This window comes from Pseudomonas sp. GW821-FHT09E04 (assembly GCF_059416185.1).
In genome coordinates this window covers 1,136,853-1,190,558 of sequence record NZ_JBWKOR010000001.1, presented here as the reverse complement: position 1 = coordinate 1,190,558, position 53,706 = coordinate 1,136,853, and the positions used below count along the sequence as shown (strand labels likewise).

Sequence of the window (53,706 nt, the reverse complement as noted above, 5' to 3'; positions counted from 1 at the left end):
CAAGGTGGTTTTGTTTAATGATGACTACACACCGATGGATTTCGTCGTCGAAGTGCTCGAGGTGTTTTTTAACCTGAATCGCGAGCTGGCGACCAAGGTCATGCTGGCCGTCCATACAGAAGGACGGGCAGTATGTGGAGTGTTTACCCGCGACATCGCCGAGACAAAGGCCATGCAGGTCAACCAGTACGCCAGGGAAAGCCAGCATCCGCTACTCTGTGAAATCGAGAAGGACGGTTAATCGCCGACCACTTGGGTATGAGGTGAAGCTATGTTAAACCGCGAGCTCGAAGTCACCCTCAATCTTGCCTTCAAGGAGGCACGTTCGAAGCGTCATGAGTTCATGACCGTCGAACACCTGCTGCTGGCCCTATTGGACAATGAGGCTGCCGCCACCGTATTGCGTGCCTGCGGCGCAAACCTCGACAAACTCAAGCACGACCTGCAGGAGTTCATCGACTCCACCACGCCGCTGATCCCCGTCCATGACGAAGATCGCGAAACCCAGCCAACCCTGGGCTTCCAGCGTGTGCTGCAACGTGCTGTCTTTCATGTGCAGAGCTCGGGCAAACGCGAAGTGACTGGCGCCAACGTGCTGGTTGCAATCTTCAGTGAGCAAGAGAGTCAGGCGGTGTTCCTGCTGAAACAGCAGAGCGTTGCACGCATTGATGTCGTCAACTATATCGCCCATGGCATTTCCAAGGTGCCGGGGCATGGCGATCACTCTGAAGGTGAACAAGATATGCAGGACGACGAGGGCGGTGAGTCTTCTTCTTCAGGCAATCCGCTGGATGCTTATGCCAGCAACCTCAACGAACTCGCACGCCAGGGCCGGATCGATCCGCTGGTCGGGCGTGAAACGGAAGTCGAGCGTGTCGCGCAGATTCTCGCGCGTCGTCGCAAGAACAATCCGCTGCTGGTAGGCGAGGCGGGCGTGGGTAAAACCGCGATTGCCGAAGGCCTTGCCAAGCGCATTGTCGACAACCAGGTGCCGGACCTGCTGGCCAACAGCGTCGTTTATTCCCTTGATCTGGGCGCCTTGCTCGCAGGCACCAAGTATCGCGGTGATTTCGAGAAGCGCTTCAAGGCGTTGCTCAACGAACTGAAAAAACGTCCGCAGGCGATCCTGTTCATCGACGAGATCCACACCATCATCGGTGCGGGTGCGGCGTCGGGTGGCGTCATGGATGCCTCGAACCTGCTCAAACCGCTGCTGTCGTCTGGCGACATTCGCTGCATCGGTTCGACTACGTTCCAGGAATTCCGCGGCATCTTCGAGAAAGACCGTGCTCTGGCACGTCGCTTCCAGAAGGTCGATGTGGTCGAGCCATCGGTGGAAGACACCATCGGTATCCTGCGCGGCCTGAAAGGGCGTTTCGAGCAGCACCACAACATCGAATACAGCGATGAGTCGTTGCGCGCCGCTGCAGAACTGGCTTCGCGCTACATCAATGACCGGCATATGCCGGACAAGGCCATCGATGTGATCGACGAGGCGGGCGCCTATCAGCGTCTGCAACCGGTCGAGAAGCGTGTGAAGCGCATCGAAGTGCCGCAGGTCGAGGACATCGTGGCGAAGATCGCGCGGATTCCGCCGAAGCACGTCACCAGTTCCGACAAGGAACTGCTGCGTAACCTCGAGCGCGACCTGAAGCTGACGGTGTTTGGTCAGGACGCGGCGATCGATTCGCTGTCGACTGCGATCAAACTGTCTCGTGCCGGCCTCAAGTCGCCGGACAAGCCGGTCGGTTCGTTCCTGTTCGCCGGGCCTACCGGTGTCGGTAAAACCGAGGCTGCGCGCCAATTGGCCAAGGCTCTTGGGATTGAACTGGTTCGCTTCGACATGTCCGAGTACATGGAGCGCCACACCGTATCGCGTCTGATCGGTGCGCCTCCGGGTTATGTCGGTTTCGACCAGGGCGGTCTGCTGACCGAAGCGATCACCAAGCAGCCGCACTGCGTGTTGCTGCTCGACGAAATCGAGAAGGCGCATCCGGAAGTCTTCAACCTGCTGCTGCAGGTGATGGACCACGGCACGCTGACCGATAACAACGGGCGCAAGGCGGACTTCCGCAATGTGATCGTGATCATGACCACCAACGCCGGTGCTGAAACAGCGGCGCGTGCTTCGATCGGTTTCACTCATCAGGATCATTCGTCCGATGCGATGGAAGTGATCAAGAAGAGCTTCACGCCGGAATTCCGCAACCGTCTGGATACCATCATTCAGTTTGGTCGCCTCAGTCATGAGGTCATCAAAAGCGTGGTGGACAAGTTCCTCACCGAACTTCAGGCGCAGCTGGAAGACAAGCGTGTGCTTCTGGAAGTTACCGATGCGGCGCGCAGTTGGCTGGCGGCCGGTGGTTACGATTCGGCCATGGGCGCTCGTCCGATGGCGCGTCTGATCCAGGACAAGATCAAGCGTCCGCTGGCGGAGGAGATTCTGTTTGGCGAGCTGGCCGAGCATGGCGGTGTGGTTCACATCGACATCAAGGATGGTGAGCTGACGTTTGACTTCGAGACCACTGCGGAAATGGCCTGACGGCTGTGAAGTGAAAAGGCGCCTTCGGGCGCCTTTTTGTTGTCTGTTTGTTTGGTGTGAATATCCGTTGCTGCGGTTATGGCCGCTTAGGGTTCCGCCCTTACGGCGGGTCACTTTTGGCAAACGCCCCAAAAGTAACCAAAAGGTCTATGCCCTGACGTTCGGCCCTCGCTGTGGCTCGGGTTCCTTCGCTCCGGGATTGATCCGGGGGCATCGCCTACGGTTTGCTTCGCTGCACCTCCTCTCGATGCATGCGGCTGCGCCGCACGGTCGCTGCGCTCCCACCCCCGGATCAATCCCTCCACTCAGCCTGCCGACGGGCCCTGCGATCAAAAGCTTTACTCGAGCTAACGCTCATCGTGGTGAGTGGTGAGGAGCACGGCGTGTTCGGCTTAGGTTTTGTGGTGGGATTACCCCTCACCCCAGCCCTCTCCCCGAGGAGAGGGAGCCGATTTTTGTGCTTTTCAAAGCCTGAGTTCGACTCGGTATTTCACGTCGGCGCAATTCTCCCAAACAACTCGGTCGGTTCCCTCTCCCTCCGGGAGAGGGCTAGGGTGAGGGGATCTTGATCTGGCTTCTGCTCTGGCTCTGGCTCTGGCTCTGGCTTTTGATCTTTAGCCCCTTCGGCAGGCCGAGCGGAGGTGTCCATCAGGGGGTGGGCGCGCAGCGCCGTGCGGCGAAGCCGCATACATCGAGAGGAGGTGCAGCGAAGCAAACCGTAGGCGATGCCCCCTGGTGGACACCGTAGCGAGGGAACGCTGAGCCTAAGCGAAGTGCCGTACGCCGGGGCCAAGACTTTTTGGTTACTTTTGAGGCGTTTGTCAAAAGTGACTCGCTGTAAGAGCGAAACCGCCAGCGGCAGCACCCGAGACAACGGATATACACCCAAAACTCAAGCACAAACCCAAAGCGCCAAATCCCAGACAAACAAAAACGCCCGGCATTAAGCCGGGCGTCTTGTATTGACTTGATTAGCGAGCGCGGTAAGTAATGCGCCCTTTGCTCAAGTCATAGGGCGTCAGCTCGACGCGCACTTTGTCACCGGTAAGAATACGAATGTAGTTCTTGCGCATCTTGCCGGAGATATGCGCGGTTACGACGTGCCCATTTTCCAACTCCACACGAAACATGGTGTTGGGCAGGGTGTCGACGACAGTGCCTTCCATTTCGAAGCTGTCTTCTTTCGACATGCAGTAAAGCCCTCGGTGTCCAATGAATGGCCCGGTGCAACTGCGCCAGGCAAAAGCGGCGTGCATTGTGCCCGAAAAATGGGGTTTACGCCAAGGGGTTTAGGGCTTGCATTCAGTTCAGGATGACCCAGCGCTGATTAATCAGCAGTTCGATCGGTCGATATTGGGTCTTGTAGTTCATCTTTTTGCAGTTTTTGATCCAGTAACCCAGGTACACCGCCTCGAGCCCCAGCCGCTGGGCCTCGCCGATCTGCCAGAGGATGGCGTAGCGCCCTAGGCTGCGGCGCTCTTCCTCTGGTTCGTAAAAGGTGTAGACCGCTGACAGACCGTTAGGCAGCAGATCGGTGACGGCGACCGCCAGCAACCGCCCGTCGAGCCGGAACTCGTAGAAGCGTGAGAAGGGCAGGTCGCGAACCAGAAAAGTCGAGAATTGATCACGGCTCGGCGGGTACATATCGCCGTCGGCATGGCGCTGTTCGATGTAACGCTGATAAAGATCGAAATATTCTTCGCTGAAACCAGGCTTGACCGGGCGCACCTGCAAGTCGGCGTTGCGTTTGAAAATGCGTTTTTGCTGCCGATTGGGGTTGAACTGCGCCACCGGAATGCGTGCAGGCACGCAGGCATTGCAGTTCTGGCAATGCGGGCGGTACAGGTGATCGCCGCTGCGACGAAAGCCCATTTCCGACAGGTCTGCGTAGACATGCACATCCATGGGCTGGCTCGGGTCGAGAAACAGGGTCGTGGCCTGCTCCTCGGGCAGATAACTGCAAGAGTGAGGCTGAGTGGCATAAAACTTCAACCGCGCCAACTCGGTCATGATCAACCCTCGGGGGTAAGCTGGTGAATTAAGTGTAAGCCACGCGCGCAAAAGTCGCTCAGCAAACCCAGGTGGCAAGGTTGGGTTGATCGAGGTGCCGGGCCAGATATTCGGCAAATGCGGGGCGGGAGATCGCCCGGGCACCGAGGCTGTGCAGATGATCGGTAGGCATCTGGCAGTCGATCAGCACGAAACCCGAGTCTTTCAAGTGTCGCACCAGGGTGGCAAAACCGTACTTGGAGGCGTTGTCGGCGCGACTGAACATCGATTCGCCAAAAAACAGTTGCCCCATCGCCAGGCCGTAGAGTCCGCCGACCAGTTCGCCCTGGTCCCACACTTCTACCGAATGGGCGAAGCCGCGCTGGTGCAGTTCGACATAGGCGTCCTGCATGGCCTGGGTGATCCAGGTGCCATCGGCGTAATCCCGTGGTGCGGCGCAGGCGCGAATGACCGCCTCGAAATCCTGATCGAAAGTCACTTGATAGCGTTGCTGGCGCAGCAGTTTGCCGAGGCTGCGCGAGACATGCAGTTCGTCGGGAAACAACACGGTGCGCGGATCCGGCGACCACCAGAGGATGGGCTGGCCTTCGGAGAACCACGGAAAGCAGCCATGGCGATAGGCCTGGATCAAGCGATCGGCGGACAGGTCGCCGCCGGCCGCCAGCAATCCGTTGGGATCGCGCATGGCCTTTTCCAGTGGCGGGAAAGTCAGTGAATTGCGTTGTAACCAAGTCAGCATGGCGTCCAGGCTTGCAGAAGGGGAGGGCAGTAGGCGGTGAGGCCCGTTACAAAGTGTGCCGGTAAAAAGCGCGAATGTCCCCCCGAACCTGTTCGAAGATTGCACGGCTGCAACTTGGTCGGGTGGACGCGGTCGTAGACGGGCGTCGGGGGCGAATGTGCACGGTGTCCGGGAAGGCGTCGAGTGGGGGCATTTGGCCGTCATGAGCAATCAGAGGTAGATGCTTCGCTACGTTCATCAAATACACCTCATAAGCCTTTGTCACAAAAGACAATGCATGCTCAAATTGCGTCGCAGGTTTTGTCTGCTTGGCTATGCTTGAAGCTGGGGCTCGAAGCATGGCATCGCACGCGCAAACCCGTACAATGCCGGGCTGTTACAGAATATTCGCAGCGTGCCGTGTTTATAAAACACGGGGCGCAGTGTTAAAAGTAGTCTCAGTTGTGCCCGTCAATTTTTTTACCTGCCTGGATTGGGCAGTTTTTTATTGTCATTCAATAGATGGACGCGCCTCTGGCGCAGGAAAAGAAGCGTTTTGAAGAAATCCACCGCAGCACCAAAAACAGTCGTCCCGCTCTGGCGCCAGCAATTGCACTACCGACTCAAGGAAGGTGCATTGATCGCCATCGGTGCCTTGTGCCTGTTCCTGATGATGGCCTTGCTGACTTACGGCAAGGACGATCCGGGCTGGAGCCACAACAGCAAGATCGACGACGTGCAGAATTTCGGCGGCCCGGCGGGCTCCTACAGCGCCGACATCCTGTTCATGGTGCTGGGTTACTTCGCGTACATCTTCCCGTTGCTGCTGGCGATCAAGGCGTATCAGATCTTCCGTCAGCGCCACGAACCCTGGCAGTGGAGCGGCTGGCTGTTCTCCTGGCGCCTGATCGGCCTGGTGTTTCTGGTGCTGTCCGGCGCTGCGCTGGCGCACATTCATTTCCATGCGGCCACCGCGTTGCCGGCCGGTGCGGGTGGCGCGCTGGGTGAAAGCCTCGGTGATCTGGCCCGCAACGCCCTGAACATTCAGGGCAGCACATTGCTGTTCATCGCGCTGTTCCTGTTCGGCCTGACCGTATTCACCGACCTGTCGTGGTTCAAGGTGATGGACGTTACCGGCAAGATCACCCTCGATCTGTTCGAACTGTTCCAGGGCGCGGTCAACCGCTGGTGGTCGGCGCGGACCGAGCGCAAGCAACTGGTCGCGCAATTGCGTGAAGTCGATGACCGGGTGCACGACGTGGTCGCCCCGACAGTCACCGACAAGCGCGAGCAGGCCAAGGTCAAGGAACGTCTGATCGAGCGTGAACAGGCCCTGAGCAAGCACATGTCCGAGCGCGAGAAACAGGTTCCGCCGGTCATCGCTCCGGCCCCGGTCAAGGCGCCAGAGCCAAGCAAGCGCGTGCAGAAAGAGAAGCAGGCGCCGCTGTTCGTCGACAGTGCCGTGGAAGGCACCTTGCCACCGATCTCGATTCTCGATCCTGCGGAAAAGAAACAGCTCAACTACTCGCCCGAGTCCCTGGCGGCGGTCGGCCACTTGCTGGAGATCAAGCTCAAGGAGTTCGGCGTCGAAGTCACTGTGGATTCGATCCATCCCGGCCCGGTCATTACCCGTTACGAAATCCAGCCAGCCGCTGGCGTCAAGGTCAGCCGTATCGCCAACCTGGCCAAAGACCTTGCACGTTCGCTGGCCGTGACCAGCGTGCGGGTGGTCGAGGTGATTCCGGGCAAGACCACGGTCGGTATCGAGATTCCCAACGAAGACCGCCAGATCGTGCGTTTCTCTGAAGTGCTGTCGACCCCTGAGTACGACAACTTCAAGTCGCCGGTCACCCTGGCCCTGGGCCACGACATCGGCGGCAAGCCGGTCATTACTGACCTGGCGAAGATGCCTCACTTGCTGGTGGCCGGTACGACCGGTTCCGGTAAGTCGGTGGGCGTGAACGCGATGATCCTGTCGATCCTGTTCAAGTCCGGCCCGGAAGACGCCAAGCTGATCATGATCGACCCGAAGATGTTGGAACTGTCGATCTACGAAGGCATTCCGCATCTGCTGTGCCCGGTCGTGACCGACATGAAGGACGCCGCCAACGCCCTGCGCTGGAGCGTTGCCGAGATGGAACGTCGCTACAAGCTGATGGCGAAGATGGGCGTGCGAAACCTGTCCGGCTTCAACGCCAAGGTCAAGGAAGCCCAGGACGCCGGCGAGCCGCTGAGCGATCCGCTGTACAAGCGCGAAAGCATCCACGACGAAGCGCCGCTGTTGCAAAAGCTGCCGACCATCGTTGTGGTCGTGGACGAATTCGCCGACATGATGATGATCGTCGGCAAGAAGGTTGAAGAGCTGATCGCCCGTATCGCCCAGAAAGCGCGAGCTGCCGGTATTCACCTGATCCTCGCGACCCAGCGGCCGTCGGTGGACGTGATCACCGGTCTGATCAAGGCCAACATCCCGACGCGGATGGCGTTCCAGGTATCGAGCAAGATCGACTCCCGGACCATCATCGACCAGGGTGGCGCCGAACAACTGCTTGGCCACGGTGACATGCTCTACATGCCGCCGGGCACCAGCCTGCCTATCCGGGTTCACGGCGCCTTCGTGTCCGACGATGAAGTTCACCGGGTGGTGGAAGCCTGGAAGCTGCGCGGTGCGCCGGAATACAACGACGACATCCTCAACGGTGTCGAAGAGGCGGGCAGTGGTTTCGAAGGCAGTAGCGGCGGCGGTGACGGCGATGATCCGGAAGCCGACGCGCTGTACGACGAAGCCGTGCAGTTTGTACTGGAAAGCCGCCGCGCCTCCATCTCCGCTGTACAGCGCAAGCTGAAGATCGGTTACAACCGTGCCGCGCGCATGATCGAAGCCATGGAAATGGCCGGGGTCGTGACGTCCATGAACACCAACGGTTCCCGCGAAGTCCTGGCCCCTGGCCCGGTGCGCGACTGATTCGATACCCTGATTCACATGCAAAGGACGGTGCATGAAGCGCCGTCCACTTTCCCACGAGTATTCAAGAGGACTCCCATGCGTCTTATCCGCATGCTGCTGCCAGTACTGGCTCTGACCACCCTCACGGCTCACGCCGATGACAAGGATGTGGCACGCCTGACCCAATTGCTGGAAACATCCAAGACCCTGACCGCGAACTTCTCCCAACTCACTCTCGACGGCAGCGGCACCCAGTTGCAGGAAACCACCGGCGACATGACCCTGCAGCGTCCGGGCCTGTTCTACTGGCACACCAATGCTCCCGCCGAGCAGACCATGGTGTCCGACGGCAAGAAAGTCACCCTGTGGGACCCGGACCTGGAACAGGCCACCATCAAGAAACTCGATGAGCGCCTGACCCAGACCCCGGCCCTGTTGCTGTCCGGTGACGTATCGAAGATCAGCCAGAGCTTCGATATCAGCGCCAAGGAAGCCGGTGGCGTGATCGACTTCACCCTGAAGCCGAAAACCAAGGACACCCTGTTCGACAGCCTGCGTCTGTCGTTCCGCAACGGTCTGGTCAATGACATGCAACTGATCGACAGCGTCGGCCAGCGCACCAACATCCTGTTCACCGGGGTGAAAGCCAACGAAGCGGTCCCGGCCTCGAAGTTCAAGTTCGACATCCCGAAGGGTGCCGATGTGATCCAGGAATAAACACAGAGGTTTCAACGGTACGTGATGGATCTGTTTCGCAGTGCACCAATTGCCCAGCCACTGGCCGCCCGCTTGCGGGCGACCAATCTGGATGAGTACGTCGGTCAGGAACACGTGCTCGCTCGCGGCAAACCACTGCGCGAAGCGCTGGAGCAGGGTGCCCTGCATTCGATGATCTTCTGGGGCCCGCCGGGCGTGGGCAAGACCACCCTGGCGCGGCTGCTGGCGGAAGTCTCGGATGCGCACTTCGAAACGGTTTCGGCCGTATTGGCCGGGGTAAAAGAGATCCGTCAGGCGGTGGAAATCGCCAAACAGCAGGCTGGTCAGTACGGCAAGCGCACGATCCTGTTTGTCGACGAAGTTCACCGCTTCAACAAGTCCCAGCAGGACGCTTTTCTGCCTTACGTTGAAGACGGCACGCTGATCTTCATCGGGGCGACCACCGAAAACCCCTCCTTCGAATTGAACAACGCGCTGCTGTCGCGGGCCCGGGTCTACGTACTCAAGAGCCTCGACGAGGCGGCGTTGCGTAAACTGGTGCACCGCGCACTCACCGAAGAACGCGGTCTGGGCAAGCGCAATCTGACCCTCAGCGATGAAGGCTTCCAGATGCTGCTGTCCGCCGCCGACGGCGATGGCCGGCGCTTGCTCAATCTGCTGGAGAACGCTTCGGACCTGGCCGAAGACAACAGCGAGATGGGCACCGAGCTGCTGCAAAGCCTGCTCGGCGACACGCGTCGGCGTTTCGACAAGGGCGGCGAAGCGTTCTACGACCAGATTTCCGCGCTGCACAAGTCGGTGCGCGGCTCCAATCCGGACGGCGCGTTGTACTGGTTTGCGCGGATGATCGACGGTGGCTGCGATCCGCTGTATCTGGCCCGCCGCGTGGTGCGCATGGCCAGCGAAGACATCGGCAATGCCGATCCGCGCGCCCTGAGTCTGTGCCTGGCGGCGTGGGAAGTGCAGGAGCGACTTGGCAGCCCGGAAGGTGAGTTGGCAGTGGCTCAAGCTATTACGTATCTGGCTTGCGCGCCGAAAAGCAACGCGGTGTACATGGGCTTCAAGACCGCATTGCGGGCCGCTGCCGAACATGGCTCGCTGGAAGTGCCGCTGCACCTGCGCAACGCACCGACCAAGTTGATGAAACAATTGGGTTATGGCGACGAATACCGCTATGCCCACGATGAACCGGACGCCTACGCGGCCGGCGAAGACTACTTTCCGGAAGAGCTCGACCCCATCCCGTTCTACCAACCGGTGCCCCGTGGCCTGGAACTGAAGATTGGCGAGAAGCTCAACCACCTCGCCAAACTCGATCGTTTAAGCCCCCGGCAGCGGAGAAAATAGTGATTCGAACGATTCTTGCGGTGTCCGTGGCGGGCATCGCTGGTACATTACTGCGTTTCGCGGCTGGCAATTGGGTCAGCGCCAATTGGCCCCGGCATTTCTATGCGGCAACGCTGGCGGTCAATCTGGTCGGCTGTCTGATCATCGGCCTGCTGTACGGACTGTTTTTGACCCGGCCGGAAGTGCCGATCGAAATCCGCGCCGGTCTGATCGTCGGTTTTGTCGGCGGTCTGACGACGTTTTCATCCTTTTCACTGGATACGCTGCGTTTGCTGGAAAGCGGACAGGCCCTGATAGCCTTCGGTTATCTGGGCATCAGCGTGTTCGGCGGCCTGCTCGCGACCTGGGCTGGCCTGACTTTGACCAAACTTTGATAACGAGAAACCGACATGCTCGATTCCAAACTGTTACGTAGCAACCTCCAGGACGTAGCGGACCGCCTGGCTTCCCGTGGCTTTGCCCTGGATGTCGCGCGCATCGAAGCGCTGGAAGAACAGCGCAAGACCGTCCAGACCCGCACCGAAGCACTGCAGGCTGAGCGTAACGCGCGTTCCAAATCCATCGGTCAGGCCAAGCAGCGCGGCGAAGACATCGCGCCGCTGATGGCGGACGTCGAGCGCATGGCGGGCGAACTGAGCGCCGGTAAAGTCGAGCTGGACGCGATCCAGACCGAACTGGATTCGATCCTGCTGGGCATTCCGAACCTGCCGCACGAATCGGTACCGGTTGGCGAAGACGAAGACGGCAACGTCGAAGTCCGCCGCTGGGGCACTCCGATGGCCTTCGATTTCCCGGTTCAGGATCACGTGGCCCTGGGCGAGAAGTTCGGCTGGCTCGACTTCGAAACCGCCGCCAAGCTGTCCGGTGCGCGTTTTGCGCTGCTGCGTGGCCCGATTGCCCGTCTGCACCGCGCACTGGCGCAGTTCATGATCAACCTGCACGTCACCGAGCACGGCTACGAAGAGGCTTACACGCCTTATCTGGTTCAGGCCCCGGCGCTGCAAGGTACCGGTCAACTGCCGAAGTTCGAAGAAGACCTGTTCAAGATCGCTCGCGAAGGCGAAGCCGATCTGTACCTGATCCCGACCGCCGAAGTGTCGCTGACCAACATCGTGGCCGGCGAGATCGTCGATTCGAAGCAGCTGCCGATCAAGTTCGTCGCGCACACCCCGTGCTTCCGCAGCGAAGCCGGCGCGTCGGGTCGTGACACTCGCGGCATGATCCGCCAGCACCAGTTCGACAAAGTCGAGATGGTGCAGATCGTCGAGCCGTCGACGTCGATGGAAGCGCTGGAAAGCCTGACCGCCAACGCCGAGAAAGTCCTGCAACTGCTGGGTCTGCCTTACCGTACCCTGGCGCTGTGCACCGGCGACATGGGCTTCAGCGCGGTCAAGACTTACGACCTGGAAGTGTGGATCCCGAGCCAGGACAAATACCGTGAAATCTCGTCGTGCTCCAACTGCGGCGACTTCCAGGCCCGCCGCATGCAGGCGCGTTTCCGTAACCCGGAAACCGGCAAGCCTGAGCTGGTACACACCCTGAACGGTTCTGGTCTGGCGGTCGGTCGTACCCTGGTAGCCGTGCTGGAAAACTACCAGCAGGCCGACGGTTCGATCCGTGTGCCGGACGTGCTGAAGCCGTACATGGGTGGCCTTGAGGTCATCGGCTAAATGAAATATCTGCCGCTGTTTCACAACCTGCGCGGCAGTCGTGTGTTGGTCGTCGGTGGGGGGGAAATTGCCTTGCGCAAATCCCGCCTGCTGGCCGATGCCGGTGCGCTGCTGCGGGTGGTCGCACCTGAAATCGAAGCGCAACTGCACGAACTGGTTGCCGCCAGCGGTGGCGAGTGTCTGTCGCGCGGTTACGCCGAAACGGATCTGGACGGTTGCGGGCTGATCATTGCCGCCACCGACGATGAAGCCTTGAACGCGCAAGTTTCCGCCGATGCTCATCGGCGCTGCGTGCCGGTCAATGTGGTGGATGCGCCGGCGTTGTGCAGCGTGATCTTCCCGGCGATCGTCGACCGTTCGCCGCTGATCATAGCGGTCTCCAGCGGCGGCGATGCGCCGGTGCTGGCTCGACTGATCCGCGCCAAGATCGAAACCTGGATTCCTTCGACCTACGGCCATCTGGCCGGTCTGGCCGCACGTTTTCGCAATCAGGTCAAAAACCTGTTTCCGGACGTGCAGCAGCGTCGTGCCTTCTGGGAAGACGTGTTCCAGGGGCCGATCGCCGACCGGCAGCTGGCCGGGCAGGGCGCTGAAGCCGAACGTCTGTTGCAGGCGAAAATCGATGGCGAAGCGGCCGTGGCCACGGGCGAGGTGTATCTGGTGGGCGCGGGGCCGGGTGATCCGGATCTGCTGACTTTCCGCGCCTTGCGCCTGATGCAGCAAGCCGATGTGGTGCTGTATGACCGTTTGGTCGCTCCGGCGATTCTTGAGCTGTGCCGTCGCGATGCAGAGCGGGTTTACGTCGGCAAGCGTCGCGCCGATCACGCCGTGCCGCAGGATCAGATCAACCAACAACTGGTGGATCTGGCCAAGGCTGGCAAGCGCGTGGTGCGGTTGAAGGGCGGGGATCCGTTCATCTTCGGCCGTGGCGGCGAAGAGATCGAGGAACTGGCGGCCCATGGCATCCCGTTCCAGGTGGTGCCGGGTATCACGGCGGCCAGCGGTTGCGCGGCGTATGCCGGGATTCCGCTGACCCATCGTGATTACGCGCAGTCGGTGCGTTTCGTCACCGGGCACTTGAAGGACGGTTCCACCGATCTGCCGTGGGCCGACCTTGTCGCGCCGGCGCAAACGCTGGTGTTCTACATGGGCCTGGTGGGGTTGCCGATCATCTGCGAGCAGTTGATCAAGCATGGTCGTGCGGCCGATACCCCGGCAGCGTTGATCCAGCAGGGCACCACGGTCAATCAGCGGGTCTTCACCGGCACGCTGGCCGACCTGCCGCGTCTGGTGGCGGAGCATGAAGTGCATGCGCCGACGCTGGTGATCGTCGGCGAAGTGGTGCAACTGCGCGAGAAGCTGGCGTGGTTCGAAGGCGCTCAGGGTCAAATCTGACGACTCTGAAGTGATCGTTCCCACGCTGTGGGAACGATCCTGCTCTCAACCTTTGCGCCAAACCCCTTTCCCGCCCAACCGGTCCCGGTCATGGGCCACATTGAAATCCTGCTCCGGCCCCTTCGGCACAACCCCGGTCGGGTTGATGGTCTTGTGGCTGCCGTAGTAGTGGTTCTTGATGTGCTGGAAATCCACAGTCTCGGCAACGCCCGGCCACTGGTACATCTCACGCAGCCAGTTCGACAGGTTCGGATAATCGCTGATCCGCCGCAGATTGCATTTGAAGTGCCCGTGATACACCGCGTCGAAACGAATCAGCGTGGTGAACAACCGCACGTCCGCCTCGGTCAGGTATTCACCCGTCAGATAACGGTTGGCGCCCAGCAGCTGCTCCAGATGATCGAGTTCGGCAAAAACATCATCGAAAGCCTCTTCATAGGCGTTCTGCGAAGTAGCAAACCCGGCGCGATACACGCCGTTGTTCACGGCGGGATAGATCCGCTCGTTCAACGCATCAATCTCACCGCGCAACGGCGCCGGATAGAAGTCCAGATCGTTGCCGGTCAAGTCGTCGAAGGCGCTGTTGAACATGCGGATGATCTCCGCCGATTCGTTGCTGACGATGCGCTTGAGCTTTTTGTCCCACAGCACCGGTACGGTGACGCGGCCGGTGTAGTCGGCGGTGTCAGCGGTGTAGCGCTGGTGCATGAAGTCGAAGTGATCGAGTTTGTCGCCGGTCGAGCCGAGGTTCTGGTCGAAGGTCCAGCCGTTTTCCAGCATCAGCCAACTGACGACCGAAACATCGATCAGACTTTCCAGGCCCTTGAGCTTGCGCAGGATCAGCGTGCGATGCGCCCAAGGGCAGGCGAGGGAGACGTAGAGGTGATAGCGCCCGGCCTCGGCGGCAAAACCGCCTTCACCGCTCGGGCCAGGCTCACCGTTGCGAGTGACCCAGTTGCGACGCTGCGCCTGTTCGCGCTGGAACGCGCCGTCCTTGCTGCTTTCGTACCACTTGTCCTGCCAGCGGCCGTCGACGAGTAAACCCATGATCAAGACTCCGGAAACCAATAATCGTTGGAGCCGAGTCTATTCCGATGAGTTCGAACAAAAAGCGCAAAGATCGGGCGTGAATGATCGGTTAAATCGATTTGTTCCGTGCGGCCCAGTATTGCTCGGCAGTTTCGAAGGCTTGTTCGCGACTTTGGCCAAGGCCTCGCAGGGCCAGGGCCATGGTCGAAATCAGGGCCATTTGCGGATAGCTGTCGACCACGTCGCCACGCCAGACGGCCTTCAGATGCTCGACATCCAGCGACGCCGGTTTGACGTGGCGTTGCGCCGACAGCTGCGACCATTCCTCGTCCCAACTCTCGCCGCCGGTGGTGCCGTACAGGTGGCTGTCGGCATCCGGATTGATCTCGATTTCGCCGCCGTCACCCTTGATCACGATCGCCGTATCGCCGAGCAGACCGCTGGCATCGCGGTGCACCGCCTGATAGCCGGGGTGGAAAATACTCTGCAAGCCGCAACGCGCGCCCAACGGATTGAGGATCCGCGCCAGCGAATGAATAGGCGAACGCAGGCCGAGGGTATTGCGCAGATCGATCATTCGCTGCAGCTGCGGTGCCCAGTCCAACAGTGGCATGAACGCCAGGCCACCGTTGTCCAGCGCCGCGCCGACCTGTTGCCAGTTGCGGCACAGCGGAATGTTCAGTTCACCGAGCAGTTGTTCGGAATACAAACGCCCGGCGGTGTGCGCGCCACCGCCGTGCATGAAGATGCGCAAACCGTTCTGTGCCAGGCACTTGGCTGCCAGCAGATACCACGGCAGGTGACGTTTCTTGCCGGCATAGGTCGGCCAGTCCAGATCGACCTTCAGTGCTGGCGCCTGCAAGCGTTCACGCAGGGCTTCGGTGAAGCCGGCCATTTCCTCGGCGCTTTCTTCCTTGTGCCGCAGCAACATCAGGAAGGCACCGAGCTGGGTTTCTTCGACGGCTTCGTCGAGCACCATGCCCATGGCCTCCCGGGCTTCCTCACGGGTCAGGTCGCGAGCGCCGCGCTTGCCCTTGCCGAGGATGCGCACGAACTGGGCGAACGGGTGCTCGGCGGGCGTTTCGAGGGTCAGCGCTGGATAGTCGGTCATAGGCAATTCGTCGGTTTGGGCAGGCCCGCCAGTTTCGCGGCGAGTTTGGCAGGGGTGCCTTTGAACAGTCGGTTCAGGTGCAGGCTGTTGCCTTTCTCTGCGCCGAGCTTGAGCGCGGTGTATTTGATCAGCGGCCGGGTGGCCGGGGACAGCTGGAATTCGGCATAGAAGCTGCGCAGCAGTTCGAGGACTTCCCAGTGTTCGGCGCTCAGTTCGATGTCTTCGGCAGCGGCGAGGGCGCTGGCGACTTCGGCCGACCAGTCGTTCAGGTCGACCAGGAAGCCGTCCTTGTCCAGTTCGATGGCGCGGGCGCCGATGGTCAGCGCATTCATAGCCAGGAATTGACCTTGTCGTGGTGGATCGACAGTTCGACGAAGGCCGGGTAATCGATGGCTTCGGCCCAATCCGGAACCTGCACGGCGCGGGCTTGCGCGTCTTCGGCCAGAACGAAGAGTTTCACCCGACGGGTTTCCAGCGCAATGAATGGCGCGGTGCCAGGCTGCAACGCATAAGCGGCGTCGCCACACAGCAGCAGCGCATCGGCAGAACCGAGCAGGCGCAGGCAACTGGTCAGGCGTTCGTCGCCGAACGGGGAATGGGACAACACATGCAAAGTCGACATCAGAGGGTGATCACCTGGTCGTAACGGTCAATGAGGGCGGTGATTTCATCGGCGGCCAAAGGCTGAGCCTCCTCCAGCGAACGATCGCCGAGGCCGCGAGCACTGGCGCTGTCGGCGCAGTAGAACAGCGCTTCGACGCCGAACATCGGCAACGCTTGCAGGTTGGCGCTCAGGTCTTTCTGTTGCAGGGCCTTGGCGTTCTGCCCGGCGGCCAGTTGCAACACGCCGTCGTCGAGAAACAGCAGGCCGATCGGCAGATCGAAGGCGCCGCCGGCCAGCACGATGTCCAATGCTTCGCGGGCACCGGGGCCGGACCACGGTGATTGACGGCTGATAATCAGAAGGGACTTGGCCATGTCATGCGCCTCCGAAACAGATCAGACGGTCGGCATCCTGAACCGCGTCATGCAACTGGCCGAGGCCGGACAATTCCCACGGCGCGCTGACCGCCACGGCTTCACGCTGATAACGTCCGGCTTCCTCGGCATTCAACACGCCACGGCGCAAAGCGGCGGCGATGCACACCACACCGTCGAGGTTTTGTTCGGTGATAAACGTTCGCCACTGTTTGGGCAGGTCCAGTTCGTCCTGCGGCGTGACCACGGCGTCGGACGCGTTGTAGACACCGTCCTGATAGAAAAACAGCCGGACGATTTCATGCCCGCCGGCCAGCGCGGCCTGAGCAAACAGCAGGGCGCGGCGCGAGGAGGGCGCATGGGCGGCGGAAAACAACGCAATGGCGAACTTCATGACGGACTCGATCAGCAAAACTGCGGCCATGATAAAGCTTTCTCGGCGGGGCGGCGAAGTGGATGTTGCCGCAGACTTCAGCGCGGCATGTAACCCAACTGCCAGCGCCGGGGGATTTTCAGCGAGACCAGGCCGATCAACGCAGCCAGCAAACCGCTGGCGTACAGCGCTTTGAGCCCTAGGTGATGCTCCAGCACGGCACCGAGGATGGCGCCGATGAACATGCCGCTCCACGGCACCAGTTGCACGCGCCAGCCATTGCGCCGCTCGCCCATTATCCAGCGTCCCAGACCGCGACCGAACCGCGAGAGTGCACCGGTGACATAGGTCAGTCCGACCGCCAGACCGTTCACTTCTTCCACCGCGGCATTGAGCATGCCCATGGCGGTGATTGCCGCCAGCAGCGCCGGCAGTTGCACGTCTGACGGCCAGGCGGCGGCCCCGCAGAGCAGCGTCGCGATGCACAGCAGCAACGGCAGTGCGCGGCGCCTGCCGAGGCGACCGATCACCACGCCGAGGGCGTTGCCGAGGATGAACGTGGCGACCAGGATCACCAGCCGCAGCGTCAGACTCACATCGCCATCACTGATCGCCACCGCCAGCCGTGTGGTGTTCCCGCTCATGAATGAAACAAAGTCACCACTGGCCATGAAGCCGATGGCATCGGTCATCCCCGCCAGGACCGAGAGCGCGGCCACCATGGCCAGCCCTACGCGACCGCGCCATTTCTGCATATGCAAGTGGCCGGGGCTGGCGCGGTGAGTCGAGAGGGTTGGCAGCATTGGTGCGGATGTCCTTTCGTAGAGGTCAGGGTTCTATGCCATAAAGGTCGCAATATTCCAACCAGTCCATCCCGGCCATCTCCGCCACTTCCCGGTGCACTTCCAGGCGTTGCGCCTGATAGTCCTCGGGCGTTGCAGCGGTCAGTTGCAGCGTCAGTTCCCAGGCAAACAAGCCCTGGCTTTCGGCCTCGGCTTCGAAGGCTTCGTGCAGGCGTTCTTCGCGGTACTGTGCCGGGGTTTCGCCTTTGGCCTGGGCCAGCAACGGGTTGAGATGATCGAGGGCTTCGCGCACTTCAGGGTGTGCATCGAGAAACAGTTTCAGGGCATGTTCATGTCGCTGGTCGGTAGGCGCCATGGGGTTTCCTTGTGGGGCTGATGACCTTTAATGTGCCGCAGCGGCCGGCGGGTGTCGCGCTCTAAATGCAGTAAAGCAGAACGATTTTGCGCGTTGCGGTGATACAGTCCGTTTTTTTTCCGAATGAGCGAATGCAATGCGAATGCTGATGGTGGCACTGGCGGCAACCCTGCTGGCCGGTTGCGCGGGTTCGGCGATGGAAGACGCCCGCACGCAAACCCCTTACAAGGTCCTGAGCTCGGACAAACCCGAGAAAGTCGTGGCCCAGTGCGTGCAATTCGCCTGGCAGGACGAAGCGGTGTTCGGCGTCGATGCGGCGGCGTATCTGCAACCGGGCAAGAAGGGCGGTTCGACGGTCTACACCCGTTCGGCGGAGTCGTTTGTCGACGTGACCACGAATGCGTCCGGCACGGTGCTGAGCTACTACGCGCAGAAGGATGACTTTGTCGCCAAGCGCCGGCTGGCGGCGTTGGCGACCTGTCTGTAACACCTGGCGATCCGCGGGGGTCAGACGTCCAGACGCTTCTGGAAAAACATGCGTTTGTGCCCCGGCGGGTAATCCGACAACTCGCCAAACTGGCGATATCCCAGCTTCTTGTAGAACTCCGGCGCCTGAAAATCGAAGGTGTCGAGCCAGGCCCCGATGCAACCCTTCTCACGCGCCAGGTCTTCGGCCATGCGCATCAGTTTCGACCCGATCCCCTGGTGGCGACCCTGCTCCGGCACCGACAGCAAATCGACGAACAGCCACTGGCAGACCAACCGGCCATAGAGTCCACCCAGAATGGTGTCGTGTTCATCGCGTACCAGCAGCGTGAGCGGCTCCGATACGGCAATCCCGGCCTGAGCGACGTTGTAGGCGTGCAGCGGCGCCAGAATGGCCAGGCGTTCTTCTTCTGTAGAGTCTTGCGACAGCTCGATCCGTAAACTCATGTGCAACATCCTTATGGCAGTGAACCGGCAGCCTATCGCGCCTCGGTCAATTGATCCATCCCGGCATCGAACAGTTGGAACCGTCGCTCCAGCGTTGGGGTCTAGCCCTTGAAGGCGTTCATTCCGAATGCGTTTGCCTGGGAGAGTCCATGAATATTTTCGAAGCCCTTCGCGAAAGCCACGACCGGCAGCGCAGCTACGCCAAGACCTTGATCAAGACCAGCGGCGATACCCCGGAACGCGTCGAAGCCTACAAGCAACTCAAAGCCGAACTGCAGGCCCACGAAACGGCCGAAGAGCGCCACTTCTACATCCCGCTGATGGAGTTCGACAACGGCGTCGATCTCAGTCGCCACGCCATCGCCGAACACCATGAAATGGACGAAATGATGGAGGAGCTCGACGAGACCGAAATGTCCAGCCCGGCCTGGCTGGCCACGGCGAAAAAGCTCTCGGACAAGGTCCATCACCACTTGAAGGAGGAGGAGCAGAAGTTCTTCCAGATGGCTGGCAAGCTGCTCGACGACAAACAGAAAGAACAGCTCGCCGGGCAGTATGAAAAGGAGTTCAAGGCGCAGCTTCCCTGAGTTGGTGAATGCAGGTTTTTGTAATGACGCCGTGTAGGCTTTTTGCCATGCGTTGGGTGAGTGTCGTCGCAATGTACTGTATTTATATCCAGTATTTTCGGTGTTTTACGCATTTCACCGCCGCAGGCTGCGACAAAACCGCCGATGGACAAAAAATCCCCCTCCGTTAGCTTGAAGGCCTCTCCTCGGAAAGGAGAGTTCTTAAATCAACGGAGTGAAAAACATGAACCAACCACAAGCTCAAACCCAACTGCGACACGGTCGCGTCATTTCCCCTGCAAGCCGCGGTGCGGTGGCCATCGAACAAGGACTGCTCGGTGGCTGGCAGGTCAACGAGATGGAAGGTGGCAAGAACTTCCCGGCACTGGTGGCCGGCCCGTTCCCGGCGCCTTTCGAGTCGGATAACCCGAGTGTCGTGCCTCCGGCCGACGGCCACATTCTCAGCGGTGGCAAGGACGATGCCCGCGATTGCGTGAACTTCACCGACGAGGAAATGAGCAAGAAACTCGGTCGTCCGTTCACCTGGCCGCTGCTCAACGTCACCCCTGGCCAGACCCTTGAAGTCAAATGGGAATACACCGCGCCGCACACCACTCGCGGTTACCGCTGGCTGATCACCAAGGATGGCTGGGACCCGAAACAACGCATCACCCGTGCACAACTGGAAGCAAAACCGTTCGCCGAGGACTTCTATCCGCAAGTGCCGTACTACAGTCATGCGGCGGAGCTGAAGGCCAAGGTCAATCACGCGGTGAAACTTCCGGCCAACAAGCAAGGTCATCACGTTGTTGTCCTGATGTGGATCGTCGCCAACACCGGCAACGCCTTCTATCAGGCCTTCGATGTGGACTTCAAATAAGTCCGTAACACCCACCTACACGTTCTGAAGGATTAGAACATGTCAAATATCGACTTCACCTTATTGCAAAACCAGGCGAGCGACGCGGCTTCGCTGATGCCGAGCATCGCCGGCAAGAAAATCCTCATGGGCTTCTGGCACAACTGGCCGGCCGGCCCGAGCGATGGCTATCAGCGTGGTCAGTTCGCCAACATCGCCCTGGAAAACGTGCCCAAGGACTACAACGTGGTTGCGGTGGCGTTCATGAAGGGCAGCGGGATACCGACCTTCAAGCCGTTCAACGTTTCCGATGCCGAGTTCCGCCGCCAGGTTGGCGTACTCAACAGTCAGGGCCGGGCCGTGCTGATTTCCCTCGGCGGCGCCGATGCGCACATCGAGTTGCGTGCCGGGCAGGAGCAACCGCTGGCCAACGAAATCATCCGTCTGGTGGAGACCTACGGCTTCGACGGGCTGGACATCGATCTTGAGCAGAGCGCGATTGATTTCGCTGCCAACAAGACCGTCCTGCCGGCCGCCCTGAAACTGGTCAAGGATCACTACGCAGGCCAGGGCAAGCATTTCATCATCAGCATGGCCCCGGAGTTTCCGTACCTGACCACCACTGGCAAATACGTCGGTTACTTGCAGGCGCTGGAAGGCTACTACGACTTCATCGCGCCGCAGTTCTACAACCAGGGCGGTGACGGTGTCTGGGTACCGGAGGCCAACAACGGCAACGGTGCGTGGATCGCGCAGAACAACGATGCGCTGAAAGAGGACTTCCTCTATTACCTGACCGAAAGTCTGGTGACCGGCACTCGCGGATTCACCAAAATCCCTGCGGACAAGTTCGTCATCGGCCTGCCAGCCAACGTCGACGCCGCTGCCACCGGTTACGTGATCGACAAGAACGTGGTCGGCAATGCGATGAAACGCCTGGCGGTCAAAGGGCACCCGATCAAGGGCCTGATGACGTGGTCGGTGAACTGGGACAACGGCACCAGCAAGGATCGCGTGCCGTACAACTGGGAGTTCAGTCGGCGTTATGGACCGTTGATCAACGGCGCAGGAGCGGCCTCGCCGGAGCCTGATGTCGCGGTTGCGGACATGGCCCGCCAGCGGTAATCGAATAAAAAAGCCCGGTAGCGCTGCCGGGCTTTTTTTCGCCTAACATGGGGCCTCCCGATGACAACAATGGATGAAGCGTCATGCCCAACACCGCCGAGCGGATCAATATCGTCGACACTCAGGTGTTGTCCCACGACTGGTATCTGCTGAAGAAAATCACTTTCGACTACCTGCGCAACAACGGTGAATGGCAACGCCAGACCCGCGAGGTCTACGACCGTGGCAATGGTGCGGCAATTCTGTTGTTCAACCGCGAAAAACGCACAGTGGTACTGACTCGCCAGTTCCGTCTGCCGGTGTTCGTCAACGGTCACGACGGTTTGCTGATCGAGGTCGCTGCCGGGTTGCTGGAAGGCGCAGCACCGGAGCAGCGCATTCGCGATGAGGCCGAGGAGGAAACCGGTTACCGCGTGCATGACGTGAAGAAGGTGTTCGAGGCATACATGAGCCCGGGCTCAGTGACCGAGAAGCTGCACTTCTTCGTCGCCGAATATGACGCGAAGTCGAAGGTCGGCGATGGCGGCGGCCTGGAAGAGGAAACCGAAGAACTTGAAGTGCTGGAGTGGCGTTTCGACGATGCACTGGCAGCGTTTCATCGAGGCGAAATCTGCGATGCCAAGACCATCATGCTGTTGCAGTACGCGGCGATGAATCACTTCTTCGGCGCTTAAAACAGATCACCGGTCTTGCCGATGTCTGACCACTGGCCACCTTCCAGTGTCAGCAACCGCTCCTTGGCTTCAAGGCCTCCGGCAAACCCGGTCAGTTTTCCCGACGCGCCGATCACCCGGTGACAGGGCGCGATGATCGAAATCGGGTTTTTGCCGTTCGCCGCGCCGACGGCGCGCACTGCGCTGGGGTGACCGATCTGCCGGGCAATCTGGCTGTAGGTGCGGGTTTCGCCAAACGGAATGGTGAGCAACGCGGCCCAGACCTTTTTCTGGAACTCGGTGCCGGCGAAATCCAGATCCAGATCGAACGCACTTCGCGTCCCGGCAAAATATTCTTCCAGTTGCTGCGCGGTTTTCATCAACACCGGATTGTCCGGGGCTTCGTTCATCGGCCCGAGGCGCACCCGGTTCGGTTTGTCGTTTTCCCAGAGGATGGCGGCCAGTCGTGAACCGTTCGCGACCAGCTTCAACTCGCCCACGGGCGAGGGCAGGGTGATGAACGTGTAGGCCATGGGGAAAACTCCGGATCGGCTCGGCAACAGCGCCCAGCATACTGCCGGATCGGGGAGGCGCAAACCGTAATCGCGACCATACTGGCTGATGCTCTTGAAGCGCTTTCCTACCTTATAAAAAGAAGAGACCGACTCATGAAGTACGAACCTTTTGCCAAATCGCTGATTGCGACCTCGTTGGCGCTCAGCTGCCTCATGGCTCACGCCGCCTCGGTTGCCCCGGTCGCCGCCGAAAACGGCATGGTGGTCACCGCCCAGCACCTGGCCACTCACGTGGGTGTCGACGTGTTGAAAAGTGGCGGCAACGCGGTGGATGCGGCGGTCGCCGTGGGTTATGCACTGGCGGTGGTTTACCCGGCGGCGGGCAACCTCGGTGGTGGTGGTTTCATGACCATTCAACTGGCGGACGGGCGCAAGACCTTCCTCGACTTCCGCGAAAAAGCCCCGCTGGCCGCGACGGCCAACATGTACCTCGACAAGGACGGTAACGTCATTCCGGACCTGAGTACCCGTGGCCACCTCGCGGTCGGCGTGCCGGGCACCGTGTCCGGCATGGAGCTGGCGCTGAGCAAGTACGGCACCAAACCGCGCAAGGAAATGATTGCCCCGGCCATCAAACTGGCCGAAGACGGTTTTGCGCTGGAGCAGGGTGACGTCGAACTGCTGGAATACGCCACCGACGTGTTCAAGAAGGACATCAAGGATTCCGGAGCGATCTTTCTGAGCAACGGTGAGCCGATGCAGGTCGGGCAGAAACTGGTGCAGAAGGACCTCGGTAAAACCCTGCGCACCATTTCCGAAAAAGGTGCGGACGGTTTCTATAAAGGCTGGGTCGCCGACGCGATCGTCACGTCCAGCCAGGCCAACAAGGGCATCATCACCCAGGCTGACCTCGACAAATACAAGACCCGCGAACTGGCTCCGGTGGAGTGCGACTATCGCGGTTATCACGTCGTGTCGGCACCGCCGCCAAGCTCCGGCGGGGTGGTGATCTGCCAGATCATGAACATCCTCGAAGGCTACCCGATGAAGGATCTGGGCTTCCATTCGGCCCAGGGCATGCACTACCAGATCGAGGCGATGCGCCACGCGTATGTGGATCGCAACAGCTATCTGGGCGACCCGGATTTCGTGAAGAACCCGATCGAACACCTGCTGGACAAGAACTACGCGACCAAGCTGCGCAACGCGATCCAGCCGCAGAAGGCCGGCGTGTCTGCGGAACTCAAACCCGGCGTTGCGCCGCACGAAGGCAGCAACACCACGCACTACTCGATCGTCGACAAATGGGGCAACGCGGTGTCTGTCACCTACACCCTCAACGACTGGTTCGGCGCAGGCGTGATGGCGAGCAAGACCGGGGTGATCCTCAACGATGAAATGGACGACTTCACCTCGAAAGTCGGCGTGCCGAACATGTACGGCCTGGTGCAGGGCGAAGCCAACGCCATCGCGCCCGGCAAGGCGCCGCTGTCGTCGATGAGCCCGACCATCGTGACCAAGGACGGCAAGGTGGTGATGGTGGTGGGCACGCCGGGTGGCAGTCGCATCATCACGGCAACCTTGCTGACCATGCTCAATGTCATCGACTACGGCATGGGCCTGCAGGAAGCGGTCGATGCGCCGCGTTTCCACCAGCAGTGGATGCCGGAACAGACCAACCTCGAAGACTTCGCCGCCAGCCCCGACACGAAGAAGATTCTCGAGAGCTGGGGCCATAAGTTCGCGGGTCCGCAGGACGCCAACCACATCGCTGCGATTCTGGTCGGTGCGCCGTCGCTGGGCGGTAAACCGGTCGGCAAGAACCGCTTCTACGGCGCCAACGATCCACGGCGCAACACCGGGTTGTCATTGGGTTACTGAGAAGGGTAAAAAGGGGGCGGGCACACGTCCGCCCCTGTCTCAAGGACCGATCAAGGAAGGCTCACCATGACCACCGCATTGCTGATCATCGATGTCCAGCGCGCCCTGTGCACAGGCGAATACGAGTGCCACGACATCAAACGGGTGATCGACACCATCAACGGCCTCAGCGCCCGTGCCCGCAAATCCGGCATTCCTGTGGTGCTGATCCAGCACAACGAAAAAGACAGCCCGCTCGCCCACGGCGCCGAGGGCTGGCAACTGGCTGACGGCCTGGCAACCGCGCCGGGCGATCTGCGCGTCGACAAGACCGCCAACGACTCGTTCTACCAGACCAACCTGCAGAAACTGATCCCCCGGGAAGACTTCGACCGCCTGGTGATCTGCGGCCTGCAAACCGATTACTGCGTCAACGCCACCGTGCGCCAGGCCCATCAACTGGGCTACGACGTGGAGTTGGCCGCCGACGCGCATTCCACCGTCGACAACGGCAACATGAGCGCCGAAGACATCATCGCCGAGCACAACAAGGACTGGGCGCACCTGACCGGTTCCGTGGCACGGATCGATGTGAAGCCGGCGGCTGACATCGCGTTCTGATGCTCTTTTGCCGAAGCCCCCGGTTGTCTGCCTGCAACCGGTGAAAAATCCAGAGCATCGATAGCCCGGGCGCGGCATACTGCCGCCGCCTCAGGAATGGAATCTGTCGATGCTCGCTTTCAATCTCCGTCACGCCTTGCTGCTGACGTCCCTCGTTTTTGCTGCCAACACTTACGCTGCCAGTTTTGACTGCGTTGGCGCTTCCAGCCCGGTTGAAAAAGCCATTTGCGCTGATCCGTATACGTCGAGACTTGATGAGAAGCTTGGGGGGCTTTGGCAGACAACGTTGGCGCAGGTGGCTGACCCGCAAGCGCTCAAGGACGACCAGCGGCAGTGGCTGAAGAACCGCAAGGGCTGCGACCAACAGATGGCCTGTCTGCGTCGGGAATATCTGATGCGGATTGCCGAACTTGAGTACGCCGCCAAGCCGTTCAATTGGGACTCTACCTGGCAGCTCATCCCAGGAAGCCCTTCGTCAGCCGCAGAAATAAAAACCAAGCGGCGCGACGCGACGCATATAAATTTTGATGTTTCGGCAGCGGAGGGCGGTAACTCCGGCAATCTGGAAGGCGTTGCTTCGTTGAAGGGGAAACAGGCCGATTACGACGAAGAACAATGTTCGCTGAGTTTTACGGCAATCAACGGAATACTCCACGTGATGCAGGACGGTGCCGATGCCGACTGCGGCGGTGGGATGGGTGTTTATTACGCCGGCCGTTATGTGGCATCCGACGAACCCTTGAAGCTTGATTACGATTTGCTCAGCCTCGGTTTGGCCCGTTCAACTGAAGAAAACGAAACGTTGCGCACATTGCTCAAGACTGACTATCAATTGCTGGTGGAAATATCCGGCTCAATGATGACTGGCGACCCCAGTGCCGATGTGCCGGGCAGTCAAATGGTGGAGATGTGGATGCGTGGTCTGGGCAATACCGCGATGTTCATGAGTGCGCCAGACAATCAGTTGTGGGTAATGGTGATGGCCTACGACGGACAGGGAAAATCCCGTGTCCGTTACTACACCAACGTGCCGCAATGGAAGACTCGTTTACCCGATGCCATGCAGGCCTGGTACAAGCAGAAGTCGGCTGAAGGAACGCTGCCGCTGGATTTCATGCCCTGACTCTTCAAGTCGCAAACATCAACCTGCGAGCATCACTCACCGGCTCGGACACCACACCGCCCAACACCAACCGCGTAATGGTATCCGCCGCCACCGCATAATCCTCATCCTGCGGCACTTCCCGCCCGGTGATGCGCCCCATCTGCCAGCCGATATTGGTGTAGGTGCGCGTCGCCGACCAGATGAACAACATCAAATGCTCGGGATCGACCGGGGCCAGCAAGCCGCGTTCGATCCAACTGCGCAGGCACTCGACATTGCGCCTGGCTTCGGCATGCAGCAGGTCACGGCATTCGTCAGGCAACTGGTGACCGCCCAATAGCAGTTCACCACTGAACACTTTGGCAATCGCCGGATGCTCGCGGGCAATGCGGATGCGCGCGGCGACGTAGGCGCGCAGGCCGATCAGCGGGTCATCACTTTCGCGCAGCACCGCCGAGGCTTCCAGCAGCGGCTCGACGAAGCCGAGCAGCACTTTGCCGTAGAGGTTTTCCTTGCTCTGGAAGTAGTAATACAGATTGGCCTTGGGCACCCCGGCACGGGCGGCGATGTCGCGGGTCTGGGTCGCGTCAAAGCCGTTGGCGGCAAACTCTTCGCTGGCGGCTTTGAGGATTTGTTGCTGGTTGCGTTCGCGGATGCTGCTCATGGACGGCATGGAAGGTCTGGCCATTTCGGGCTCGCAATATACAAAACTATATAGCGGTTAAGCCAGCGAACTCGACAGACAGCGCTATGCTGGTGCAACCATTTGAATCGATCGGGAAGGGGATATGAGCCTTCAGGCACTGCGCGCCCACGTGGAGCATCTGGATGCGGTAGCCGAACTGTTCGACGGTTATCGCGGTTTCTATGGCCAGCCGTCGAACCTGGCGCAATCGCGGGCCTTCATCGCCGAGCGCATGGCCGGCAATGAATCGGCGATTTTTCTGGTTGAAGATGAACGCGGCGAAGCGCTGGGGTTCGTGCAGCTGTACCCGACGTTTTCTTCGATAGACGCCCATCGCACCTGGCTGCTCAGCGACCTGTTCACCACGCCGGCCGCCCGAGGCCGTGGCGTCGGACGATTGCTGATGAACACTGCACGCGACTTCGCCGTGGACACCGGCGCCAAGGGGCTGGTGCTGGAAACCGCCACCGACAATTTCACGGCCCAGGGCTTGTACGAGTCCCTCGGTTGGGTGCGTGATACCGGGTATTACACGTATGTGCTGGACCTGCGGCAGGGCTGATCCGCTCAGCCGGCCTGAGCCAGCAATCGCTCGATCTGCGCCAGTTCCCAGGTGCTGAGCAGGCTGACCGGATCGGTGCCGAAACGTTGAGTCGTGTCGAGTGTCCACACACGGTCTTCCGGACACCGGCATTGCAGGCAGTGGTGCAGGCGTTGGCCGTCAAAGTCGAGCGACAGGTGCCAGCCGTCGATATCGACCGACATCTGGCCTGGCCCGGTTGCCTGCGCGAGACGCCGTAACGGGCAAACTTCCAGCGCCGCATCGCGCAAGCGCTGGCAGACTTCGCGGGTGGATAGAGGTGACATGTTCAAACCCGTTGATCAACGAAGCCCGCAAGCATAGAGCGCCAACCCGTCCCTGTCAGCGATCACTGGCCCGTGCCCGGGCATTTGCGTAACATCCGCAACCCTCTTTTTCCCGCGAATGCAGTGGCCGCCCGTGTCGGCCGCTTTGTCAGGTAAGCCATGAAACCGATTCGTCTGCGCGCCGATGTCCTGGCCGGACTCACCACCTCGTTTGCCCTGTTGCCCGAATGCATTGCGTTTGCGCTGGTGGCTCACCTCAATCCGCTGATGGGCCTGTACGGCGCCTTCATCATTTGCACGCTGACCGCGTTGTTCGGCGGCCGGCCGGGCATGGTGTCCGGGGCGGCCGGTTCGATGGCGGTGGTGATCGTCGCGCTGGTGGTGCAGCACGGCGTGCAGTATCTGCTGGCGACGGTGTTGCTTGGCGGGTTGATCATGATGGCGTTCGGGTTGTTGCGCCTGGGCAAACTGGTGCGCATGGTGCCGCACCCGGTGATGCTCGGGTTCGTCAACGGTCTGGCGATCATCATCGCGCTGGCACAGCTGGAGCATTTCAAGAGCGGTGAGCAATGGCTCAGCGGCACGCCGTTGTACCTGATGATCGGGCTGGTGCTGCTGACCATGACCATCGTCTACCTCCTGCCGCGCCTGACCCGCTCCGTGCCGCCGGCATTGGTGGCGATCCTCGGCGTTGGGGCGCTGGTCTATCTGCTTGGCCTGCCGACCCGCACCCTCGGCGACATGGCGCAAATCGCCGGCGGTCTGCCGACGCTCGCGCTGCCGGACATCCCGTGGACGCTGGACACCCTGCGCATCATCGCGCCCTACGCGATTTTGATGGCTATGGTCGGCCTGCTGGAAACCCTGCTGACCCTCAACCTCACCGATGAAATCACCGAAACCCGTGGCTACCCGGATCGCGAGTGCGTGGCGCTGGGCGCGGCGAATATGGTGTCCGGTGCGTTCGGCGGCATGGGTGGTTGCGCGATGATCGGCCAGACCGTGATCAACCTCAGTTCCGGCGGGCGCGGGCGGTTGTCCGGGGTGGTGGCGGGGGTGTTGATCCTGCTGTTCATTCTGTTTCTGTCGCCGCTGATCGAGCGGATTCCGCTGGCGGCGCTGGTGGGGGTGATGTTCGTGGTGTCGCAGCAGACGTTTGCCTGGGCCTCGTTGCGGGTGCTGAACAAAGTGCCGCTCAACGATGTGCTGGTGATCATCGCGGTAACCACCATCACGGTGTTCACCGATCTGGCCACGGCAGTGCTGTGCGGGATCATCATCGCGGCGCTGAACTTTGCCTGGCAGCAAGCGCGCGAGTTGTACGCCGATGAACACCTGGAAGCCGACGGCAGCAAACTCTACCGCCTGCACGGCACGCTGTTTTTTGCCTCGACCACGCCGTTCCTCAATCAGTTCGACCCGGCCAGCGACCCACAGCGGGTGACGCTGGATTGCCGGCACCTGAGCTTTGTCGACTACTCGGCCATCGCTGCGTTGAAAACCCTGCGCGAACGTTACGCCAAGGCCGGCAAGCAATTGCAGGTGTTTCACCTGTCCGAGCGCTGCAAGAAACTGCTGAAACGCGCCGGGGTCGATCACGACTGAGATCGACCCCGGTCACTGATCAGGCATCGATGGCCGGGAAATCGATGTCGGTCAGCGCCACGTTGTTGAGGTAGTTGGTCAGGGTCTGCGCGGCGACGATGGCGATCACTTCGATGATCTTCTTGTCGTCGATGCCGGCAGCGCGGGCGGCGGCGATCTGTTCATCGCTCAGATGGCCACGGGTTTCCGTCAGTTGATGGGCGAGGGCGGCGAAGGCGTTCAGCCGACCGTGACGCGCCTCGACAATCTCCTGCGCTGCCAGCCCGGCCTTGCTGGCAAACAAGGTGTGCGCCGTCAGGCAATAATCGCAGCCGTTGACCTGCGACGTGGCGAGGTACACCGCTTCTTTTTCCTTGGCGCTCAGGGACGTCTTGCCCAGCGTGGCGGAGATTTGCACGTAGGCATCGAGTGCGGCGGGCGCAACAGCCAGGGTCTTGAACAGGTTGGGCAGGAAGCCGATTTTTTTCTGCACGCCTTCAAGCGTCGGGCGAGTGGCGTCAGTGGCGGTTTCGAGGCTGACAGGGACGATGCGGCTCATGGTGATTCTCCGAAAGTCCGGTGCGAAGTGCGCCGGGGATGGAGGTCATGTTATTGAGCGCAACTGGTGCTTTGGGTGCAAATCGTCGAGGATATGCGACAGATCGTCCAAATCTTCCGTCGGGGATTCTTCCATGGATCGCTTGTCCACGTTGCTCAGCCATTTCGGCGTCAATGCCGGCACCTTCCACAGCGGCACCTTCTGCGGCATCAGTGCCTACGGTGGCGATCAGGTCTGCGGCCATGTGCATCTGTTGCAGGCCGGGCAGGTGCTGCTCAAGCCGGGGAATGACCCCGAACTCACGCTCAGTGAACCGACCCTGATTTTCTTCCCCCGACCGTTTGCCCACCGACTATTCGCCGACGAGGCCATGAACACGCAACTGGTGTGCGCCTCGCTGACGTTTGATGGCGGTGCGGGCAATGCGCTGGCGGCGGCATTACCGGATTATCTGGTGCTGAAACTCGGCGATCTTCCTGAAATGGCCAGCACCCTGGAGTGGCTGTTCAAGGAAGCGTTCGACGGCCACTGCGGGCGCGAAGCGGTGATGGATCGGCTGTTCGAGTTGCTGGTGATTCTGCTGCTGCGGCATCTCATCAGCAGTCGCGACCAGCAGCCGGGCATGATGGCGGGGCTGGCGGATCCGAAGATTTCCCGTGCGTTGAGCCTGATGCATGACCAGCCGGCCAAGGCCTGGAGTGTTGCCGAACTGGCAGCGACCGCACATTTGTCCCGTGCCGGTTTTGCCGAGCACTTCCGGCGAGTGGTGGGGCAGACGCCGGTGGATTATCTGGTGAGCTGGCGAATCAGCCTCGCGCAGAAACGTCTGCGCGAAGGGCGGCCGATCGCCCTGATCGCCGAAGAAGTCGGCTATGAAAGTCCTTCGGCGCTGGCCCGGGCGTTTCGGCGCAAGACCGGGCTCAGTCCACGGGAGTGGAAAGCGGGAGTGAGTTGAAGGTCATTTGGCGAATTTCTTCGCCCCGGCGACGCACAGGATCACGCCCAACGTGACCACCAGCATGCCGACGCTGACCTGTTCATGCAGCAACGTCGCCGCCAACGCCAGGCCGAAGAACGGCTGCAACAACTGCAACTGCCCGACTGCCGCAATCCCGCCCTGGGCCAGGCCGCGATACCAGAACACAAAACCGATCAGCATGCTGAACAGCGAAACGTAAGCCAGGCACACCCATGCCGACACGCTGATGCCGCTGAACGAGGCAGGCGCCCGCCATACGCTGAGCACGGCCATCACCGGCAACGACAACACCAGCGCCCAGCAGATCACCTGCCAGCCGCCGAGGGTGCGCGACAGTTTTGCGCCTTCGGCATAACCGAGACCGCAGGCGAGGATCGCCGCCAGCATCAACAGATCGCCGGTGGGCGAGGCGGTCAGGCCTTGGGAAACCGCAAAACCGACCACCAGCGAACTGCCCAGCACCGAAAAGATCCAGAACACCGGACGCGGCCGTTCACCGCCGCGCAACACGCCGAAAATCGCTGTCGCCAGTGGCAGCAATCCTACAAACACAATGGAATGCGCCGACGTCACGTATTGCAGCGCTAGGGCGGTCAATAACGGGAAACCCACGACCACGCCCAGCGCGACAATCAACAACGAGAACCACTGATCCCGCGCCGGGCGTCGTTCGCGAAACAGCCATAACAGGCACAGCGCCAACACCCCGGCGATGGTGGCGCGGATGACGGTGAGGAACACCGGGTCGAATTCCAGCACCGCCAGCCGCGTGGCCGGCAGTGAACCGCTGAAAATCACGACGCCGATGAAACCGTTGATCCAGCCACTGGTTTTTTCCAGGACCGGTGCGGGCAGATTCGTGGTTCGTTCCATGTTGGGTCACGCTCAAGAGTGGGGTTGCTTGTGGCTCATCCTAGGGCTGAGAATCAGCACAATCAAAGAATTGTCATGGATACATCCCGACATGCCGCGCTCTCGTTACAAGACCCTCGTTGATACCTATGCCGCCGATATCCGCAGTGGTCGCCTGCTACCCGGTACGCGTTTGCCGACCCACCGGCAACTGGCCGCCAGCGAAGGGCTGGCGCTGGTCACGGCGTCGCGGGTGTACGCGGAGCTTGAGGCGATGGGCCTGGTCAGCGGCGAAGCGGGGCGAGGTACGTTTGTGCGGGAGACGTCGCTGCCGCCGGGGCATAGCATCGATCAGAAAGACGTGGCGGTCGGCATGGTCGATCTCAATTTCAACTACCCGTCGTTGCCCGGTCAGGCCGAGTTACTGCGAACGGCGCTGCGGCAACTGGCGCTGTCCGGCGACCTCGAAGCGCTGCTGCGCTATCAACCCCACGCCGGCCGAGTGCACGAGCGCGCCTCGGTCGCCCGGCATTTGCAAACCCGTGGCCTGAAGGTCGATGCCGGGCAAGTGCTGATCGTCAACGGCGCGCAACAGGGGCTGGCCGTCGCGCTGATGGCGTTGTTCAAGCCCGGTGATGTCATTGCCGCCGATGCCTTGACCTATTCCGGCTTCAAGGTGCTGGCCGAAGCGTTGCACCTGGAAGTGGTGGCGATTCCGGTGACCGATCACGGGCCGGATTTGCCGGCGCTGGAGCGACTCTGCCGCAGCCGCTCGGTGCGTGCCGTGTACAGCATGCCGACCCTGCACAATCCGCTCGGCTGGGTCATGTCCCTTGATCAGCGCGAACAGATGGTGGCGATTGCCCGACAGCATGATCTGACGATCATCGAGGACGCGGCCTACGCCTTTCTGGTCGATAACCCGCCGCCACCGTTGGCCGATCTGGCAGCGGAGCGGACGATTTACGTCTCGGGGCTCTCGAAAAACATCGCCACCGGCCTGCGCGTCGGCTTCATCGCCGCGCCGCTGCAAACCGTCCCGGCCCTTGAGCGCATCATCCGCGCCACCACCTGGAACACTCCGGGCGTCATGACTGCCATTGCCTGCGGCTGGCTCGACGACGGCACCGTCACGGTGCTCGAAGCGCAAAAACGTCACGACGCTCGGGCACGTCAGGTGCTGGCGGGCGAGATACTCAAAGACATTGCACACATTGGCCATCCGTCTTCGTATTTCCTCTGGCTGCCACTGCCCGAGGACGCGCGCGCCGATCAGGTCGTGGTCGAGTTGATGCAGCAGCAGATTGCAGTATCGATCGCCGAACCGTTCGTGGTTTCGGCGCACGTCCCCCACGCGATCCGGATTGCCCTGGGGTCGGTGGATATGGATGTACTGCGGCAGGCGCTGATAAAAGTCCGGCAGGTGGTGGGCGCCTACCACTAGCCGAAGCCCTTTCGGATCGCCACAAAATGCTACCCTTGCGCCGCCCGATTTACGCCAGTCCGGAACCAGCAATGAAAAAACGCGCCTTACTGACCCTCGCCCTGATCCTCAACGCAGGCCTGCTCAGCACGCCCGCCCTGGCGGCGGGCGACGCCGAGGCCGGCGCCAAAATCTTCCCGCGCCTGTGCGGCGGCTGCCACCAGGTCGGCGAATCCGCCCGCCCCGGATTCGGCCCGGAACTCAACGGCATCATCGGCCGCCCGGCCGGGACGTCGGCGAACTACGTGTACTCCGACGCCATGAAGAACTCCGGCGTGACCTGGAACCGTGAAACGCTGACGGCGTATCTGAAGGACCCGAAGGGCGTGGTGCCGGGGACGCGGATGATCTTCTGGGGGCTGAGTGATGAGGAGAAGATCGATAATCTGTTGGCGTATCTCCAGACCTTTTCCCAGCCATGAAGACCCTTTGCGGGAGTTGCGCAAAGCAGCTCCCGTGTGACGTCTGCGTTCAAACCTCGCGCTCGGCCTGCCCCGCAAACCACCCCATCACCACCCCACACGCCGGATGCGAAGCCGCTGAAGGCTGCAAGCACAACGAGTAAATCCCCCCGGTTTTCAGTGGTTCCCCGAACGGCACCACCAGCACGCCACGCTCGATGGATTCTGCCGCCAGCGTCATGTCCGTCACCGCCACACCCAATCCCCGCGCCGCCGCATCCAGTGCCAGTTCATCGAGGTTGAACGGGATGTGCCGGTAATCCTCCAGCGGTTTGCCGTCGTTCGCGGCCAGCCATTCGATCCATGCCTGGCGATCTACCGAGCGATGCAGCAGCGGGAAGCGCAGCAACGCGTCCACTGAGCGCGGTGCTCCGGCCAGATTCGGGGCGCACACCGGCACCAGCGTTTCCTGAAACAGCGTCAGGCAATCCGGATCGCTTGATGCTGTCGGCAAATAAAGGATGTAGGCATCGCTGTCGCCGGTCGGTTCGACGACTTCGGTGGCGACGGTTTCGATGGCCAGCGAGACCTCGGGATGGCGCAGATAAAAGTCGCTGAGTTTGGGCAGCAACCAGCGCACCGCCAGCGACACGTGCATGCGAATGCGGAACGGACGTTTCTGCGGCGTGAGGCGTTCTTCAAGGGTTTTCAGTTGCTCAAAGATGCTCCGTGCGCTGGCCAAAACCTGCTCGCCTTCCGGCGTCAGGTGCAGGTTGCGGCTGGTGCGCACGAACAGCGCCACGTTGAAGTGACTTTCCAGTTGCTGGATCTGCCGGCTCACGGCGCTTTGGGTCAGGCACAACGTCTGCGCTGCCTGAGTGAAGCTGCCGCATCGGGCGACTTCGACCAGTGCCTGCATGGCTTGTAGGGAAGGGACGTGGCGAATTTTATCCATGCGTTTTCAGAATGGCTCGATGATTTCTTAGCGTTGGTGAGGCGTTCGAAGACCTTATAGATTCTAGCTCTGGCGGCGATCTTCACAACACGGGCATGCGATTCACGCATGGCCATCAGAAGAAGGCAAGTCGCCGAACGACAGTCGAACGAGGTGATGCATGGACAATATCTGTGGCTGGATCGCGCAAGCCGGAAACTCCCCGGCACGCGGTCGCCTGAGCGGAGCGCAAAAAGCCGACTGGCTGGTGATCGGGGCCGGCATCACCGGGCTCAGCGCTGCGCATAACCTCGCGCAACTGCATCCCCAGGCGCGGATTGTGGTGGTGGATCGGCAATCGGCGGCGCAGGGCGCGTCGGCGCGCAACTCGGGTTTTGTCGTCGCCCATGAACACCCGGCCGACAGCGAACTGATCGGCGCCGCAGGTTTTGCCGGGTTTGAAGTCGACACGGCGATTTCCCGCGCCGCCAGCGAAGAAGTCCGCCAACGCATTGCCCGACACGGCATCGACTGTGACTTCCGCGACAGTGGGTATTTCTTTGCCGTCAACGATCCGGCCAAGCTCAATCAGGTCGACGCGAAACTGGCCACGCTGCGCGCCCTCGGTGCCCGCGCCGAGTTTCTGCAAGGCGAGGCGCTGAGCCAGAAGCTCGGCACTCGCCACTATCAGGCCGCGATCTGGTGTGGCAATGGCAATGCGCTGCTGCAACCAGCCAAGTACGTGAAGGGCTTGCTCAATGCGCTCCCGGACAACGTCACGGTATTCGAGAACACCGACATTTCGGGTCTTGAGCGTGTCGGCCAGGGGCATCTACGCGCCCAAGGTGCCGAAGGCAGTATCGAGGCGAAGCAGGTGCTGGTGTGCCTCAACGCCTTCATTCCCCGCGTCGGCATCAACGACAGCGCCACGTTCCCGATGGAGTTGAGCGCCAGCCTTACGCGTCCGCTCACGGATCAGGAGTTCGCGGCCATCGGTTCGGTCGAGCCGTGGGGCGTGCTGTCGACCCGGCCGCTGGGCGCCACCGTGCGGTTGACCCCGGATCGTCGGGTGATGATTCGCAACACCGCCGAATACCGCACGCGGGACCTGTCCAACAGCGAGCTGGTCCTGCGTCGGCAACACCATGTGCGCGGTCTGCAACGGCGTTTTCCGTTCTTGGGCGAGCAAGACATTCGCTACACCTGGACCGGTCACCTGAGTGCGACCCGCAGCGGCCAGGCGTATTTCGACCGGGTTGAGGAGGGCGTTTTCGCCGTGGCCGGTTGCAACGGCTCGGGCGTGGCGCGCGGAACCCTGTGGGGACGGCTGTTGGCGGAGCTGGCGTCGGGCATCGACTCGCCCTTGTTGCAATCGGTGATGCAACGGGCCGAACCGGGCTGGCTGCCGCCGCGACCTTTCTTCGATATCGGTGCCATGCTTCGCATGCGCGTGGAGGCGATCAGGGCCAGAACAGAAATCTGAAATTCCGCACATCCCACAAGAACAAAAACCACTCAATTCAGGTGACAGAACATGCGCGTCAATACACTTTCCCTGGCGGTCTTGCTCGCAACAGCTTCGGCGGGCGCTCTTGCCGACGAAGCGGTCAACATTTCCAACTGGAACGGCTACATCGCCGACGACACCCTGGCCAACTTCACCAAAGACACCGGCATCAAGGCCACTTACGACATCCATGACAGCAACGAAGTGCTGGAGTCGAAGTTGATGACCGGCAATACCGGTTACGACGTGGTCAGTCCGTCGAACCACTTTCTGTCGCGACTGATCAAGGCCGGCGCCATCCAGAAACTCGACAAGTCGCAACTGCCCAACTGGAAGAACCTCGATCCGCAGTTGATGAAAAAACTTGAAGTCAACGACCCGGGCAATCAATACGGTTATCCGTACATGTGGGGCACCGCCGGCATCGGTTACAACGTCGAGAAGATCAAGGCGATCTTCGGCAACACGGACGTTACCCGCTCGTGGAAGATGTTCTTCGAAGAGGACAACATCAAGAAGTTGAGCCAGTGCGGCGTGGCAATCATCGACAACCCGACTCAGGTACTACCGATCACCCTCAACTATCTGGGCTTGCCGCCACACAGCCATGAACCGGCGGATTACAAAAAAGCCGAAGCGGCCTTGTTCAAGATTCGCCCTTACGTGCAGTACTTCCATGCGTCGAAGTACATCAGCGATCTGGCCAACGGCAACGTCTGTGCGGTCATCGGCTTCAACGGCGACGTGGTCCAGGCGGCCGCCAGTGCCAGGGAAGCGAAAAACGGTATCGATATCGCCTACTCGATCCCGGACGAAGGCACGACGTTGTGGTTCGACATGGTGGTCATGCCCAAGAACGCGCCCCACGAGAAGAACGGCTACACCTACATGAACTATCTGCTTGAACCCAAGGTGATCGCCAACATCAGCAACAGCATTCACTACGCCAACCCCAACGCGGCTGCCAATGAGTTCCTGACACCGGCGGTGAAACAGGATCTGGCGATCTATCCGCCGAAAGAGGTGATGGACAAATTGTTCACCGTGGAAGAGTTGCCGGCGGCGATTGCCCGGTTGACGACGCGGTTGTGGACCAAACTCAAGACCAACACTTGAAGTTGAAGAGGTAACGCTGTCGGCGATTAAACCGACAGCGTTACATGAAACACGCTTCATGAAATATTGTCAGGTTGATACCAATGTGCCACTGCCTCCAGTAAAGTGTGCGCCGCCCGAGAGATGGATCCCGGGCTTATACCCATGGAGTCTTGAAGTGAAATACCTCAGCAAAGTAGTCGCCGCCGCACTGTTCGGTGTGGTTCTGGCAGGTTGCACCGGCACCGCGATGAACACCAAACAATACGACAGCAGCCAATACACCGTGATTGGCCACAGCGAAGCGACCGCCACCGGCCTGCTGCTGTTCGGCATTATCCCGATCCGTCAGAACAGCCGTTTCGTCCGCGCCCAGGATGCCGCGATCAAAGCCCGTGGCGGTGACGCGATGATCAACACCCAAGTCCAGGAAAACTGGTTCTGGGCATGGGTTCTGACTGGCTACACCACCAAGATCTCCGGTGACGTGGTCAAGCTGAGAACCGCTCAGTAAGCGACGGTTGGATGTGAAAAAGCCCGGCTGATCAGGCCGGGCTTTTCTTTTTCTTGCGATTGGGCCGTCAAGTCATGCGACGCGGCGTTCCATCAGACGATCCGAACCACCTTCAGCAACACGGCGTTCCATCAGACGATCCGAACCACCTTCGGCAACACGGCGTTCCATCAGACGATCCGAACCACCTTCGGCAACGCGACGTTCTTGCAGACGATCCGAACCACCTTCGGCAACGCGACGTTCTTGCAGACGATCCGAGCCACCTTCGGCAACTCGACGTTCCAGCAGACGATCCGAACCACCTTCGGCAACGCGACGTTCTTGCAGACGATCCGAACCACCTTCTGCTACACGGTGTTCGATCAACCGATCCGAACCGCCTTCGGCGATCATGGTGTGAGCGGGTTTGGCTGCAAAAGCGTTGACTGCAAGAACCGAGAAAGCGATGCCGAGAAGGATTTGGCGTTTCATGATCGTGTGCTCCGGGGTGTTGTTTGTTTGGTATGGAGCCGATCTTACGCCCGGGATTTTTTATGAGAACTTCATTGACGTGATGGTGACTATCGACGCCAGCGATGGATGCCTGAGCCCCGATTCACGGGGCTGTCGCGCGAACGCATAGCTCCCCGGTGGCGCGGGTCAGGGCCAGTTCGTGCAACCCGTCATGAGTCAAACCGCTACGCGCCTTGGCCAGCCATACCGGGCAATTCGGGTCGCGGCGGTAGGGCGTGAAGTCGGCGTATTGCTGCAACAGGCGGGATTGCAGCTCATCCAGGCGCGGCCGAATCTGCTTGCCCAGATCCGGGCGCGGTGTGTCCGGCGCGGCACCCGCCGCTTGCCACTTCGCCAGCAAACCGTATTGCACCAGCTTGTTGGCTTCCATCTGCGCGGCGATCAACTGCGCCACGTCTTCTGGATCAAGCTTGCGTTCAGTGGCCAGCGTTCGGGCGTTGGCGATGACCTGGGCTTCGCGGGGACTGTCCTGGATCGGCTTGCCGCTGTCCCACTTGGTCAGGGCGACGAGATCGCCGATGTTCAGGCGTTCGTTCAGGGTGCTCAGCAGGCTTTGCAGCGATTGGGGCGCTGGCGTCGGGGCGGCGTTGGCTGTCGTCGCCAGAACGGCAAAAAGGGTAGAGGTCAGCAGGGTCGGGACGCGGGACATGGGATCGGTTCACTTCCATTTTGGGCAAGTGGTGGAGATTACGAAGTTTTAATGCAAACGGGTACGACCTGAAGCGCTTTGCATACCTTAGACTCTCCCCATCGCTCCCACCCGAGACGGACCCTCAATGCAAAACCCCGCCCAAAAACCCCTCTGGCAAACCTACCTGCTGTTCCTTGCCCCGATGGTGCTGTCGAACTTCCTGCAGTCGATGTCCGGCACGGTCAACAGCATCTACATCGGCCAGATGCTCGGCACTCAGGCGCTGGCGGCGGTATCGGGGATGTTTCCGATCATCTTTTTCTTCATCGCGCTGGTCATCGGTCTGGGCGCCGGGGCGGGGGTGTTGATCGGCCAGGCGTGGGGCGCGCGTGAGTCGCATATGGTGAAGGCGATTGCCGGGGCGACGTTGTTGCTGGGGGTGTTGATCGGGCTGGTCGCGGCGGTGCTGGGCAGTGTGTTTGCGCGTCAGGCGTTGCAGGGGTTGGGGACGCCGGCGGATGTGCTGGACGATGCGGTGGCCTATGCCCGCGTGATGATGTGGACCTTGCCGTTTGTGCTGGTGTACGTGCTGTTCACTCAGCTGTTGCGCGGGGTCAGCGACACGCTGTCGCCGATGCTGGCACTGCTGCTGTCGACCGTGGTCGGTCTGGCGCTGACCCCTGCGTTCATTCGCGGATGGCTGGGCTTGCCGCAGCTGGGGATTCAGAGCGCGGCGTTCGCCGGGCTGGCCGGTACGCTGGCGGCGATGGCATGGCTGGCGTGGAGCCTGATCCGCAAGGGCCATCCACTGGCGCCGGACCGGGAGTTCTTCGGGGCGTTGCGGCTGGACGGCGAGATTCTCGGCAAGGTGTTGCGCATCGGTCTGCCAACCGGGGTGCAAATGATCGTGTTGTCGCTGTCGGAGCTGGTAATTCTGGCGCTGGTCAACCAGCACGGCTCCCAGGCGACGGCGGCGTATGGCGCGGTGACGCAGATCGTCAACTATGTGCAGTTTCCAGCGCTGTCGATTGCAATCACCGCGTCGATCCTCGGCGCCCAGGCGATTGGCGCCGGGCGGCTGGAGCGGATGGGCCCGATCCTGCGCACCGGGCTGTGGATCAATGTGTGCCTGACCGGTGGTTTGATCGTGCTCGGTTACCTGTTGTCGCACTGGCTGCTGGGGCTGTTCCTGACCGAGGACTCGACCCGTGCGATGGCCGAGCACTTGCTGCACATCATGCTGTGGAGCCTGTTGATCTTCGGCTTCCAGGCCATCATCGGCGGGATCATGCGCGCCAGCGGCACGGTGCTGGTGCCCGTCGCGATCGCGATCATTTGCGTGGTCGGCGTGCAGTTGCCGGCGGCGTACTGGCTGGACGGGCAGTTTGGCTTGCAGGGTGTGTGGATGGCGTTCCCGGTGGCGTACCTCGGGATGCTGGTGCTGCAGACGCTGTACTACAAACTGGTCTGGCAGCATCAGAAGATCGAGCGGCTGGTTTGACGGATCGCAACTGATCGAGCGGCCCGATCCGCAAAGGGTTGTCCTGTGAGGGACAGCCCTTTTTTGTGGGCGGCGGGAGGGGTGTCAACGCGGATTGCCGACCCGAATCAGTGGCCGACGGTGCTGCCAAGGCAAGGCCTGTTCGAGCTGCCCGGCCAGGCGCAACAACAGGTCATCGGCGCCGAAGCGTGCGGCAAATTGCAGGCCTATCGGCAGGCCGCTGCCGGACATGCCCAGCGGCAGTGAAATTGCCGGGGTTCCCGCGACATTGAACACCGGCGTGAAGGGCGAGTGCTCGAAGACCCGCGCCGTCCATTGCCGCCCGTTCATGGTTTCGGCGCCTTGGTTGTAGGTGCCGATGGCCTGGGGCAGGTGCGGCAGGGTCGGGGTCAGCAGTACATCAATGTCCTCGAACCACGCGGCCACCTGACGGGCGATGCTGTTGCGCACCTCCAGCGCAGCGGCGAAATCCGTGCCGCGCGATTGTTGGCCGAAGGCGTAGCAGGCGAGGGTGGCCGGTTCCAGGGTGCTGCGATCGACGGGGCGCCGGGTTGCGGTGGCGAGATGGTCGATCCAGCGCACCAGGCTGGCACACCAGATATGCACGTTGGCTTCGACGAAGGCGTCCCACGACAAACCGAGCGGTGCCCGGACGGTTTCAACCTGATGGCCGAGGGATTCAAGCTCGCGGGCAACACGAGTGGTGGCATCGCTGATCTCGGGATCGACCCTAGCCCCGTTCCACGGCGTGTCGAGCAAGCCGATGCGCAACCGCCCGGGATCGCGGCCGACCTGAGACAGAAAGCCTTCGGCCGGTGCCACCGTGTAATAAGGATCTCCCGGCGCACAGCCCTGCACCACATCCATCAGTGCCGCGCTGTCGCGCACCGTCCGCGACAGGCCCAATTGCACGCCGAGCCCGGCAAACACTTCATCCATCAATGGCCCGTGGGAGCTGCGGCCGCGCGTCGGCTTGAGGCCCACCAGACCATTGAAGGCTGCCGGAACGCGGATTGATCCAGCCGCGTCGGTGGCATGGGCGATGGGTACGATGCCGGCGGCGACAGCCGCGCCGGCGCCACCGCTCGAGCCCCCAGCGGAAAGTTGCGGGTTCCACGGATTGCGGGTCGGGCCTTGCAGGACGGAGTCGGTTTCGGTGCTGAACGCCATTTCCGGGGTGGTGGTGCGGCCGAGGGTGATGAGCCCGGCGGCGTTGAAGCGTTGCATCAGCGTGGAATCGCTTTCTGCGACCAGGCCCTGCGCGAGTCGGCTGCCCAGTTCATTACGTCGCCCGGCCGCAGTGATCGCCAGGTCCTTGATCAGAAACGGCACTCCGGCCAACGGGCCACTGCCGCTGGCAGCCGTCGGCGTCCAGTGTTCGATGATCGCGTTGATCGATGGGTTGACCTGTTGTATCGCTTCGATGGCCAGTGTGGCCAGCTCATTGGCGTGGACTTCGCCGGACGCAACCAACTGCGCGAGGCCTATGCCATCGTGTTCGGCGTATTCGTTGAGATTCATGGGTATCACTCCGAGAGGGAGCGTCGATATTAGGTCGCAGGGTCTCAGCTGATTAGCCCATAATCGCGGCATGAAATGTGCCATGAGTGGCACAATCCATTGTCCTCAGGCAGGCCCGAAATGATCCGCGATTTGAACGACACGCTGGTGTTTGTCTGCGTGGTGCGCCTCGGCAGTTTCACCGCCGCCGCCCACGCCTTGCAGATTCCGAAAACCACGGTCAGCCGCCGGGTGCGCGAGCTGGAGCAGGCCATCGGTGTGCAACTGCTGCGCCGCACCACCCGCCAGTTGAGCCTGACCGAGGCGGGCGCGGTGTATTACGAGCAGTGCAAAACCATCGCCGACACCCTCGAACACGCCGAACGGGCCGTGCATCAATTGCGTGACGGGCCGCGTGGCTGGTTGCGGGTAACGGTACCGTTTTCATTCGGGGTGAGTTGGTTTGCACCGTTGCTGGCGGGGTTTCGTCAGGCGTACCCGGAAATTCGCCTGGAGATTCTGGCCTCCCACGTACCGATGGATCTGGTGGGCGAGGAGATCGACGTGGCGCTGCGGCTGGGAGCATTGCCGGACTCGAGCCTGATCGCCCGGCGGCTGGCCAGTTTCCCCACAGGTATTTACGCGGCCCCGGCATACCTCGCGCATCACGGTACGCCGCAAACTCCGGAAGAATTGCTTCACCATCAAACGTTGACGCTGCATCAGGCCCGGCGCGATGTCGGTTATGTCTGGCCGTTGCGTCGGGAAGGGGCGCGCCTGAGAGACTATCGAGTCGAGCCCACCATCCTCGCCAACGACCCGGCGCTGTTGCACGACGCATTGCGGGCAGGCGAAGGGCTGAGTCTGGGAATGGACCTGAGCATGAAAGCCGATGTGCAGGCCGGACGCCTGATCCGGGTTCTGCCGGAGTGGATCGGCCCGCCGCAGGATCTCAACGCGGTCACGGCTCGCGAACATCTGCCGTCGCCCAAGGTGACGGCGCTGATCGGTTACTTGAAGGCGCGCATGAACGGTGAAGTGGCATAACCGCCCGATGTTTGCTTAAGTCAGTCGAGACCCACCGAGGCACCGGAGCATCCCATGTCGATTCGATTGTTGTTGGTTGCTGTGTGTTGCCTGATCCTCATGCCGGCGGCGCAGGCGGTGGAGTACACCCGGGTCAATACCACCGCCAGCCAGATCAGTTTCACCTATAACCAGATGGGCTCGCGGATGTACGGCACGTTCGGCAAGTTCGACGCGACGCTGGACTTCGACACCGAGCATCTGGGCCGCGCCCACACTACGTTGCACATCGACCTCACCAGCATCGATGCCGGCAGCGAAGACGCCAACACGGAGCTGGTGAAACCGGCGTGGTTCGACACGCAAAAGTTTCCGACGGCGGTGTTCGAATCGACCCGTTTCAGCCGGGTCGATGAAAACCATTACCTGGTTGCCGGCCGACTCACGCTCAAAGGTGTCACCCGCGAGGTGCAGGTGCCGGTGCAATTGAAGCCGGACAGCAGCATCGGCATCTTCGACGGTGAACTGGTGCTCAAGCGCGACGCATTCGGCCTCGGTGCCGGGGAGTGGGCCGACACCGTGGTTTCGAACGACATCGCGATCAAGTTCAAGGTCGTTGCACCGGCGCAGTGACCGGCCTCAATACGCCCGCCAATGCCCCGGCACCCAGCGCCATTGGTTGCCGGCCCAGCGGTAATGACCGGCGACCCAGTGATAACCCGGCGCAGGCATTACCGGGACCACTTCGACGATCGGTGGTGGCCGGTGCGGGCGGACCGGTTCGACGACGCAGCCCGACAGAGTGATTGCCACGAGTGAGGCAGCGAGCAAGGTTTTCAGGGTTTTCGACATGACGATGTTCCTGGTGGATGACGTGGGCGGGCAGGCGAGCAATCAACGCACCCAATGACCTTCAATCCAGTACCAGTTCGGCCCGCGGGCCTGCCAGTGGCCCGGTTTCCAGCGTGCGCCGTGACGCACCGGTTGCCAGTGTCCCGGCACCCACGCGTAACCTCGGCCTTCCCAGCGCCAATGGCCCTGATCCCAGGCATAACCGGGCCGTGAACCGGGCATCGGTTCCATACGCATCGGTGGCGGGGCTTCTCGGATGATGATTTCGGGCTGGGCAAACACCGGGGTACTGGCCAGCGCGGCCAGTGTCAGCGGCACCAGCAGCAAGGCTTTTCGCCATTTGAACAGGGAACGCAGAACGTTCATGACAACTCCTCAGGGCCTGCGTCGGGAAATGAACGCAGCTGAAGAATTGGACGCCAGATCGGCGAAAGATCCGTTCTCGGGCAGATGAAATTTTTGTCAGGCTTGCACAGGGTATGATGTCGCGGTTCGCCGGTCGCTCAATCCGCCCGGCAGCTTGTGTTTTACCGCCGGAGTTCACCCGCCATGCCCCGCATCACCCACTACAAATCCCCGTGCCCCGAGAGCGTCAACAGCCAGATCCTGCAAATGGTGGTCGACTACCTGACCGACATCAGCGCGATCGGTCTGGGCCCGAGCAACCTGCTGTACAACGTCTATCAGTACGCGGTCGGCTACGAGGTGCATTTGTATCTGGAGGCGTTGAACGGCGAGAAGGGCACCGAGGTGGAACTGCTGGTGGCCACCGACGACGAAGACCCGGAGCAGGTGATCGGCTTCCTGTTGTACTTGCCGGTGCAGGGCGATTGGGAGGCGTGCAACGTGGCGTACCTGGCGGTGCAGCAGCCGTACCGCCGTCAGGGCGTGGCCCGGGCGTTGATCGCCGACATGCTGACGCGTTACCCCCATGCCGAGCTGACGTGCAGCGTGGGTAAAGTCCCGTATTTCGAGGCGCTGGGCTTTGAAGTGCTGGGCCAGTTGGAGACCCAGGTGCTGATGAGCACCCGGCATTACCGCAGCAACGGCTTGCGCGGTTTTATCGACACCACGCCGATCTACCGCTCGCTCGAAGTGCAGCAGATCCACACCTACCTCCTGCAAAAGCACGGCAAACGGGCGATGGTCGATGCCGAGAAACAGCGCGACCGGCATCTGGATCAAGTCACGCGGCACACCGAAGAATTTGTCCGCCAGCGTCTGACCGTTCACTGATCCGGCCAACGGCAAAAAGCCCTTGTTGCGATGACAGCAACAAGGGCTTTTTTGTGCCTGGGATTTCAGGACAGCTTCACGTTCATGGTGATTCGCGCCGTGAACACCTTTTTGCCTTCTGCGTCGTGGATGTCCACCGGCACGATCTTGTCGCCTTCGGTCTGCCAGTCCAGCGCTTCGCCATTGGCCACGGCGGTTACATCGGATTTGGCTTTGGCGAGGTACTCGACGGTCATGCCTTTGGGAATCCAGCGTGCACCGGCGGGAATCGACACGTCGGTCATCATCCCGGCCGCCAGTTCGGCGGCGTTGCACATGGCAATGGCGTGCACGGTGCCGAGGTGGTTGGTGATCTCGCGGTGAAACGGCACCTGTACCGTCGCCGAACCTGCGCGCAGTTCGCTGACCAACGGATTGATGCTGCTGAAATACGGCGCGACCTGACAGGCCATCTGGCTGAACGCTTGGGGGCCGGCGCTGGTGAACATGCTGAGAAACTGACTCATGGTTAAGCCTCGCGATTAGGAGATTTAAAGAATAATGTTCCGTAACAGAATATTGTTCTGTAACGGAACGGTATTCTGTCCGTGGGAAATCTGTCAACCTAGGCGCGTTTCGATTACCGGCACGGGCGTGCCTTTCAACCGGATTTACAAGGCCTTCAACCCCATGGACACCGCAGATCTACTCGAGCGCAGCTACCCCGGCCGCCGGGCCGAACTCAAGCGCGACATCTTTCGCAAGGCCTTGCGCCTGTTCAACGAACAGGGGATCGAGGCCACCACCATCGAAATGATCCGCGCCGAGTGCGACACCAGTGTCGGGGCGATCTATCACCATTTCGGCAACAAGGAAGGGCTGGTAGCCGCGTTGTTTTTCACCGCCCTGGAGGACCAGGCGCGCCTGCGCGATGCGTACCTGGCCGACGCAACGACCACCGAAGAGGGCGTGCAGGCGCTGGTCTTCAGCTATGTGGATTGGGTCGAGAACCAGCCGGAATGGGCGCGGTTCCAGTATCACGCGCGTTATGCCGTGACCCGGGGCCCCCACAAGGACGAACTGGCCGCCCGCAACAAGACGCGCAATCTCAGCCTGCGCACCTGGCTGAGCGAGCCCGGGCGCGCCGCCGAACTCAATGAGTGTCCCGCCGAGCTGCTGCCGTCGCTGATCGTCGGTCAGGCGGACAGCTATTGCCGGGCATGGTTGTCCGGGCGGGTGAAGGGCAGTCCGAAGGCTTATCGCGAGTTGCTGGCGCAGGCCACGTGGCGTTCGATCCGTAGCGAACCGGAACGCTGATTTTCAGAGACAAAAAAAGAGCCTCAAGACTCTTTGATAGGGAGGAGTAGAGCCCGTGAGGCTCAAGATGCGCGTGAAACAAAGTGCGGGCTTGATTGGGGTTCAGGGCACCTGCACCTACGCAGCGGTTTGGCGAACCAAGCGACTGCGTATCTCCATCCTAGGAAGGTGCGGCGGCGGTCTCAAGTACCGTCAGTCACTTGCTTTTGCGGCGCTGGCGGCGGCCCTTTCGACCATCGCGGCGATCGTTGCAAACAGCTCGTCACGGGCCTGTGTGGCGCTGATTTCTCCGGTCGCCGCTGCTTGAGACAGCGCCTCGGCGGCGCCGAGCATGGCGCGTAATCCCGCCTGGGTAATGTCGCCACCCTCAGCGAAAGGCGACAGCACGCTGCGGCACTTCTCCAGGAAGATCGCCTCGTATTCGCGCTTGATCTTCTCCAGTTCCGGCGTGCTCGCCAGCGCGGCGATCACCCCGGGAATCTCGTTGCCCTGGGTCAGCACACAATCGACATACGCCGTGGCAATCACCGAGGCGGTGCCGCTCAACGTCGCCTCGCAATTGCCTAGCGCAACATCCATCAGTGCGGTCTGGCGCCTGTCGAAATCCTGATACAGCGCAGCCAGCAAACCGGCGCGAGTGGTGAAGTGGTCGTAGACCACCGGTTTGGTCACGCCAGCCTTTTCCGCCAGATAACCCAGGGTCAGGGCATCGGTGCCTTCTTCGCGAATCAATTGCCAGGCCATGTCGAGCAACTGGCGCTGGCGGTCTTCCCGGGACAGGCGTCGACGGGGTTGTGCGGGTTCGGGGATTTCAGTGGTTGACATCGCTTATATACCAAACGTAACTTACGATTCGTAACTTACCAAGAGTATATAGCCCTTGGTCAGCATCCACCAAACGGAGATTTCCCTATGCACGCATTGATTGTTGTGGCTCATGACGACCCTCGTTCGCTGACCCATGCGCTGGCGCAGCAGATTGCCAAAGGCCTGTCGGAGAGCGATCTGTCCAACACCTTCGAAATCGCTGACCTGCACGCCGAGGAATTCGATCCGCGTTTTGGCGTGGCCGACTGGGCGGTGCATCACCGTGAATCCGCACCGCCAGCAGACGTCCTGGCCGAGCAGGCACGCATCGACCGCGCCGATGCGCTGGTGCTGGTGTATCCGGTGTTCTGGTGGTCGATGCCGGCGCTGCTCAAGGGCTGGATCGACCGGGTGTTCAGCAATGGCTGGGCGTTTGATTTCGATGGCGATTCGACCCTGAAGAAGCTCGGACGACTGCGTGTGCAACGGGTCGCACTCGGCGGGGCGGATGCACGCACCTACGAACGCCACGGCTACGGCGCGGCGATGAGGGCGCAGATCGATCACGGTATTTTCGATTATTGCGGGGCGACGGTGGCGGGCTCGGCGTTGTTGCTGGAGTCCGAGTTGCGCGACCCTGCGGTGCAACTGCAGGCAGCGCACGAACTCGGACTTGGGTTGTTCCGCTAAAGGTCTTTGGGAACCGTTTCAGCGAGCGCCGGGCCAGCCTGCTTTATCCAGGGCGGCGAGCAGGGTCGCGGCATCCAGCCCCGGCACCGAATGCCCGTTGCCTTCGGTGCTGTCGCTGGCAAGCAGGGCGTTGATGATCGCTTCTTCAACCGCCTCGGTCGCCGCCAGAAACAGCTCGCTGATGTGGTCGTTGTTGACCATCCGCAAGCCGTCACAGGTGGACGCGCCTTTGCCTTCATAGGCGGCGGGCGGGATGTGGCCGTTGCCGGTGGCGAAGGCGATGAAAATGTCGCCGCTGTGGTCTTCGTTACCGCCGCCGGTGCGCGCCAGACCGAGGCTCGCCCGTTGCGCCAGTCGCGTGCATTGATGCGGCAACAGTGGCGCATCGGTGGCCAGGCACACCACGATCGAACCCATGCCCGGATGGGGTAGCGAGGCACGCAGGAACGGCGAATCCACCTGTTCCATGTAGCGCCCGACGGGGTAGCCGTCGACCCGCAACTCGCTGCGAATCCCATGGTTGGCCTGAACGATGGCGCCCACCGTCCAGCCACCCTGAGCCTTGCTCAATCGGCGCGATGCGGTGCCGATCCCGCCCTTGAATTCATGGCAGATCATGCCGCTGCCACCGCCCACCGCGCCTTCCTGCACCGGGCCGTCAACGGCATTGCTCATCGCCTCCGCCACGTGCCCGGGTTTCACGTGAAAGCCGTTGATGTCGTTGAGCAAACCATCGAAAGTTTCCAGCACCACCGGCATGTTCCAGTAGAGACGACCGTCGTCCGGTTGCTGCGCGCGATCCAGCTCGATCAACGCATCGCGCACCACGCCTAGGCTGTGGGTGTTGGTGAAGGCGATCGGGCTGGTCAGCAGGCCGGCCTCGCGAATCCATTCCAGCCCCGTCGCATCACCGTTGCCGTTGAGTACGTGAACGCCGGCAAAACACGGTTGAGCATTGGTCGAACCTGCGCGCGGTTCGATGAGGGTGACGCCGGTGCAGATGTCGCGTCCGGCGGTGCTTTGCCCCCGCACATTGCTGTGGCCGACCCGCACGCCGGGCACGTCGGTGATGGCATTGAGCGGGCCGGGCTGCAGCTGGCCGATGCGGATATGGAGATCGCGGGCTCTTGGTTTCATGATGTTTTCTTCTCTGTTCAATGTTGATTATTGGCCGTTCTTGACCTTGCTCCAGACCCGCGTGCGCACCCGTTCGGTGGCTTTGGGCAGGGGCTCGAGGGTGAACAACGTCGCCATCGCTGTGGCAGACGGATACACCGCCGGGTTGTCGCGGGTGGCTTCGGCGACCAGCGCGGTGGCGGCACGATTACCGTTGGGGTAGGAGAGGTGATCGCTGACCGGCGCAATCACGTCGGGCCGCAGCAGGTAGTCGATGAACGCCAGGCCTTGGGTCGGATGCGGCGCGTCCTTGAGCAGTACCAGCGTGTCGAACCACACCGGCGCGCCTTCCTTCGGCAGGCTGTACTGGATCTTCACGCCGTTGCCGGCCTGCTCGGCGTTGGTCTTGGCTTCGAGCATCGCGCCGGACCAGCCGACCGCCACGCAGATGTTGCCGTTGGACAGATCGCTGATGAATTTCGAGGAGTTGAAGTAGGCGATGTGCGGGCGCAGTTTCAGCAGCAGCGCTTCGGCTTTCTGATAGTCCTCGGCGTTGGTGCTGTTCGGCGGCAGGCCGAGGTAGTGCAATGCGACCGGAAGCATTTCCGACGGCGAATCGAGCATTGCCACGCCACATTCGCCGAGCTTGGCCAGGTTCTCCTCCTTGAACACCAGGTCCCAGGAATCCACCGGCGCCTTGTCGCCCAGCACGGCGCGCACCTTGTCGACGTTGTAGCCGATGCCGTTGGTGCCCCACAGATACGGCACGGCGTACTGGTTGCCGGGGTCGTTGTTGGCCAGTTTGCTCAGCAGGTCGTTGTCGAGGTTCTTCCAGCCCGGCAGTTGATTGCGGGGCAACGGGGCGAGGGCGCCGGCCTTGATCAGGGTCGGCAGGCTGAAGTTGCTCGCCACCACCACGTCGTAGCCGCTGTGACTGGTCATCAGTTTGCCTTCCAGTACTTCGGCGCTGTCGAAGGTGTCGTAGACCGGCTCGATGCCGCTGTCGCGCTTGAAATCATGCAGGGTGTTCGGGCCGATGTAGTCGTACCAGTTGTAGACATGCACGCTCGGCGCATCGGCCGCTTGCGCGGTCAGTGCGACGGACACGACGCCCGCCAGGCCCAGGTTGATATACCCACGATGACAACGCATGATGCGGCACTCCTGGCCTGCGGCAGGCCGGTGATGAACAGGAGTGGTCAGCCTATCGGGCAGGCCGCGCCAGACCCATTCCCATCATGGGTTACTCAAAAGGGGTAGAGCGTGGACGCGTTGCTGCAGGAATTGCCGGTGCATCAGAGCCTGTCGCGGGTATTCGCCAGCATCGGCCAGGACGGTTTCTGGCGGGCGCTGGTCGATACCTTGCGGCTGCTGGTGCCGCTGGACAATGCGCTGGTGGCGGTGATGCAGACGGGGCGCCCGCCGCAATTGCTGATCGATGTCGACAGCCAGGGCCGCGCCGAGGAGCAGGAAGAACTGGCCGGTTACTGTGCCGGCATGTACCTGCTCGATCCGTTCTATCAGGCCGCGTGCGCCGGGATCACCGACGGTTTGCACAGCCTCGCGTCCGTGGCGCCGGACCAGTTTCTGCACAGCGAGTACTACCTGAGCTACTTCCGCTCGGTGGTCGGCGCGGATGAATTGCAATTCATGGTCAGCCTCGACGACGGCGTGCTCGGCTTGTCGATGGGCCGGGCCAAGGCGTTCAGTTTGCAGGAGCAAGGGCGCCTGCTGTGCGTTCGGGACTGGGTGTTGTCAGCGATGCGCCGGCATGTGCAGTTGATGCCGCCGCAAGGTGCGGTGGTCGAGGCGCCGGTCGGCGATCTGGCGGCGCTGCTGGACCGTTTCGACGCGCGGCTGACCGCGCGCGAAATCGATACGGCGCGCCTGATTCTCCAGGGCTTCTCGAGCAAAGCCATCGCCCAGCACATGAACATTTCGCCGGAGACGGTGAAGGTGCATCGGCGCAACCTCTATCACAAGCTCAACGTCACCGGGCATGGCGAGTTGTTTGCGCTGGTGTTGCGCCCGCGCTGAGCAGGGTCAGTCGATCTGCTTGAACAGCAGCGCCTTCAGACCGCTTTCCGGGTCGACGTCCGGAAACTCCGGCGGGTTTTCCAGCCGCTGCTCGAAACGCAGGCTCGGCGCCTCTTGGGTCACGCCATCGATCAGGAAGTCCGAACCGAACGCCGGATCGTTCATGCAGGCCAGGACCGTGCCTTGGGCCGTCAGCAGTTCCGGGAGGCGGCGCAGTACGCGTTGGTAATCCTTGGTCAGCAGGAAACTGCCTTTCTGGAACGACGGCGGGTCGATGATCACCAGGTCATACGGGCCGCTGTTGATGACCTTGCCCCAGGACTTGAACAGGTCGTGGCCGAGAAAACTCACCTTGCTCAGGTCATGCCCGTTCAGACGGTGATTGTCGCGGCCGCGGCTCAGCGCCGCGCGGGACATGTCGAGGTTGACCACATGGTTGGCGCCGCCCTCGATGGCTGCCACCGAGAAACCGCAGGTGTAGGCGAACAGGTTCAGCACCCGTTTGCCGGCAGACTGCTCGCGCACCCAGTTGCGTCCGTAGCGCATGTCGAGGAACAGCCCGGCGTTCTGCTTGCGGCCCAGATCCACGCGGTATTTCAGCCCGCCTTCGACGATGGTCATCTCGTCGATTTCTTCGCCCAGCAGCCATTCGGCGGTGCTTTGCGGCAGGTAGCGATGCTGGATCAACAGGGTGTGAGCGCCGGATTGCTGCCATGGCGCTGAACCGGTGATTTCCAGCAACAAGCGCTTGAGGTGTTCCAGTTGCGAAGCCTCGGGTTCCTTGAACAGCGACACCAGCACCACGCCTTGCAGCCAGTCGACGGTGAGCTGTTCCAGCCCCGGCCAGCAGCGCCCACGGCCATGGAACAGACGCCGGGTTTCGGCCGGTGCCGAAGTCAGCGCGGTGAGCAGGTGGGCGTGGAGAACGGCGAGGGCTTCAGGGTTCATCAATCGGGATCGGCAAGCAAAAGGGCGCGCATTTTAACCGCAATTACGGGTCGGCGACTGCCCGTTGACCGGGTGTTATCGAAAAGACCTGTATCAAAAATGAATTTCTGTAGAAGGCGCTGCTCATACCAGATAAGCAGCGGGATCAAGCCGCTAAATCGTTCATGCAATTCAGGGAGTGCCAGTTCATGTGTCCAATTCCGACGGCGAGCGCGCACCTTCCTGGCGGGTTGATTCTGGTAGTCGAGGATGACCCGTTGATTCTGGAGTTTTTGTGCGAAATTCTTCAGGAGGAAGGTTTCAAGGTCGAGCCGCAGACCAGTGCCGATGCGGCGTCGCGATACCTGGAAGAGCACGCACCGGAAGTCGCGCTGCTGCTCACCGACATCACCATGCCCGGCACCCTCAATGGCGCGGACCTGGCCAATCTGGTCGGCGAGCGCTGGCCGGAAAAACCGGTGATGGTCATGTCCGGTTATGAAACGCCGGAGACCTCCGGCGTCCGCCATCCAGTGGCGTTCATCAAGAAACCCTGGGCTATCGGCCAGTTGCTCGATTGCGTGGACGACGCATTCAAATCCAAGGCACCGCGTCTGCACTGAAGCCTTCGGCAGATGCTACATTGCCGGGCACATTTGCCCGGCTCTGCCTAAGGATGCGATCCCTTGTCTGCTCACGATGCTGTTTTCAATCGCGCGTTCGGCGCGTTCCTGTTCGACATGGACGGCACCGTCCTCAACTCCATCGCCGCCGCCGAGCGGATCTGGGCGGCCTGGGCCGAGCGTCATGGCGTGGATGTCGAGACCTTCCTGCCGACCATCCACGGCGTGCGCGCCATCGACACCATCACTCGCCTGAACCTGCCGGGCGTGGACGCCGAGGCGCAAGCAGCGTTCATCACCGAGGCGGAAATCGAAGACGTCGAAGGGATTGTCGAGATCCCCGGTGCGGCGGCGTTTCTCAAGTCGTTGCCGGCAGATCGCTGGGCCATGGTGACCTCGGCGCCACGGGATCTGGCGTTGCGGCGAATGGCGGCGGCGGGGATTCCCGAGCCTGCGGTGATGATCACGGCTGAAGACGTGACGGCGGGCAAACCTGACCCGGCCGGCTATCGACTGGCCGCCAAACGTCTGGGACTGGAACCGGCCGATTGCCTGATTTTCGAAGACGCGACTGTTGGCATTCAGGCGGCGGAAGCGGCCGGTGCGCCGTTGATGATCATCACCGCGACTCACCAGCATCCGATTGAAACCTCACACGCGACCATCGCCAGTTACCGCGACGTTGCGCTGAGCATCGACAACAACGGCCAGTTACGCCTGCAACCTCAGTAAACGCCCGGCAACAACCGCCAGCTGCGCGCGCAATAGGCATCGTATTCGGCGCCGAACTGGGTGCGCAGCAAGGCTTCTTCTGAATGGATGCGGGCAATCAGCGGGATCAGCGTCAGCGCCGCCAGCAGGATCCCGACGACCGAACGAAACGCCAGTGCCCAGCCCAGTGCGTTGACGACCAGCCCCAGATAGCTGGGATTGCGCAGGTGCGTGTAGATGCCTTCGGTGACCAGTCGATGTCCCGGCTGAATCGCCACCAATCCGCTGAAACGGTGGCCCAGAACGAACACCGGCCACAGGCGCAAGGCACCGCCAGCGATGAACAACAACGCCCCCAGCCAACGGGTGCCTTCGCGGCCAACGGTCCAGAAACCGATGCGGTCGCAGTAAGCCGGCAGAAAAGCACTGACCAGTCCGATCACGCCGAACGCCGGAATCACCCAGCGATTGGCCCGGTCCTCGCGTTCGCCCGAACTCAAGTTCACCTCGCTGAACAGCGACACCACCACCATCGCCAGCGTCGC

Annotated in this window: 61 protein-coding genes and 1 pseudogene (2 of these 62 running past the window's edge); 33 read left to right on the top strand and 29 right to left on the bottom strand. The window is 61.2% G+C overall.

What is annotated here, in order from left to right:
- Together clpS and clpA are read left to right on the top strand one after the other, a co-directional pair.
- On the top strand, positions 1-241 hold the 3' portion of the coding sequence (clpS, locus tag AC07N4_RS05460; protein WP_015094394.1) for an ATP-dependent Clp protease adapter ClpS. Its footprint begins 122 nt before the window's first position; 241 of the gene's 363 nt are visible here — the last part of the coding sequence; its start codon lies off the left edge, out of view; the stop codon is at positions 239-241.
- A gap of 30 nt (positions 242-271) precedes the next feature.
- Positions 272-2,542: an ATP-dependent Clp protease ATP-binding subunit ClpA gene (gene clpA, locus AC07N4_RS05455; RefSeq protein ID WP_085732141.1), complete on the top strand. Its 2,271-nt coding sequence runs from the start codon at positions 272-274 to the stop codon at positions 2,540-2,542.
- A 971-nt stretch (positions 2,543-3,513) separates the two neighbouring features.
- Here clpA and infA read toward each other — a convergent pair.
- The 3 genes from infA to aat form a co-directional block, all read right to left on the bottom strand.
- Positions 3,514-3,732 (bottom strand): translation initiation factor IF-1, encoded by a 219-nt coding sequence (infA, locus tag AC07N4_RS05450; protein ID WP_002553999.1) that lies wholly within the window; start codon positions 3,730-3,732, stop codon positions 3,514-3,516.
- A gap of 112 nt (positions 3,733-3,844) precedes the next feature.
- Complete coding sequence (locus AC07N4_RS05445; RefSeq protein WP_096822650.1) at positions 3,845-4,552, bottom strand: arginyltransferase; 708 nt, start codon at positions 4,550-4,552, stop codon at positions 3,845-3,847.
- A 58-nt stretch (positions 4,553-4,610) separates the two neighbouring features.
- Positions 4,611-5,291 carry a leucyl/phenylalanyl-tRNA--protein transferase gene (gene aat / locus AC07N4_RS05440; protein WP_102622715.1) on the bottom strand — a complete coding sequence of 227 codons (681 nt, stop codon included), beginning with the start codon at positions 5,289-5,291 and terminating at the stop codon, positions 4,611-4,613.
- 535 nt (positions 5,292-5,826) lie between these two features.
- Here aat and AC07N4_RS05435 point away from each other — a divergent pair.
- From AC07N4_RS05435 to cysG, 6 genes are all read left to right on the top strand, one after another.
- Positions 5,827-8,235 (top strand): DNA translocase FtsK, encoded by a 2,409-nt coding sequence (locus tag AC07N4_RS05435; RefSeq protein WP_102622714.1) that lies wholly within the window; start codon positions 5,827-5,829, stop codon positions 8,233-8,235.
- 78 nt (positions 8,236-8,313) lie between these two features.
- Positions 8,314-8,934, top strand: coding sequence for an outer membrane lipoprotein periplasmic chaperone LolA (gene lolA / locus AC07N4_RS05430; RefSeq protein ID WP_007958184.1), 621 nt, complete (start codon positions 8,314-8,316; stop codon positions 8,932-8,934).
- A 24-nt stretch (positions 8,935-8,958) separates the two neighbouring features.
- A complete protein-coding gene (locus tag AC07N4_RS05425) occupies positions 8,959-10,281 on the top strand; it encodes a replication-associated recombination protein A (protein WP_102622713.1) in 1,323 nt (440 codons plus the stop codon).
- A complete protein-coding gene (gene crcB / locus AC07N4_RS05420) occupies positions 10,281-10,655 on the top strand; it encodes a fluoride efflux transporter CrcB (RefSeq protein ID WP_096822646.1) in 375 nt (124 codons plus the stop codon). The genes AC07N4_RS05425 and crcB overlap by 1 nt, the downstream gene beginning before the upstream one ends.
- A 15-nt stretch (positions 10,656-10,670) precedes the next feature.
- Positions 10,671-11,951, top strand: a complete 1,281-nt coding sequence (gene serS, locus AC07N4_RS05415) for a serine--tRNA ligase (RefSeq protein WP_493065129.1) — start codon at positions 10,671-10,673, stop codon at positions 11,949-11,951.
- Positions 11,952-13,346: a siroheme synthase CysG gene (gene cysG, locus AC07N4_RS05410; RefSeq protein WP_493065128.1), complete on the top strand. Its 1,395-nt coding sequence runs from the start codon at positions 11,952-11,954 to the stop codon at positions 13,344-13,346.
- Positions 13,347-13,391: 45 nt separating this feature from the next.
- On the opposite strand, the gene AC07N4_RS05405 is transcribed toward cysG, so the two are convergent.
- From AC07N4_RS05405 to AC07N4_RS05370, 8 genes are all read right to left on the bottom strand, one after another.
- Positions 13,392-14,393, bottom strand: coding sequence for a glutathione S-transferase family protein (locus AC07N4_RS05405; RefSeq protein ID WP_493065127.1), 1,002 nt, complete (start codon positions 14,391-14,393; stop codon positions 13,392-13,394).
- Between the two features lie 91 nt (positions 14,394-14,484).
- On the bottom strand, positions 14,485-15,486 hold the full coding sequence (locus AC07N4_RS05400) for a glycosyl transferase family protein (RefSeq protein WP_493065126.1): 1,002 nt from the start codon (positions 15,484-15,486) through the stop codon (positions 14,485-14,487).
- Positions 15,483-15,818 carry a TusE/DsrC/DsvC family sulfur relay protein gene (locus AC07N4_RS05395; RefSeq protein ID WP_273535954.1) on the bottom strand — a complete coding sequence of 112 codons (336 nt, stop codon included), beginning with the start codon at positions 15,816-15,818 and terminating at the stop codon, positions 15,483-15,485. Before AC07N4_RS05395 ends, AC07N4_RS05400 begins: the two co-directional genes overlap by 4 nt.
- On the bottom strand, positions 15,815-16,108 hold the full coding sequence (gene tusB / locus AC07N4_RS05390; RefSeq protein ID WP_493065125.1) for a sulfurtransferase complex subunit TusB: 294 nt from the start codon (positions 16,106-16,108) through the stop codon (positions 15,815-15,817). Before tusB ends, AC07N4_RS05395 begins: the two co-directional genes overlap by 4 nt.
- Entirely contained in the window at positions 16,108-16,464 is a 357-nt protein-coding gene (gene tusC, locus AC07N4_RS05385; RefSeq protein ID WP_493065124.1) for a sulfurtransferase complex subunit TusC, read from the bottom strand. The genes tusB and tusC overlap by 1 nt, the downstream gene beginning before the upstream one ends.
- Position 16,465: 1 nt before the next feature.
- Complete coding sequence (gene tusD / locus AC07N4_RS05380) at positions 16,466-16,858, bottom strand: sulfurtransferase complex subunit TusD (RefSeq protein WP_493065206.1); 393 nt, start codon at positions 16,856-16,858, stop codon at positions 16,466-16,468.
- A 77-nt stretch (positions 16,859-16,935) separates the two neighbouring features.
- Positions 16,936-17,640, bottom strand: a complete 705-nt coding sequence (locus AC07N4_RS05375) for a YoaK family protein (RefSeq protein WP_102622706.1) — start codon at positions 17,638-17,640, stop codon at positions 16,936-16,938.
- A gap of 25 nt (positions 17,641-17,665) precedes the next feature.
- Entirely contained in the window at positions 17,666-17,995 is a 330-nt protein-coding gene (locus tag AC07N4_RS05370) for a DUF6388 family protein (RefSeq protein WP_096822638.1), read from the bottom strand.
- 136 nt (positions 17,996-18,131) lie between these two features.
- On the opposite strand from AC07N4_RS05370, the gene AC07N4_RS05365 reads away from it, so the two are divergent.
- Positions 18,132-18,482 (top strand): hypothetical protein, encoded by a 351-nt coding sequence (locus AC07N4_RS05365; RefSeq protein ID WP_102622704.1) that lies wholly within the window; start codon positions 18,132-18,134, stop codon positions 18,480-18,482.
- A gap of 20 nt (positions 18,483-18,502) precedes the next feature.
- Here AC07N4_RS05365 and AC07N4_RS05360 read toward each other — a convergent pair whose 3' ends face one another.
- A complete protein-coding gene (locus AC07N4_RS05360) occupies positions 18,503-18,928 on the bottom strand; it encodes a GNAT family N-acetyltransferase (protein ID WP_493065123.1) in 426 nt (141 codons plus the stop codon).
- Positions 18,929-19,077: 149 nt separating this feature from the next.
- Between AC07N4_RS05360 and AC07N4_RS05355 the strand changes: the two genes are divergently transcribed.
- From AC07N4_RS05355 to AC07N4_RS05340, 4 genes and pseudogenes are all read left to right on the top strand, one after another.
- Positions 19,078-19,515, top strand: coding sequence for a hemerythrin domain-containing protein (locus tag AC07N4_RS05355; protein WP_273535945.1), 438 nt, complete (start codon positions 19,078-19,080; stop codon positions 19,513-19,515).
- Between the two features lie 223 nt (positions 19,516-19,738).
- Positions 19,739-20,374: a lytic polysaccharide monooxygenase auxiliary activity family 9 protein gene (locus AC07N4_RS05350; RefSeq protein WP_192558391.1), complete on the top strand. Its 636-nt coding sequence runs from the start codon at positions 19,739-19,741 to the stop codon at positions 20,372-20,374.
- Between the two features lie 39 nt (positions 20,375-20,413).
- Positions 20,414-21,442, top strand: a pseudogene (locus AC07N4_RS05345) (chitinase); the annotation flags it as partial.
- A 119-nt stretch (positions 21,443-21,561) separates the two neighbouring features.
- Entirely contained in the window at positions 21,562-22,152 is a 591-nt protein-coding gene (locus AC07N4_RS05340) for an NUDIX domain-containing protein (protein ID WP_096822633.1), read from the top strand.
- On the opposite strand, the gene AC07N4_RS05335 is transcribed toward AC07N4_RS05340, so the two are convergent.
- The gene (locus AC07N4_RS05335) at positions 22,149-22,664 is read right to left on the bottom strand and encodes a methylated-DNA--[protein]-cysteine S-methyltransferase (RefSeq protein WP_102622699.1); all 516 of its coding nucleotides are present in this window, start codon (positions 22,662-22,664) and stop codon (positions 22,149-22,151) included. The two genes, AC07N4_RS05340 and AC07N4_RS05335, sit on opposite strands and share 4 nt — an antisense overlap.
- A gap of 135 nt (positions 22,665-22,799) precedes the next feature.
- Between AC07N4_RS05335 and ggt the strand changes: the two genes are divergently transcribed.
- The 3 genes from ggt to AC07N4_RS05320 all read left to right on the top strand — a co-directional run bounded on the left by ggt (position 22,800) and on the right by AC07N4_RS05320 (position 26,250).
- The gene (gene ggt / locus AC07N4_RS05330; RefSeq protein ID WP_102622698.1) at positions 22,800-24,527 is read left to right on the top strand and encodes a gamma-glutamyltransferase; all 1,728 of its coding nucleotides are present in this window, start codon (positions 22,800-22,802) and stop codon (positions 24,525-24,527) included.
- Positions 24,528-24,593: 66 nt separating this feature from the next.
- Positions 24,594-25,127 (top strand): cysteine hydrolase family protein, encoded by a 534-nt coding sequence (locus AC07N4_RS05325; RefSeq protein WP_408984683.1) that lies wholly within the window; start codon positions 24,594-24,596, stop codon positions 25,125-25,127.
- 109 nt (positions 25,128-25,236) lie between these two features.
- Positions 25,237-26,250 carry a lysozyme inhibitor LprI family protein gene (locus tag AC07N4_RS05320; RefSeq protein ID WP_493065122.1) on the top strand — a complete coding sequence of 338 codons (1,014 nt, stop codon included), beginning with the start codon at positions 25,237-25,239 and terminating at the stop codon, positions 26,248-26,250.
- A gap of 4 nt (positions 26,251-26,254) precedes the next feature.
- Here AC07N4_RS05320 and AC07N4_RS05315 read toward each other — a convergent pair whose 3' ends face one another.
- On the bottom strand, positions 26,255-26,896 hold the full coding sequence (locus AC07N4_RS05315; RefSeq protein WP_102622717.1) for a TetR/AcrR family transcriptional regulator: 642 nt from the start codon (positions 26,894-26,896) through the stop codon (positions 26,255-26,257).
- 124 nt (positions 26,897-27,020) lie between these two features.
- Between AC07N4_RS05315 and AC07N4_RS05310 the strand changes: the two genes are divergently transcribed.
- Positions 27,021-27,479 carry a GNAT family N-acetyltransferase gene (locus AC07N4_RS05310; RefSeq protein WP_102622695.1) on the top strand — a complete coding sequence of 153 codons (459 nt, stop codon included), beginning with the start codon at positions 27,021-27,023 and terminating at the stop codon, positions 27,477-27,479.
- A 5-nt stretch (positions 27,480-27,484) separates the two neighbouring features.
- On the opposite strand, the gene AC07N4_RS05305 is transcribed toward AC07N4_RS05310, so the two are convergent.
- Complete coding sequence (locus tag AC07N4_RS05305; RefSeq protein ID WP_102622716.1) at positions 27,485-27,784, bottom strand: DUF7693 family protein; 300 nt, start codon at positions 27,782-27,784, stop codon at positions 27,485-27,487.
- 159 nt (positions 27,785-27,943) lie between these two features.
- Between AC07N4_RS05305 and AC07N4_RS05300 the strand changes: the two genes are divergently transcribed.
- A complete protein-coding gene (locus AC07N4_RS05300; protein ID WP_493065121.1) occupies positions 27,944-29,389 on the top strand; it encodes a SulP family inorganic anion transporter in 1,446 nt (481 codons plus the stop codon).
- A 19-nt stretch (positions 29,390-29,408) separates the two neighbouring features.
- Here AC07N4_RS05300 and AC07N4_RS05295 read toward each other — a convergent pair whose 3' ends face one another.
- Positions 29,409-29,927 carry a carboxymuconolactone decarboxylase family protein gene (locus tag AC07N4_RS05295; protein WP_493065120.1) on the bottom strand — a complete coding sequence of 173 codons (519 nt, stop codon included), beginning with the start codon at positions 29,925-29,927 and terminating at the stop codon, positions 29,409-29,411.
- A 133-nt stretch (positions 29,928-30,060) separates the two neighbouring features.
- On the opposite strand from AC07N4_RS05295, the gene AC07N4_RS05290 reads away from it, so the two are divergent.
- Positions 30,061-30,882 carry a cupin domain-containing protein gene (locus tag AC07N4_RS05290; protein ID WP_102622040.1) on the top strand — a complete coding sequence of 274 codons (822 nt, stop codon included), beginning with the start codon at positions 30,061-30,063 and terminating at the stop codon, positions 30,880-30,882.
- Between the two features lie 3 nt (positions 30,883-30,885).
- Here the strand turns inward: AC07N4_RS05290 and AC07N4_RS05285 are convergent, their stop codons facing one another.
- Positions 30,886-31,779, bottom strand: coding sequence for a DMT family transporter (locus AC07N4_RS05285; RefSeq protein ID WP_493065119.1), 894 nt, complete (start codon positions 31,777-31,779; stop codon positions 30,886-30,888).
- A gap of 91 nt (positions 31,780-31,870) precedes the next feature.
- Between AC07N4_RS05285 and AC07N4_RS05280 the strand changes: the two genes are divergently transcribed.
- Positions 31,871-33,202: an aminotransferase-like domain-containing protein gene (locus AC07N4_RS05280; RefSeq protein ID WP_493065118.1), complete on the top strand. Its 1,332-nt coding sequence runs from the start codon at positions 31,871-31,873 to the stop codon at positions 33,200-33,202.
- A 71-nt stretch (positions 33,203-33,273) separates the two neighbouring features.
- On the top strand, positions 33,274-33,663 hold the full coding sequence (locus tag AC07N4_RS05275; RefSeq protein ID WP_493065117.1) for a c-type cytochrome: 390 nt from the start codon (positions 33,274-33,276) through the stop codon (positions 33,661-33,663).
- Between the two features lie 49 nt (positions 33,664-33,712).
- On the opposite strand, the gene AC07N4_RS05270 is transcribed toward AC07N4_RS05275, so the two are convergent.
- Positions 33,713-34,597: a LysR substrate-binding domain-containing protein gene (locus tag AC07N4_RS05270; RefSeq protein ID WP_273535918.1), complete on the bottom strand. Its 885-nt coding sequence runs from the start codon at positions 34,595-34,597 to the stop codon at positions 33,713-33,715.
- A gap of 160 nt (positions 34,598-34,757) precedes the next feature.
- Between AC07N4_RS05270 and AC07N4_RS05265 the strand changes: the two genes are divergently transcribed.
- From AC07N4_RS05265 to AC07N4_RS05255, 3 genes are all read left to right on the top strand, one after another.
- On the top strand, positions 34,758-36,059 hold the full coding sequence (locus AC07N4_RS05265; protein WP_493065116.1) for an NAD(P)/FAD-dependent oxidoreductase: 1,302 nt from the start codon (positions 34,758-34,760) through the stop codon (positions 36,057-36,059).
- 51 nt (positions 36,060-36,110) lie between these two features.
- Entirely contained in the window at positions 36,111-37,199 is a 1,089-nt protein-coding gene (locus tag AC07N4_RS05260; RefSeq protein WP_273535910.1) for a polyamine ABC transporter substrate-binding protein, read from the top strand.
- Positions 37,200-37,356: 157 nt separating this feature from the next.
- Entirely contained in the window at positions 37,357-37,692 is a 336-nt protein-coding gene (locus tag AC07N4_RS05255) for a hypothetical protein (RefSeq protein WP_102622033.1), read from the top strand.
- A gap of 72 nt (positions 37,693-37,764) precedes the next feature.
- Here AC07N4_RS05255 and AC07N4_RS05250 read toward each other — a convergent pair whose 3' ends face one another.
- The gene (locus tag AC07N4_RS05250) at positions 37,765-38,166 is read right to left on the bottom strand and encodes a hypothetical protein (RefSeq protein WP_493065115.1); all 402 of its coding nucleotides are present in this window, start codon (positions 38,164-38,166) and stop codon (positions 37,765-37,767) included.
- A gap of 124 nt (positions 38,167-38,290) precedes the next feature.
- The gene (locus AC07N4_RS05245; RefSeq protein WP_493065114.1) at positions 38,291-38,857 is read right to left on the bottom strand and encodes a chorismate mutase; all 567 of its coding nucleotides are present in this window, start codon (positions 38,855-38,857) and stop codon (positions 38,291-38,293) included.
- 127 nt (positions 38,858-38,984) lie between these two features.
- Here AC07N4_RS05245 and AC07N4_RS05240 point away from each other — a divergent pair, with 127 nt between their 5' ends.
- The gene (locus AC07N4_RS05240) at positions 38,985-40,340 is read left to right on the top strand and encodes an MATE family efflux transporter (RefSeq protein WP_493065113.1); all 1,356 of its coding nucleotides are present in this window, start codon (positions 38,985-38,987) and stop codon (positions 40,338-40,340) included.
- 84 nt (positions 40,341-40,424) lie between these two features.
- Here the strand turns inward: AC07N4_RS05240 and AC07N4_RS05235 are convergent, their stop codons facing one another.
- Positions 40,425-41,861 carry an amidase gene (locus AC07N4_RS05235; RefSeq protein WP_493065112.1) on the bottom strand — a complete coding sequence of 479 codons (1,437 nt, stop codon included), beginning with the start codon at positions 41,859-41,861 and terminating at the stop codon, positions 40,425-40,427.
- Positions 41,862-41,981: 120 nt separating this feature from the next.
- Here AC07N4_RS05235 and AC07N4_RS05230 point away from each other — a divergent pair, with 120 nt between their 5' ends.
- Entirely contained in the window at positions 41,982-42,887 is a 906-nt protein-coding gene (locus AC07N4_RS05230; protein ID WP_493065111.1) for a LysR family transcriptional regulator, read from the top strand.
- A 54-nt stretch (positions 42,888-42,941) separates the two neighbouring features.
- Positions 42,942-43,499 carry a YceI family protein gene (locus tag AC07N4_RS05225; protein WP_493065110.1) on the top strand — a complete coding sequence of 186 codons (558 nt, stop codon included), beginning with the start codon at positions 42,942-42,944 and terminating at the stop codon, positions 43,497-43,499.
- Between the two features lie 6 nt (positions 43,500-43,505).
- Here AC07N4_RS05225 and AC07N4_RS05220 read toward each other — a convergent pair whose 3' ends face one another.
- The gene (locus tag AC07N4_RS05220; RefSeq protein WP_096822609.1) at positions 43,506-43,718 is read right to left on the bottom strand and encodes a YXWGXW repeat-containing protein; all 213 of its coding nucleotides are present in this window, start codon (positions 43,716-43,718) and stop codon (positions 43,506-43,508) included.
- A gap of 42 nt (positions 43,719-43,760) precedes the next feature.
- Positions 43,761-44,084, bottom strand: coding sequence for a YXWGXW repeat-containing protein (locus AC07N4_RS05215; protein WP_273540555.1), 324 nt, complete (start codon positions 44,082-44,084; stop codon positions 43,761-43,763).
- Positions 44,085-44,267: 183 nt separating this feature from the next.
- On the opposite strand from AC07N4_RS05215, the gene AC07N4_RS05210 reads away from it, so the two are divergent.
- Positions 44,268-44,954, top strand: a complete 687-nt coding sequence (locus AC07N4_RS05210; RefSeq protein WP_096822607.1) for a GNAT family N-acetyltransferase — start codon at positions 44,268-44,270, stop codon at positions 44,952-44,954.
- Between the two features lie 65 nt (positions 44,955-45,019).
- Here the strand turns inward: AC07N4_RS05210 and AC07N4_RS05205 are convergent, their stop codons facing one another.
- Positions 45,020-45,460: a hotdog fold domain-containing protein gene (locus AC07N4_RS05205; RefSeq protein WP_096822606.1), complete on the bottom strand. Its 441-nt coding sequence runs from the start codon at positions 45,458-45,460 to the stop codon at positions 45,020-45,022.
- A gap of 163 nt (positions 45,461-45,623) precedes the next feature.
- Between AC07N4_RS05205 and AC07N4_RS05200 the strand changes: the two genes are divergently transcribed.
- Entirely contained in the window at positions 45,624-46,250 is a 627-nt protein-coding gene (locus tag AC07N4_RS05200; RefSeq protein WP_102622041.1) for a TetR/AcrR family transcriptional regulator, read from the top strand.
- 192 nt (positions 46,251-46,442) lie between these two features.
- Here the strand turns inward: AC07N4_RS05200 and AC07N4_RS05195 are convergent, their stop codons facing one another.
- The gene (locus AC07N4_RS05195) at positions 46,443-47,075 is read right to left on the bottom strand and encodes a TetR/AcrR family transcriptional regulator (protein ID WP_493065109.1); all 633 of its coding nucleotides are present in this window, start codon (positions 47,073-47,075) and stop codon (positions 46,443-46,445) included.
- Positions 47,076-47,162: 87 nt separating this feature from the next.
- On the opposite strand from AC07N4_RS05195, the gene AC07N4_RS05190 reads away from it, so the two are divergent.
- Positions 47,163-47,747, top strand: coding sequence for an NAD(P)H-dependent oxidoreductase (locus AC07N4_RS05190; RefSeq protein ID WP_493065108.1), 585 nt, complete (start codon positions 47,163-47,165; stop codon positions 47,745-47,747).
- 18 nt (positions 47,748-47,765) lie between these two features.
- On the opposite strand, the gene AC07N4_RS05185 is transcribed toward AC07N4_RS05190, so the two are convergent.
- Entirely contained in the window at positions 47,766-48,884 is a 1,119-nt protein-coding gene (locus tag AC07N4_RS05185) for a DmpA family aminopeptidase (protein WP_493065107.1), read from the bottom strand.
- 27 nt (positions 48,885-48,911) lie between these two features.
- The gene (locus AC07N4_RS05180) at positions 48,912-50,015 is read right to left on the bottom strand and encodes a polyamine ABC transporter substrate-binding protein (protein WP_192558367.1); all 1,104 of its coding nucleotides are present in this window, start codon (positions 50,013-50,015) and stop codon (positions 48,912-48,914) included.
- A gap of 111 nt (positions 50,016-50,126) precedes the next feature.
- Here AC07N4_RS05180 and AC07N4_RS05175 point away from each other — a divergent pair, with 111 nt between their 5' ends.
- On the top strand, positions 50,127-50,900 hold the full coding sequence (locus AC07N4_RS05175; protein ID WP_493065106.1) for a helix-turn-helix transcriptional regulator: 774 nt from the start codon (positions 50,127-50,129) through the stop codon (positions 50,898-50,900).
- Between the two features lie 6 nt (positions 50,901-50,906).
- On the opposite strand, the gene AC07N4_RS05170 is transcribed toward AC07N4_RS05175, so the two are convergent.
- Complete coding sequence (locus AC07N4_RS05170; RefSeq protein ID WP_493065105.1) at positions 50,907-51,848, bottom strand: class I SAM-dependent methyltransferase; 942 nt, start codon at positions 51,846-51,848, stop codon at positions 50,907-50,909.
- 188 nt (positions 51,849-52,036) lie between these two features.
- Here AC07N4_RS05170 and AC07N4_RS05165 point away from each other — a divergent pair, with 188 nt between their 5' ends.
- Together AC07N4_RS05165 and AC07N4_RS05160 are read left to right on the top strand one after the other, a co-directional pair.
- Positions 52,037-52,450, top strand: coding sequence for a response regulator (locus tag AC07N4_RS05165; RefSeq protein ID WP_096822599.1), 414 nt, complete (start codon positions 52,037-52,039; stop codon positions 52,448-52,450).
- Between the two features lie 63 nt (positions 52,451-52,513).
- Positions 52,514-53,182 (top strand): HAD family hydrolase, encoded by a 669-nt coding sequence (locus AC07N4_RS05160; RefSeq protein WP_096822598.1) that lies wholly within the window; start codon positions 52,514-52,516, stop codon positions 53,180-53,182.
- On the opposite strand, the gene AC07N4_RS05155 is transcribed toward AC07N4_RS05160, so the two are convergent.
- On the bottom strand, positions 53,176-53,706 hold the 3' portion of the coding sequence (locus AC07N4_RS05155; RefSeq protein WP_096822597.1) for a methyltransferase family protein. 129 nt of this gene lie beyond the right edge of the window; only the last 531 of its 660 coding nucleotides appear in the window; its start codon lies off the right edge, out of view; the stop codon is at positions 53,176-53,178. The genes AC07N4_RS05160 and AC07N4_RS05155 overlap by 7 nt on opposite strands.

Coding starts and splice junctions, on each gene's coding strand:
- clpA (WP_085732141.1), top strand. CDS start 272: ATGTTAAACCGCGAGCTCGAAGTCACCCTCAATCTTGCCTTCAAGGAG.
- infA (WP_002553999.1), bottom strand. CDS start 3,732: ATGTCGAAAGAAGACAGCTTCGAAATGGAAGGCACTGTCGTCGACACC.
- AC07N4_RS05445 (WP_096822650.1), bottom strand. CDS start 4,552: ATGACCGAGTTGGCGCGGTTGAAGTTTTATGCCACTCAGCCTCACTCT.
- aat (WP_102622715.1), bottom strand. CDS start 5,291: ATGCTGACTTGGTTACAACGCAATTCACTGACTTTCCCGCCACTGGAA.
- lolA (WP_007958184.1), top strand. CDS start 8,314: ATGCGTCTTATCCGCATGCTGCTGCCAGTACTGGCTCTGACCACCCTC.
- AC07N4_RS05425 (WP_102622713.1), top strand. CDS start 8,959: ATGGATCTGTTTCGCAGTGCACCAATTGCCCAGCCACTGGCCGCCCGC.
- serS (WP_493065129.1), top strand. CDS start 10,671: ATGCTCGATTCCAAACTGTTACGTAGCAACCTCCAGGACGTAGCGGAC.
- cysG (WP_493065128.1), top strand. CDS start 11,952: ATGAAATATCTGCCGCTGTTTCACAACCTGCGCGGCAGTCGTGTGTTG.
- AC07N4_RS05405 (WP_493065127.1), bottom strand. CDS start 14,393: ATGGGTTTACTCGTCGACGGCCGCTGGCAGGACAAGTGGTACGAAAGC.
- AC07N4_RS05400 (WP_493065126.1), bottom strand. CDS start 15,486: ATGACCGACTATCCAGCGCTGACCCTCGAAACGCCCGCCGAGCACCCG.
- AC07N4_RS05395 (WP_273535954.1), bottom strand. CDS start 15,818: ATGAATGCGCTGACCATCGGCGCCCGCGCCATCGAACTGGACAAGGAC.
- tusB (WP_493065125.1), bottom strand. CDS start 16,108: ATGTCGACTTTGCATGTGTTGTCCCATTCCCCGTTCGGCGACGAACGC.
- tusC (WP_493065124.1), bottom strand. CDS start 16,464: ATGGCCAAGTCCCTTCTGATTATCAGCCGTCAATCACCGTGGTCCGGC.
- tusD (WP_493065206.1), bottom strand. CDS start 16,858: ATGAAGTTCGCCATTGCGTTGTTTTCCGCCGCCCATGCGCCCTCCTCG.
- AC07N4_RS05375 (WP_102622706.1), bottom strand. CDS start 17,640: ATGCTGCCAACCCTCTCGACTCACCGCGCCAGCCCCGGCCACTTGCAT.
- AC07N4_RS05370 (WP_096822638.1), bottom strand. CDS start 17,995: ATGGCGCCTACCGACCAGCGACATGAACATGCCCTGAAACTGTTTCTC.
- AC07N4_RS05365 (WP_102622704.1), top strand. CDS start 18,132: ATGCGAATGCTGATGGTGGCACTGGCGGCAACCCTGCTGGCCGGTTGC.
- AC07N4_RS05360 (WP_493065123.1), bottom strand. CDS start 18,928: ATGAGTTTACGGATCGAGCTGTCGCAAGACTCTACAGAAGAAGAACGC.
- AC07N4_RS05355 (WP_273535945.1), top strand. CDS start 19,078: ATGAATATTTTCGAAGCCCTTCGCGAAAGCCACGACCGGCAGCGCAGC.
- AC07N4_RS05350 (WP_192558391.1), top strand. CDS start 19,739: ATGAACCAACCACAAGCTCAAACCCAACTGCGACACGGTCGCGTCATT.
- AC07N4_RS05340 (WP_096822633.1), top strand. CDS start 21,562: ATGCCCAACACCGCCGAGCGGATCAATATCGTCGACACTCAGGTGTTG.
- AC07N4_RS05335 (WP_102622699.1), bottom strand. CDS start 22,664: ATGGCCTACACGTTCATCACCCTGCCCTCGCCCGTGGGCGAGTTGAAG.
- ggt (WP_102622698.1), top strand. CDS start 22,800: ATGAAGTACGAACCTTTTGCCAAATCGCTGATTGCGACCTCGTTGGCG.
- AC07N4_RS05325 (WP_408984683.1), top strand. CDS start 24,594: ATGACCACCGCATTGCTGATCATCGATGTCCAGCGCGCCCTGTGCACA.
- AC07N4_RS05320 (WP_493065122.1), top strand. CDS start 25,237: ATGCTCGCTTTCAATCTCCGTCACGCCTTGCTGCTGACGTCCCTCGTT.
- AC07N4_RS05315 (WP_102622717.1), bottom strand. CDS start 26,896: ATGAGCAGCATCCGCGAACGCAACCAGCAACAAATCCTCAAAGCCGCC.
- AC07N4_RS05310 (WP_102622695.1), top strand. CDS start 27,021: ATGAGCCTTCAGGCACTGCGCGCCCACGTGGAGCATCTGGATGCGGTA.
- AC07N4_RS05305 (WP_102622716.1), bottom strand. CDS start 27,784: ATGTCACCTCTATCCACCCGCGAAGTCTGCCAGCGCTTGCGCGATGCG.
- AC07N4_RS05300 (WP_493065121.1), top strand. CDS start 27,944: ATGAAACCGATTCGTCTGCGCGCCGATGTCCTGGCCGGACTCACCACC.
- AC07N4_RS05295 (WP_493065120.1), bottom strand. CDS start 29,927: ATGAGCCGCATCGTCCCTGTCAGCCTCGAAACCGCCACTGACGCCACT.
- AC07N4_RS05290 (WP_102622040.1), top strand. CDS start 30,061: ATGGATCGCTTGTCCACGTTGCTCAGCCATTTCGGCGTCAATGCCGGC.
- AC07N4_RS05285 (WP_493065119.1), bottom strand. CDS start 31,779: ATGGAACGAACCACGAATCTGCCCGCACCGGTCCTGGAAAAAACCAGT.
- AC07N4_RS05280 (WP_493065118.1), top strand. CDS start 31,871: ATGCCGCGCTCTCGTTACAAGACCCTCGTTGATACCTATGCCGCCGAT.
- AC07N4_RS05275 (WP_493065117.1), top strand. CDS start 33,274: ATGAAAAAACGCGCCTTACTGACCCTCGCCCTGATCCTCAACGCAGGC.
- AC07N4_RS05270 (WP_273535918.1), bottom strand. CDS start 34,597: ATGGATAAAATTCGCCACGTCCCTTCCCTACAAGCCATGCAGGCACTG.
- AC07N4_RS05265 (WP_493065116.1), top strand. CDS start 34,758: ATGGACAATATCTGTGGCTGGATCGCGCAAGCCGGAAACTCCCCGGCA.
- AC07N4_RS05260 (WP_273535910.1), top strand. CDS start 36,111: ATGCGCGTCAATACACTTTCCCTGGCGGTCTTGCTCGCAACAGCTTCG.
- AC07N4_RS05250 (WP_493065115.1), bottom strand. CDS start 38,166: ATGAAACGCCAAATCCTTCTCGGCATCGCTTTCTCGGTTCTTGCAGTC.
- AC07N4_RS05245 (WP_493065114.1), bottom strand. CDS start 38,857: ATGTCCCGCGTCCCGACCCTGCTGACCTCTACCCTTTTTGCCGTTCTG.
- AC07N4_RS05240 (WP_493065113.1), top strand. CDS start 38,985: ATGCAAAACCCCGCCCAAAAACCCCTCTGGCAAACCTACCTGCTGTTC.
- AC07N4_RS05235 (WP_493065112.1), bottom strand. CDS start 41,861: ATGAATCTCAACGAATACGCCGAACACGATGGCATAGGCCTCGCGCAG.
- AC07N4_RS05230 (WP_493065111.1), top strand. CDS start 41,982: ATGATCCGCGATTTGAACGACACGCTGGTGTTTGTCTGCGTGGTGCGC.
- AC07N4_RS05225 (WP_493065110.1), top strand. CDS start 42,942: ATGTCGATTCGATTGTTGTTGGTTGCTGTGTGTTGCCTGATCCTCATG.
- AC07N4_RS05220 (WP_096822609.1), bottom strand. CDS start 43,718: ATGTCGAAAACCCTGAAAACCTTGCTCGCTGCCTCACTCGTGGCAATC.
- AC07N4_RS05215 (WP_273540555.1), bottom strand. CDS start 44,084: ATGAACGTTCTGCGTTCCCTGTTCAAATGGCGAAAAGCCTTGCTGCTG.
- AC07N4_RS05210 (WP_096822607.1), top strand. CDS start 44,268: ATGCCCCGCATCACCCACTACAAATCCCCGTGCCCCGAGAGCGTCAAC.
- AC07N4_RS05205 (WP_096822606.1), bottom strand. CDS start 45,460: ATGAGTCAGTTTCTCAGCATGTTCACCAGCGCCGGCCCCCAAGCGTTC.
- AC07N4_RS05200 (WP_102622041.1), top strand. CDS start 45,624: ATGGACACCGCAGATCTACTCGAGCGCAGCTACCCCGGCCGCCGGGCC.
- AC07N4_RS05195 (WP_493065109.1), bottom strand. CDS start 47,075: ATGTCAACCACTGAAATCCCCGAACCCGCACAACCCCGTCGACGCCTG.
- AC07N4_RS05190 (WP_493065108.1), top strand. CDS start 47,163: ATGCACGCATTGATTGTTGTGGCTCATGACGACCCTCGTTCGCTGACC.
- AC07N4_RS05185 (WP_493065107.1), bottom strand. CDS start 48,884: ATGAAACCAAGAGCCCGCGATCTCCATATCCGCATCGGCCAGCTGCAG.
- AC07N4_RS05180 (WP_192558367.1), bottom strand. CDS start 50,015: ATGCGTTGTCATCGTGGGTATATCAACCTGGGCCTGGCGGGCGTCGTG.
- AC07N4_RS05170 (WP_493065105.1), bottom strand. CDS start 51,848: ATGAACCCTGAAGCCCTCGCCGTTCTCCACGCCCACCTGCTCACCGCG.
- AC07N4_RS05165 (WP_096822599.1), top strand. CDS start 52,037: ATGTGTCCAATTCCGACGGCGAGCGCGCACCTTCCTGGCGGGTTGATT.